The sequence below is a fragment of the Gordonia sp. CPCC 205515 genome, assembly GCF_048537925.1.
Taxonomy (GTDB): domain Bacteria; phylum Actinomycetota; class Actinomycetes; order Mycobacteriales; family Mycobacteriaceae; genus Gordonia.
In genome coordinates this window covers 1-57109 of record NZ_JBCLVJ010000011.1, presented here as the reverse complement: position 1 = coordinate 57109, position 57109 = coordinate 1, and the positions used below count along the sequence as shown (strand labels likewise).

Here is a 57109-nt window from a genome sequence, read left to right as displayed (position 1 = left end):
ATGCTCGACGACGCCGGCGACGTGATCCCCGGCGTGTACGCGCTGGGCTGGGCCAAGCGCGGTCCGAGTGGTGGCATCGGCACCAACAAGATCTGTGCCGAGGCGACCGTCGAGGACTTCATCGACGACGCGGCCCAGGGCCGGCTGGTGCGCACGACGCGCGAGGTCAAGGAGTTTCCGGCGCTGCTGCGTTCGCGGACGCGGCAGGTGATCGGCTACCGCGGGATGCGGGCGATCGATCGCGCCGAGCGTCGGCGCGGTTCCGAGCAGGGTCGGCCACGCGTCAAGTTCACCCGGGTACCGGACATGGTCGGGGCCGCCGGGTGGCGTAAGCGGTAGCTCCGACTGCTTTTCCCGGGTGCACTTCAACCGTTGCCGAGGCCGTGTTGCTCAGCGCACTCTCAGTCGGAGTGGATAAGACTGTACGCATGCGCATCCTTGTGGTCGACGACGATCGGGCGGTTCGCGAGTCCCTGCGTCGATCGTTGACCTTCAACGGCTACACCGTCGAAACCGCGGCGGATGGCCTCGAAGCCCTCGAGAAGATCGTCGCCGACCGTCCCGACCTCGCCATCCTCGACGTGATGATGCCGCGCCTCGACGGACTCGAGGTGTGCCGTCGGTTGCGGTCGGCCGGCGATGATCTGCCGATCCTCGTCCTCACTGCCCGAGACTCGGTGTCCGAGCGGGTTTCCGGCCTCGACGCCGGCGCCGACGACTACCTGCCCAAGCCGTTCGCGCTCGAAGAACTGTTGGCGCGACTGCGTGCCCTGCTGCGGCGGGCGACGCCCGAGGACGACGCCGACTCCGAGGCGCTGGAGTTCGGGGACCTCACGCTAGACCCGGTCACCCGGGACGTCGCGCGTGGCGACCGCGCGATCAGCCTGACCCGTACCGAGTTCGCGCTGCTGGAGATGCTGATGGCCAACCCGCGCCGGGTGCTCTCGCGCAGCCGCATCCTCGAGGAGGTGTGGGGATACGACTTCCCGACATCCGGGAACGCGCTGGAGGTCTACGTCGGGTATCTGCGTCGTAAGACCGAGGCCGACGGCGAACCGCGCGTCATCCACACCGTGCGCGGCGTCGGATACGTCCTGCGGGAGACCCCGCCGTAGTGGTGCACACCGACGGGACCGATCCGTTCGCGGCGCAACCCGCCGAACCGCGGCCCGCAGCGCCTCCGCCCGCGCGTGAATCGTGGGGTCGGGCGTTGCGACGCAAGCGCGACGAGATCAACGACATGCGTCCACCGATGCCGCTGACCCGGGCGGTGTCCCTCAAGACCCGCGTGACCATCCTGTCCGCGACGGTGGTGCTGGTGTCGGTGAGTCTGATGGCGGCGGCCGCCTACTTCGTGGTCTACCGGGCGATGTACAACGAGGTGGATTCGCAACTGGAGAGTCGCGCCGACGGCATGACCGCCCTGGCCAAAACGGGTCTGCTCAACGAACGACCCGAATCGCTGGTCACCGGAACGGTGTTCTCCACCAACATCTCTCTGGCCCTGGTGCACCCCGACGGCAGTACCTATCTGATCGGCTCGGTGCCCTTCGAGGACGTCGAACGACGAATTGCCCGGTCGGACAACCCAGCCGGTGGACAGAATCAGAGCCTGCGGACCGTCCACAATCAGCGCGTCCTCGCCCGCAAACTCGACGACGGCAACACACTTGTGTTGGCGCAGAGCCTGTTACACACCGACCGGGTGCTCAAGCGGTTGGCGTGGGTGCTGCTCGTCGTCGGCGGCGGGGGAGTGGCGCTGGCGGCGCTGGCCGGGACGACGGTCGCACGGGCCGGGTTGCGTCCCGTCGCGCGGTTGACCCGCGCAGCGGAAAGGGTCGCTCGGACACAAGATCTCACGCCGATCCCGGTCACCGGCAACGATGAGCTCGCCCGCCTGACGGAGAGCTTCAACACGATGCTGCAGGCCCTCGCCGAGTCCCGGGATCAGCAGGCGCGGTTGGTCGCCGACGCCGGTCACGAACTGCGGACGCCGCTGACCTCGCTGCGCACCAACCTCGAGCTGCTGATCGCGTCGAGTGCGCCCGGTGCGCCCGCGATGCCGGTGCAGGACATGGTGGAACTGCGGTCGGATGTGATGGCCCAGATCGAGGAGCTCTCCACCCTGGTGGGTGACCTGGTGGACCTGGCGCGCGAGGACGCACCCGAGGTCGTGCACGAGGAGGTCGACCTCGGTGATGTCGTCGCCGGCGCCCTCGAACGTGTCCGACGTCGTCGCAGCGACGTGGAGTTCCGGGTGGACCTCGTGCCGTGGTTCGTGTTCGGCGAGGACCACGGGCTCTCGCGGGCGGTGCTCAACCTGCTCGACAATGCCGCAAAATGGAGCCCGCGCGGCCGGCCGGTCGAGGTGACATTGCGGCAGGTGGACGCGACCACGGCCGAGCTGACCGTCGCCGATTCCGGCCCCGGCATCCCGGAGGAAGACCGTCAACTGGTGTTCGAACGGTTCTACCGGTCCACACAGTCGCGCTCGATGCCCGGTTCCGGGCTCGGCCTGGCGATCGTGCGGCAGGTGGTGACCCGTCACGGCGGCACGGTCGCGGCCGAGCAATCCCATCTGGGCGGTGCGCTGATCCGAATGACATTGCCCGGACGTCCGACGCCACAGGAACCATCGCCTCAGGTCGTTCGTCAATAGGGGGAACGGACTTCGCCTTCGGTGTTCGCGCCCCGTGGTCGATCCAATAGTGTGATGAGCGGGAAGCGACTGGGGCGCTCGCCCAGGTCGGGAGTTGGGGATGATCGCCCGAGTGGCGGTCGACGAGAGCGAGGACTGACGAGATGACGAGTGGCGGTTCGCAGGGCGGGCCGGGTCCCTACGGCCAGGACAACGGCTACGGCGAGACGGTCTACGGTGCGCCCGGATCGTCGTCGGACGCCGGTAACTACGGCTCACACGCGGCTCCCACCCAACAGTTCCCGGAGTCCTACGCCCCCGGCGCGCCGTCCAACCCGTATGCACCGCCGAGCGCGTACAGCGCGCCGGGTACCGGGCAGTTCGGGGCGGCCGGCCAGTACGGCCCCCAGCAGCCCTACGGAACGCCCCCGCCGACCTCGCCCGGCATGCCGGCCTTTGGTGGCGACCCGACACCCGGCCCGGCACCGAAACCGAAGCGATCCGGTGGCGCGAAGGCCGCACTGGCCGCGGGTGCCGCCGTGTTGGCGCTCGTCGCGGGCGGTATCGGTGGCGTGATCGGCGCCAACGTCGCCGACGACGGCTCCACCGCGCACAGCGGGCCGCTCGGCGGCGATCCGAACAGTGGATCGGGCGGCGAGGTCGAGGCGCCGGCCGGTTCGGTCCAGCAGGTCGCCGCGAACGTGCTCCCCTCGGTCGTGTCCATCGACGTGCGTTCGGGCAACGCCGAGGGCGAGGGTTCGGGTGTCATCCTGTCCGCCGACGGCGTCGTCATGACCAACAACCACGTGGTCTCGGCGGGTGGCAATCAGCCGGCCAGCGAGGTCGTGGTGAACTTCCACGACGGCACGCGTGCGCCGGCCAGGGTGCTCGGGGCCGACCCGATCTCGGATATCGCCGTCATCAAGGTCGACCGCTCCGACCTGAAGCCGATCACCGTCGGCACCTCCAACAACCTGGCCGTCGGCCAGGACGTCATCGCCATCGGCGCACCTCTGGGACTCGAGGGCACGGTGACCACGGGCATCATCAGCGCGCTCAACCGGCCGGTCTCGACCTCCAAGGAATCCGGTACCACCTCGGTGATCGACGCGATCCAGACCGACGCCGCCATCAACCCGGGTAACTCGGGCGGTGCGTTGGTCAATGCCAAGGGCGCGTTGATCGGCATCAACACCGCGATCGCGAGCCTCGGCGGGTCGAGCGAGTCACAGACCGGCAGCATCGGTCTGGGCTTCGCCATTCCCATCGATCAGGCGATCCGGGTGGCCAAGGAACTCCAGGAGACCGGTAAGGCCACCCAGGCCGGCCTCGGGGTGTCGGTCCGGCCCAACACCAGCACCGATCAGCCCGGCGCCTACATCTCCAGCGTCACCGCAGGCGGACCCGCGGACAAGGCAGGGATTCCCAAGGATGCGGTGATCACCAAGGTCGACGATCGCAACATCGCCAGCGGCGACGCGCTGGTCGCGGCGATCCGGTCACACGCTCCGGGGGACACGGTGAACATCACCTACGTCGCCAACGGACAGACCAAAACCGTCCCGGTCACGCTGGAGACCCTGCAGACCAACTGAGTACGCGCACCAACCCCCGACGGGGGACGACGAAAGGCTGACGAATGAACGACTCCGGCTCGACCGCCATCGATCCCGACGACGTGGTGGCCGCCGATGCGGCCGCCCGCGAGTTCGTTGCCCGCCATCGTGATGACGACGTCCGCGCCGTCGTCGGGGATCCCGAGATCGGGCGTGCGCTCGTCGTCGTCGTCGACGACCGGGCCGCACACGGCGAGGATCAGACCCTGCTGGGTCCATTGTTGGGTCCCCTGGTGGGCGAGTTGCTCGGCGAGGCCGGCTTCCACGTCGATGCCACGGTCACCGTCTCCGGTGACGAGGTGGAGATCCGCAACGCGCTGAACACCGCCGTCATCGGTGGTGTGGACCTCGTCGTGTCGGTGGGTGGCGTCGGTGTCGGCGCCCGCGATGTGACACCGGAGGCCACCGAACCGCTGCTGGATCGACGACTCCGCGGAATCGAGGAAGCCGTCCGCAGTTCCGGGTTGGCCGCCGGTGCCACCGACGGCGGACTGTCGCGGGGGCTTGCGGGTATATCCGGACAAACTCTGGTCGTCAATCTCGCCAACTCACGGGCCGCCGTCCGCGACGGGATGGCCACCGTTGCGCCGTTGGCCAAGCACGTCATCGAGGCGATCAGCGAATTCTGAGGCGCGGTCGCGCCTAGGTACGGACTCATGAACACCCAGCCGGAGGACGACCGGGAATCGTCGGTGACCAGCGACTCGGACGGGTCGCCGTCGTCGCGCGCCGATTGGCGACGCAAGCGGAAGATCGACGATGTCTTCGGCGACGACCTCCCTGAGCTGACTTCCGACGAGAGTGATGAAGGTCACAGCGGGCTGTCGCGAGGTTGGTACGAGTCGAACCGTCCGCCCCATTACGAGTGACGACGCTGTTCTGACATGCCCGAAGCAGCGCGTTTTCCTCCCGTTAACGTCGAAACTTCCACAGATTGTGAATTCCCGGTTTAGGATCCTGAGTGTCTGCTTACAGACACGGTTGATTCGACCTGTTGCTGACTGAGATATCGCTCAGATAACGTTCGGATCGACAACGACTGCGGTGCTCGACAGAGGACCGAGGAGGAGTCCTGCACTCCGCTTGACAACAGCAAACGGTGCGCAGGGGATGCGGGAGACAGACTTCCAGCTAGCCGAGGCCGACAGGGTTTCGGTTGCGGGGCGGGGGTCCGCAACCCAAGGGTCGACTCGTGAACACACGGTTGTGTCTTACGAGAGCAACAACCGAATCCTGTGAGAGGGAACGAATGAGCAAGTTCAGCAAGCGTGGGCAGCGCCGCATCGCCGGTGCCGCCGCCGTTGCCGCAGTTGCGGCCATTGGCCTGTCCAGCATGGGGGCGGGCGGCGCAGCTGCCGGTCCGCTGGCCAATGGCTACAAGGAATCCACCGGCCTTTCCGGTGAGAAGGTGCAGATCTGGCGCAAGGGCGAGGCCTCGCAGATCACCCAGACCGTGGCGAACAACCCGGCCAACCGTGCCGCTGCCTTCGGCGGTACCTACACCGCGAAGCTGAGCAAGGGTCTCAACGGAAACATCGCGCTCAAGTACATCATCGGCTGCCAGGTCGACATCACCGGCTTGACGCTCGGACTGAGCGGCAGCCTCAGCCTCTCGAGCCTCGGCGGTGGCGGGACGCTGACCCTGCCTCTGGCGCCCGGTCAGGTGAAGATCGTCGACGTGACCGACAAGGACATCAAGTCCGGCGGCTCCGCGAGCCTCCAGGTACAGACGAGTGTGTACACGCCGGGTTGCGCAGGTTACGCATCGGCTCGCTCGGCAGTCCTGGTGGTCGCCGGCAACGGATACAACACCGACGACGGCACGGTGAACGGGTCCGGGACCTACATGCAGTCGACGCTGTACGGCCAGCCGTTCAGCCTCGGATGACCAGCACACCCTGAGACTCTCCTGCTCACGAGCAGACTGACCTTTCCCGAAGGAAGAAAATGAAGAAGATCAACAAGCGGCTGGCCGCCACCGCGGGTGCCGCGGGTGCCGTCGTCATCGGACTGACCAGCCTGGGTGCCGGTGGCGCTGCGGCCGGTCCGATCCCCAGTAAGACACTCTCCAAGACGCTCATGGACGGCACCAAGGTCACCGTGACCTTGACCGGCATGAACGTCAACTACCAGCGCGCCGTCACCAACGTGCAGACCAGCCGTGAGGTATGGGGCTCGGCGAAGGTGGGCGTGAAGGTCGGCGGCAAGGCCGACGGCGGCACCATCAAGGTCGGCTACCAGGTCGGTTGCCAGGTGACGTTCACCGCCGGTGCCGGCAGCGGCGCCGGAGTCGAGGGTGCGCCGTCTGACAGCGGAGGCGTGTCGGTGACGCCGAGCGCCGACGCCAACGCCGGAGTAACTCTGGGACCCGGCCAAGTGCAGACAGTGTGGATCATTAACACCACCTCCGGTGACAGCACTGCGTACAAGAACTACAACGTGAATGACTACACCTTCAAGGGCAATTCCGGTGGCGTCGCCTTCTCACAGGAGAAGTTCGGTGTCGACGGCTGCGCCGGCTACGCACAGGGTCGCGTCATCGCCTCGGTCACGGTCAATACAGACTCGGTCAAGGGCGTCGTGGGCATCGCCAGCGCGCCGTTCAGCCTCGGCTGATCCGCTCGACCTCCACAACTGCATAAACCCGCTGGGGCGGGATCAGGCAACTCGTCTGATCCCGCCCCAGCGGCGTCTTGACGGACCGGCTCAGTACTGTCGGTGCGGGTGGGGAGTTCGCACCCGCCGAGAGGAGGACGTCCGTTGCCGATCAGAGAGCGACTCGACGCCGAGGTGGACGACGACTACGCCGACGACCCGGACGCGCACTACGACGACCAGCCGCGCAACCTCAACGTCCTGACCGCGATGCGCCGCTTCGCGCCCGTCATGCACGGGCAGCGGTGGAAACTCGCGGTGGCGGTGCTGCTGTTCTTCATCGAGGTCGGCATGAGCGTGGTCACCGTCATGGTGTTCGCCCACATCGTCGACGACGTGCTGGTCACCGGAGACCTGTCGGCGCTCTGGGTGCCGCTGGCCATCTGGGCTGCGGTGTCACTGGTCAGTGCGGCCGCCTCCTACAGCGGCAACCTGATGTCGGGGCTCGTCACCGAGCGGATCCTGCTGCGGCTGCGTGATCGCCTCTATGCGCACACCCAGCGCCTCGCACCCCACACCCGACGGCAGTTCGAGACCGGTGACCTCATCGCCCGGCACAGCGGCGACGTCGACGAGATCGAGCACCTCGTGTCGTCGGGCATCGTGCAGGGATCGATCGCGATCGGGTCCACCATCATCTACGCCGTCGCCGCCTTCGTCACCCGCTGGGACCTCGCGCTGCTGGCGTTCGTCCTGGCGCCGCTGCTGTGGCTGGTGTCCCGCTGGTTCGGCCGGGTGGTCAAGGACGCCGCACGGCGAGAGCGAAAAGCCAATGGCCGCATCAGCTCCCGTATCAACGAGGGCGTCACGCACGCCATCTCGATCCAGGCCGACAATCAGGGGGAGCGGGACCGCAGGCGGGTGCTGGCCGAGAGCCGCATCTGGCGTAACGCGCGGGTGTCCGAACTGAAGGCAAACGCGGCGTTCTCCGAGACGGTCACCATCGTCGAAATGCTGTGCATGATGGCCGTTCTCGCGGTCGGCGCCTGGCAGATCTCGCGCGGCAACGCCAGTATCGGGACGCTCATCGCGCTCACCGGCTACCTCGGTTACATGTACCCCAACATCCAGACGCTCGGCGGTCTGGTCGTGTCGGTGACCTCGGCAACCGCGAGTGCCGAACGCGTCGCCGAGGTTCTCGACGCACCCATCGCCATCACCGATCATGACGAACCCGAGACGCCCGAAGCGGTCGCGCTCGCGACCAGCGACGCCGACTCCGCCGAAGTGCATCCGAACGAGCGACTCGACGCCGCAGCGGTCGGACCCGTCGCGTCGTCGGTCGGCATCGAGATCGATCACCTCACCTTCGCCTATCCCGACTCGGATCGTCGGGTGCTCGACGAGGTGGATCTGTCCATCGCCCCAGGCGATTTCGTTGCGCTGCTGGGTGCGAGCGGCTCGGGCAAGAGCACGCTCATGTATCTGCTGCTGCGCTTCTACGATCCGGACAGCGGCTCGATCCGGCTGAATGGCACCGACATCCGCTCGATGAGCCTGCGACAACTGCGTGCGCATATGGCGGTGCTGCCGCAGCGGGTGGCGTTGTTCAACCTGTCCATCGCCGACAACATCCGCTACGGCCGGCCAGAGGCCTCTGACGACCAGGTGATGGCGGCTGCGGTGGCCGCGGATGCGGCAGGCTTCATCAATGAGTTGCCCGACGGATTCGACACCCAGTTGCGCGATGGCGGCAGCAACCTGTCCGGCGGGCAGCAACAGCGCATCGCGCTGGCGCGGGCGTTTCTGCGGGACACGCCGCTGTTGATCCTCGACGAACCGACCACCGGATTGGACGCGGGAACGACGCAGCGCGTGCTGGCGCCGATGGAGAGGCTCGCCCGGTCGCGCACCACGCTGCTGATCACGCACGACGACAAGGTCGCTGCGGTCGCCGACTACACGATCACCGCGCGGGACGGGAAGCTCATCCGCGCCTGACCAGGGCACCGGAATGCGAAAAGCCCTGCCGCATCGACGATGCGGCAGGGCTTTCGATCAGCTGTCAGCTGCCCCAGAAGAAGAACGGGGGCATCGGCCGGCGGCGCGGGCGACGCGGCGGCGGCGGCGGAACCGGGCGGCGCGGCGGGCCGTAGGGCGGGCGCCCCGGTCCGTGATCGGGTCCGCCGTGATGGCTAGGTCCATGAGGCATTGGATTCTCCCTCTGTTTCGGCTGTGATCGGGTACCGACGAAAGGGTCCCGACCTTGTACCGACATCCCCCCGGAGTGACGCCTGATGCGTCAGGGGCTGCCGTAATCAAAACGTAACAAGGGCTGACTGGTGGGTTCAACGTCGTACACGACGAATCCGGCGTGATTAATTGCACCTCGCAATTATGTAACGGGCAGTCGACCGCGATCGATGCGGCGGCGCTGCGCTCGGACCCGGGTTCGCCGAAACCAATGATCCCGCTGCCCAGAAGAGGACAACGGGATCATCGCATTCATCGCGCTCTCATCGCAATATATGCGAACTCTTAGCTGCTTCCGAAGAAGGGGAACGGGATCGGCCGCGGACGACGCGGGGGTTCGGGGCGCGGTTCCGGGCGCGGACGCCAGTTGCGCGGCCCGGGGCGCCGGCCTGGTTGTGGTCCGCCATGAGGTCCTGGATATGGCATGGTTACCTCCACTGTGAGTCACGTATGGATGTTTCCAGCCGGTGGAGCGTGACGATCTCCCCCTGCTGCAGAAGACAGTAGGAAGCCAACCTTGTGGATGACTGGCAAAGAACCTGTCAACTCGCTGGGAGTCCGAAAGCGCTGCGCAGTGTGGAAAGGTCGATGCCCACGTCCTGCTGGACGTGGGCATCGTGGATGGAAACCGTTGAGTGTCAGCGGGAGTGGCGTCCCGGACCGTCGGGATAGTCCCCCGGGTACCGCTGGGGCGGGAAATTGCCCGGCGGATAGGTGCCCGGCGGCGGGTAGTTACCGGGACCCGGCTGCGGCGTCGGGTACGGCGGGTTGGCCGACGGGGCTGATTGTGGCGGTGCCGACTGTGGCGGTGCGGACTGGGGCGGGGCGGACTGGGGCGGGCCCGACGGCTGTGGGGGAGCAGCCTGCGGCGGCGGTGTGGTCAGCCGCTGGGTCACGCCCGGATCGTTGCCGGCGCCGACCGGGACCGGGGTGCCGCCACTCGGTGGTCCGGCGGGGTCCTTGAGGTGCGGGGGCAGTTCCTTCTCAGCCTCTTCCTTCGCCCTCGACGACCCTTCGGGATCGAGCAGATCGCGGATCTCGGTGAGCAGCGAGATCTCGCTGACCTCGGCTTTCTTGCTGTAACCACCCAGTGCGGTCAACTTGTTGTACGGCACGATGATCAGGAAGTAGACGACCGCCGCGATGATCAGAAAGTTGATCACGGCTGCGAACAGGGCGCCGAAGTCCATGAAGGTCGCAGGATTGTCCGACACGATTCTGAACCCGAATCCGCAGGTTTGTACCGGCGCGGCAATGGTGGTGTCGGTGCCCGCAACCTCGGTGCCGCCACCGCAATCACCGTTCCCGGTGGGGATCGCCGCGAACAGCGGGGAGATGATGCTGGTGGTGAACGCCGTGACGATGGCGGTGAAGGCAGCACCGATGATGACCGCGGTGGCCAATTCGACGACGTTGCCCTTGAGTATGAACTCCTTGAATCCCTTGAGCACGGTGTGCGGTCCTCTCTATATGTCGGTTCCCGCTCTTGTTCAGGTATTCGATGCTTCTTGAGGATCGTAAACGACCATTGTCACGTTTCGCTTGATCCGCGCGAAACGAATTCAATGGAGAACGACGGCCAATGCGGTGTCGAGACCCGTCGCCGCGACCTTGTGCGCGGACTCTTCATCCATCGCGAGAAGGACAGGGCGCGCGTCGTTTCGGCCGGCGGTCAGGGAGCGTTGCTCCGCGCTCGTCACCCGGAGGGCGACCACAGCGTTGCGTGCGAGGACTGTCGAGTCGGCGTGCGGGGCGTCGTCGGAGGCGGCGATGACGTCGACCACGTCGCCCTCCTGCAGCAACGTCGCCACCGATTCGTCGGTCAGCCGCACCGGGACCAGTCGTGCGTCGTCGCGGCCGATGAGCGCGATCGGCAGGTGTGACGACAGGAGTCGGTTCTCGGTGAGAATCTCACCGGCGCCGACGCGACCCGCCGGGGTTCGTCCGACGGCGTCGGCGGTCAGTCGCAGCGCGCCCGCCGGAAGCACGCCGCCGGGGACCTCCCGCACCGCGAGATCTGTCGGTGCCAGGGTGTGGCCGGGCAGCAGATCATGCGCCGACACCACGACCGAACGCTCCTGCGCGCTGCGGTGTCCGGCGACGGTCACCGCGACCGCGGCGATGATCAGGAGCACCGACACGGTGCGCCGCACCAGTACCGACCGGGCCCACCCGGGGCGGAGCAGGTGGCGGACCCGATCGGTCACCCGGGGCGACAGACTGTCGCGAGACATCAACTGCATGAGCAGGACCGTAGTCGCGGTTCGACCTGCGGAGATGCCGCCGAAGACGATCTGTGGACAACTCCGGTCATCGGTTCGCGCTGTGGATGACGCGCGCCCCGCGCCCCGGATCAATTGGCGTCCGTCGGACAAGTCGGGGAGAATGAACACCCGGTGAGCCGGGAAGTCTGGTCGGCCCCGACCCTGTCCGGTCGGGAGAGGGTACGTGCATGCAGCGCTACCCGGCCGTCGACTACCAGGAGATCTGATGACCACACCGGTATCCCACCAACCATCCCCGCGTCAGCGATTCCGACGCTGGGTATCCCTCGATGTCACCAGCGGAGCGCTGCTGCTGATCGCCGCGATCGCCGCCGTCGTCTGGGCGAACTCGCCGTGGCGCGACGCCTACGACTCCCTGATCGCGTACGAGTTCGGTCCCGAGTCACTGCACCTACATCTGTCTGTCGCCGAATGGGCGGCCGACGGCTTGCTCGCCATCTTCTTCTTCATCGTCGGTGTCGAACTCAAGCAGGAGTTCGTCGCCGGGAGTCTGCACGACATCCGACTGGCCGGGGTCCCGATCGTCGCCGCGATCGGCGGCATGGTGGTGCCTGCGCTGTGTTATGTCGCCGTCGTCGCCGCGGGTGACCCGGAAGCGCTGCGCGGCTGGGCCATCCCCACCGCGACCGACATCGCGTTCGCCCTCGCGGTGCTGGCGATCTTCGGTCGCGGACTGCCGCTCGCCCTGCGCACCTTCCTCCTGACCCTCGCCGTCGTCGACGACCTGCTCGGCATCACCGTCATCGCGACCTTCTATACCGAGACCATCAACGTCGCGTTGCTGGTGGCGGCGCTGGTCGTGATCGCGGTGTTCGGGGTGCTCGTCCGGCGTCGGCGTCCGCGTCACCGATTCCTGATCCCCGTCGTGCTGCTCCCGCTGGCGGTCGTCGCCTGGGCGCTCATGCACGCCTCGGGCGTGCACGCCACCGTCGCAGGCGTGCTGCTCGGCTTCGCCGTGCCGGCCCTCGCGATGCACGGCGAAACCAGTTCCCGCACTCATCAATTCGAGGTCGCCATCCGACCGACGTCGTCGGCCGTCGCCCTGCCGATCTTCGCCTTCCTGTCCGCGGGGGTCACGGTGATCGGGGAGTCCGACATCCTGCAACCGGTGTCGATCGGCATCTTCCTCGGGCTGATCGTCGGCAAGATCGTGGGTGTGCTGGGGGCGACCGCCGTCATGGTCAGATTCACGCCGCTGCGGTTGCCCGATGCGATCGGGCTACGCGACCTGGTGCCGGTGGGCATGCTGACCGGCATCGGATTCACCGTCGCCCTGCTGATCGCCGAACTCTCCTTCGAACACGGATCGAGCAGCCACGACACGGCCGCCAAGGTCGCGATCCTCGTCGGCAGTGTGGTGGCCGCGTTGTCCGCGGGTGCGCTGCTGCGGTGGGATGCGCACAAGGCGCGCGAGGCCGATATGAACCGTGACGGCGTCCCCGATCGCGATATTGCGCTAATCGGCGACTGACCGGCGCGAATGCCGTTGCTTGGCACTCGGAATGTCGGAGTGCCAACTTCGGTTAGAATGACCAACGATCGACTACGTCTCGGAGGTTAGCGGTGCCCACTTACTCGTATGCGTGCACGGAGTGCGACAACAAGTTCGACATCGTCCAGTCCTTCTCTGACGATTCGCTCACCGAATGCCCGCAGTGCGCGGGCCGGTTGCGCAAGCTGTTCAACTCGGTCGGCATCGTCTTCAAGGGCAGCGGCTTCTACCGCACCGACTCCCGTTCCGGGTCGAGCTCGTCGGACAGCGCATCGACCAAGGACAGTTCCACCTCGTCGTCGGACAGCTCGTCGTCGAGCAGCAGTAGCTCGTCGGACTCCTCGTCGAGCTCGTCGACCAAGAGCGACAGCAAGCCCGCTCCGGCGGCTACCTCCGCCTGAGCATCAGGTCGGCTCAGCCCAGCTGCCGGAACCCGGCATCCGGGGTGAGCACCCATCCGACCCGCACATCGTGCGGATCGGCGGGTAACGCCGTCACGACCTCGTCGTCGTTCACCACCGCGACCAGTTCTGCGGACACACGCTGCAGGGTCCGGTCGTAGTAGCCGGCCCCGCGACCCAGCCGATTGCCCGTCTTGTCGACGGCGTAGGCGGGCACGAAGATCACCGACGCGGCCTCGACAGCATCGGCGCCAAGACGGTCCCCGATCGGTTCCAGCAAGCCGAAACGTGCGATGGCCAGCGAACTCGCGCCGTCGTAGCGCACCCAGTCAAGTGCCGCAGGCTCACCGTCGGGGACGACGGGGAGCAGCACCGTGACGCCACGGTCGAGGAGCGCGTCGAGCAGGGCTGCGGAGCCGGGCTCGGTGCGGATCGGCACGTAGGCCGCGACGGTCACGTCGTATTCGAGGCGGAACGGCGCGGAATAGATCCATTCGGCGAGGTTCGCCGCGATCTCCTCGCGCCGGAAGGGACTCAGCGATGCGCGTCGCTGTTCGAACTCGAGGCGTAGCTGCTGCTTCGTCGTCTCAGGCATTGCGGCCGCTCTCTGCGTTGACAGAAAAATGTGTTATCCGTCGCACCCGAAGAAATCCGACATCAACTCGGCAGACTCCCCGCAGGAATGGCCATTAGGGTGTCCTCATGACTTCCAGTGGCGTGAGCAAGCCTACCGACGTGTCAACCCAGAATGCGTCGTCGCCCAACACATCGTCGAGCACACCGCCCATTCCGCGGACCGCAGTGGTGCCGGCCGCCGGCCTCGGGACGCGGTTTCTGCCGGCGACGAAGACGGTCCCCAAGGAATTGCTGCCCGTTGTCGATACCCCGGGTATCGAACTCGTTGCCGAGGAGGCAAAGGCGGCCGGCGCCGAACGTCTCTTGATCGTCACCTCGCCCGGCAAGGACGGGGTGGTCGCGCACTTCGTCGAGGATCTCGTGCTGGAGAACACCCTGGCCAAGCGCGGCAAGGAGGCGATGCTCGCGAAGGTGCGCAAGGCGCCGTCGCTCCTCGAGGTCGCCTCGGTCGTGCAGGACAAGCCGCTCGGCCTCGGTCACGCCGTCGGCTGCGTGGAGAACTACCTCGACGCCGACGAGGACGCGATTGCCGTGCTGCTGCCCGACGACCTGGTCCTGCCCGGCGGTGTGCTCGAGGTGATGGCCCGCACCCGCGCGCGTCGTGGGGGTTCGGTGCTGTGCGCGATCGAGGTGCCCGGCGACCGGATCAGCGCCTACGGCGTGTTCGACGTCGAGGAACTCCCAGACGCCCACAACCCGAACGTGAAGCGGCTCAAGGGGATGGTCGAGAAGCCCGAGCCGAAGGATGCGCCGTCGAACCTGGCCGCGGCCGGCCGCTACATCCTGGACCGCAAGATCTTCGACGCGCTGCGTCGTATCACTCCGGGAGCCGGTGGCGAGTTGCAGCTGACCGACGCGATCGCGCTGCTGATCGAAGAGGGCGAACCGGTACACGTCGTCGTGCATCACGGCACGCGCCATGACCTGGGCAACCCCGGCGGCTACCTCAAGGCGGCCGTGGACTTCGCCCTCGACCGCGAAGACTACGGCCCGGACTTGCGGGAGTGGCTGGAGAAGCGACTCGCCGAGGGCTGAGCACCATCAAGGCCCGCGCGCCTGCCTCATCTGCGGTGGGCGGACCGCTAATCTCGTACCGAAGTGTGCCGGTAGACGAGATGGGCGAGGGGTGACATGCGTTCGGTCGAGGATCATCTGACGATCGTGACCGCCGCCGCGGTCGCGCCGCGTCCCGTGCGGGTCGCTATTTCCGAGGCGCAGGGTCTGATGTGCGCGGAAGAGGTCGTCACCGAACGACCGATGCCCGGCTTCGATCAGGCGGCGATCGACGGCTACGCCGTGCGGGCCGTCGACGTCGATCTCGCCGGCACCATCGCGCCCGAGGACATCGAGGAATTCGATTCGGGCGGAGCCGAACTCGTGGAGCTGGCGGCCAACGAGCCGATGATCGTGCAACTCCCGGTCGTCGGCACGGTACAGCCGGGGGAGCGCACACCCACTCGCCTGCAGCCGCGTCAGGCCGTGCGCGTGGAGACCGGTGCCCCGATGCCCACGCTGGCCGATGCAGTGGTCCCGTTGCGGTGGACCGACGGTGGCGAACAGCGGGTGAAGATCGGGCACGCCGTGGACAGCGGCGACTACGTGCGGCGCATCGGCGACGACGTGCAACCCGGCGACGTCGCCGTGCGTGCCGGGTCGATCATCGGCTCGGCCCAGGTCGGTCTGCTCGCCGCGGTCGGGCAGGCGCGGGTGATGGTGCATCCCCGGCCGCGACTCTCGGTCATCTCCGTCGGCAGCGAACTCGTCGACATCGACCGGTCGCCCGGACCCGGACAGATCTTCGACGTCAACAGCTACGCACTCGCGGCCGCGGCCCGCGACGCCGGCGCCGACGTCAACCGTGTCGGCATTGCCGAACGGGAGACCTCCCGCATGCGCGAAGTCGTTGAGGCGCAACTCATCCGGTCCGAGATCGTGGTGATCTGCGGGGCCGTGGGCGGGGCTGCGTCCCGAGCGGTCGCCGACGCGTTGAGTGATCTCGGCGAGTTGGAGATCGTGCGGGTGGCGATGCATCCGGGATCGGTGCAGGGCTTCGGGCGGCTCGGCCGGGACGAGGTCCCCACGTTCCTGCTGCCGTCCAACCCGGTCAGCGCGCTGGTCACCTTCGAGGTGATGGTGCGGCCGCTGATCCGCATCGCGCTCGGCAAACGTCAGCCGATGCGCCGGATCATCAAGGCACGCACCATCGGACCGATCGCCTCGGTGGCCGGTCGCAAGGGATTCCTGCGCGGCCAACTGATGCGTGATGAACGATCCGGCGAGTATTTGGTGCAGGTCATCGGCGCCTCGCCGACCGGCAGTTCCCACCTGCTCGCCGAGCTCGCCGAGGCGAACTGCCTGATCATCGTCGAGGCCGACGTCGAGGAACTCAAGACCGGTGACGAGGTCGAGGTCGCGTTCCTGGCGCAGCGCGGGTAACGGCGCGCGAATCATTGACCACGTCATAGAGTGTCAAGCGTGTTGAGGTGGTTGACGGGGACTCCGGCCAGTCCCGGATGGCCCGCGACGGTGGGTCCGTTGCGGACCCGGGCGGGTGCCGTCACCCTGCGGCCGGTGCGACTGCGAGACGCGAAGCCATGGAGCGAGTTGCGGATCCGCAACCAGAACTCGTTGCTGCCGTGGGAGCCGACCGGGGTCGGCAGCTGGTCCGAACGGCATCATCCGAGCGCATGGGCCCCACAGTTCTCGGTCCTGCGGTCGGAGGCGAAACGCGGTGCGGTGTTGCCGTTCGTCATCGAGGTCGACGGCGACTACGTCGGACAACTCACCGTGGGCAACATCCAGCGCGGCGCCGTGCGCACCGCGTGGATCGGATACTGGGTCGACGCGAATCGTTCAGGGCAGGGAATTGCCACCGCCGCAGCAGCATTGGGCGTCGACCACTGTTTCGGTCCGGTCGGCCTCCATCGGCTCGACGCGACAGTACAACCGTCCAACGGCGCGTCCCAGGCGGTGTTGGAGAAGATCGGGTTCCGCCGCGAAGGCCTCCTGCAGCGCTATATGGATGTCAACGCGAAGTGGCGTGATCACATCCTCTTCGCGCTGACCGCCGAAGAAGTCGTCGGCAGTGCCGCCGAGACACTCGTCCGGGCGGGACGCGCGTCCTTTCACTGACACCGGTCCGGCTGAGAGTCGACTGTGAATCGGCGTCAATGTGGTCGTTCCCCGGCGCGTCTGCGCAGGTTGGCACTCGCCCACCCCTAGATTGTGGGGTGGCGCCGTGTAACCAGAGTGAAAAGAGGGGAGAGTCGCAAATGCCGAACTCAGTTCTGTGGGTCTGCCTTGTGGCCGTATGGCTTTTCGTTCTGGTTCCGATGGTCCTCAAGGGTCGGCCCCAGATGCGCAAGACCACCGATGCGGTCAAGGCAACCCGCTTGCTGCATCGCGGCGGCACGCAGACCCGGACCGCACGCCGGCGCGCGTCGGGTGCCCACCCGCACGATCCGTCGTGGAAGTCCGAGCGCAGCAAGCGATCTACTCGCACTCGCACGGCGACCGCGGTTCTCGACGACGAAAAAGACACGACCGCACCAGATTCTGACGCCGACACCACCAAGGCGACCTCGAAGATGCGCCGCGCGACCGACGCCACAGTCGAGGCGCCGACCGTTGATGCCGACTCGCACACCGACGACAGTGTCGACGAAATCGATTCGGCAGACATCGAATCCGCCGACACCGACACCGACATCGACACCGATGAGGCCGCCGACGAGGACACGATCACCGTTGACGGCGAGTTCGTCGATCCGGAACCCGATGCGGAGTCTGACGACTCGGCCGATGTCGTCGACGCCGAGCTCGAGACCGAAGACGAGGCCGATGACGAGGCCGATCTCGACGAGGGCGACCTCGAGGACGAGGACGACGGTGAACTCGTCGATGAGGACGAGGAGTTCGAGGACGAGGACGAGTACGACGACGAGGTTGACGAGTACGAAGACAACCTCGAAGACGACCTCGAAGAAGACCTCGAAGAAGACCTCGAAGAAGACCTCGACGACGACTACGAGGACTTCGACGACGAGGACGAGGACGACTTCGAGGAAGAGCCCGCGGTAGCGCAGCACCGAGATGAGACCCCCGCCGCGCCCGCGCCGGCCGCTGCCGAGGAGCGCCCGGAGCCGCCACGCCGGCGTCGCACCGCCTATTCGCCCGACGCGAAGCGCGCGGAGATGAAGTACCGCGAACGGCAGCGGGTGCTGATCGGGTTGGTGGTCCTGGTGATTGCGGCCATCGCGTCCGGGATCTTCCTCGGCGCGACCGGCTGGATTCTCACCGCCGTGAGCGCGCTGATGCTGATCGGCTACCTCGCCTACCTACGCCGCGCCACCGCCACCGAGCAGCGCATTCGGGCCCAGCGCGCGGCCCGTGCCCGTCGCGCCCGTCACGACGAGGACGAGCGTCGCCGTCGGGCGGCCGCAGTGCCCGAGTTCGCCGCCGCGCCGCCGCCTCCGCGGTTGCGCCGTCCCGGTGGATCCACGGTCCTCGAGATCGACGACGAAGACCCGATCTTCGATCACCTGCCGCCGTACCAGCATCGTCGGATCGTGCGCGAAGACCAGCCGCACCGTCGTGCGGGCTGAGTGCGCGGCGGTTTGCGAAGTGCCCCACCCGGGCTGCTAGAGTTGCCTGCGGTTGATCAGTTGATGATCGCCCGGGGCTATGGCGCAGTTGGTAGCGCGACTCGTTCGCATCGAGTAGGTCGGGAGTTCGATTCTCCCTAGCTCCACACTTGAGACCCCTCTCAGCTGCGACGGAGCAGCGACGAGGGGTCTCGTCGTATATACGTCACCCGCCGCTGTAAGTGCCGTCCCTGCGCTCTTCCTCCACCAGTTCCTTCGTCCGCAGAAGCCGGAGCGATGTCACGAGCACCACTCCGCCGACGACGTTGAACAGCACCGCGTACCAGAACCACCGGAGCCAATCGACGTAGCTGACGTCAGCACCGGAGAACATGCCGCCGAAGATCAGCAGCGAGTCGAGAACCGAGTGGAACAGTTGCAGACCTGCGAGCAGAAACGCTGCACCGACGCACGCGATGATTCGTGCGACGGGCGAATCGGTGCCCTGCTGCATCCTGGTCAGCAGGGTCATCGTGCTCCCGCCGAGAATCGCCAGGCAGATGGATTGCAGACCGAGGGGGGCGTGGACAAAGTGCTCGGCCGATTCGGCCAATGTCGAGTTCCACTCGGGAAACGCACGAGTGATGATCCACATCATGACCGCGCCACCGACCAGATTGGCAGCGAGGGTGCCGATCCACAGTTTGGCCAGGTCACGAAGCCTGCCGTCGCGTGCCACGACCGCCGCGATCGGCATCAGGAAGTCTTCGGTGAACAACTCACTGTGTGCGAGGTAGATGGCGATGAGTCCGATGGAGAACGCCACGCCGGCGAGAAGGTGATTTCCCGTCTGGTGGAGCACGGCCAGCATCGCCATGATGCCAACCGACACCTCAATCCCGCCGAACAAGCCGGTGATGATCACGGCGCGTCCCGTGCGATGCAGGCGTTCGGCACCTTCGGTGACGACGGCCTCGAAGCTGCGTTCGAGTTCGTCTTCGACAGGTCCGTCGTTGGGGCCGATCCGCCGTCGCTGGGCGTCGTCACTCATCGTTGCCGGCAATTCCTCGCGGACGTCACAGGTCGATCGTAGAAGACGCCGAACCGACGGGTCGGAAGCGTGCGAAGGGCTACACACAACTGTTGACCGGTCCCGGCTGCTACCGGAAGATGTGACCACCTCGCCGCCCCACGGAACGCATGCGCAACGATAGGTGGGCGCATCGTCGAACGACAGGAGAATAGTCGGGTGAGTCAGACGCACGCCGGACACCCCGGTGACTCCACGGTTCCGGTGTTCTTCCTGTCCGACAGCACCGGAATCAGCGCCGAGACGATGGGCAACGCGCTGTTGCTGCAGTTCCCCGACCAACGGTTCGACCGGACGTTGATCCCGTTCATCACCACGGTCGAGGAGGCCCGCGAGGTGGTGCAGCGGCTCGATGCCGCCATGGATCGCGGCGTCACACCGCTGGCGTTCGCGACCGCGGTACTCGACGAGGTCCGGGCCGAGCTGCACAAGACTCGCGTCCCGCTGATCGACTTCTTCGACTCCCACATCGGTCAGATCGAAACCATCCTCGGCACCGCTGGGGCCCGGGCACCCGCGCGGCTGCACGGCGTCGGTGACGTCAAGCGCTACAACGCGCGGATGCAGGCCGTCGAGTACGCGATCGAGCACGACGACGGCCAGAGTGTCCGATCGCTGGACAAGGCCGACGCGATCCTGGTCGCACCGTCACGCTGCGGCAAGACCCCCACGACCATGTATCTGGCGCTGCAGCACGGACTGTTCGTCGCGAACTACCCACTCGTCGACGAAGATCTCGCGAGCGACGTATTGCCGCGCCCGATCCGGCATCTACGAGATCGCTGCTTCGGGATTCTGACCACTCCGGCCCGGCTCAGCGCGGTCCGGACCGAGCGTCGGCCGAACTCGACTTACGCGTCGTTGAAACAGTGCTCCTACGAACTGAAGCGCGCCGAGTCGCTGTACCGCGCCCACGACCTACCCATTATCGATTCGTCGGCGAAATCCGTCGAGGAGATGTCCACGCTGATCCTGCAGGTGCTCGCCCGCAGACCCATCGAAGGTGATTGAGGAGCCAGTTTCATGAACAGCAACGTCCGGTGGTTCGCCGACCTCGGCCTCGACGACATCGAGCAGGTGGGCGGCAAGAACGCGTCACTCGGCGAGATGGTGCGCAACCTGACCAATCTCGGGGTCCGGGTGCCCAACGGATTCGCCACGACCGCCGACGCCTACCGGCGGTTCCTGAGCACGCCCGACGGGTCCGGGTCCAGCCTGGCCGAGCGGATCAGCAAGCGTCTGGCCGACCTCGACATCGAGGACGTGCAGGCGCTGGCCGAAGCGGGTAAGGAGATCCGGACCGCGGTGCTCGAGCAGCGGTTCCCCGAAGATCTCGAGGCCGACATCCGGGCGGCGTACACCGAACTGTCCGGCGGCTCGGACGAGGCGTCGTTCGCGGTCCGGTCCAGTGCGACCGCCGAGGACCTGCCGGACGCGTCGTTCGCCGGGCAGCAGGAGACCTTCCTCAACGTGCGCGGCATCGACGCGATTCTGCAGGCGACCCACGAGGTGTTCGCGTCGCTCTACAACGACCGCGCCATCGCCTACCGGGTGCATCACAATTTCGACCACGATGCGGTGCTGCTGTCGGCCGGCGTGCAGCAGATGGTCCGCTCCGACATCGGCGCCTCGGGCGTCATGTTCACCATCGACACCGAATCGGGCTTCCCTGACGCGATCTTCGTGACGTCCTCCTACGGGCTGGGCGAAGCCGTCGTGCAGGGCGCGGTGAATCCCGACGAGTTCTACGTCTACAAGCCCGCGCTACGAGCCGGCCGTCCCGCGATCCTCAAGCGGGGGATCGGCTCCAAGGCGACCAAGATGGTCTACACCGACGACCGGTCGGTCGGTAAGACCATCGAGTTCGTCGACGTCGAGCCTGCCGATCGGCGACTGCTCAGCCTCACCGACGCGGAGGTCGAGTCGTTGGCCCGCCAGGCGCTGGTGATCGAGGAACACTACAAGCGGCCGATGGACATCGAGTGGGGCCGCGACGGCGTCGACGGTGAGCTCTACATCCTGCAGGCGCGTCCGGAGACCGTGCAGTCGCGTGCTGCGGTCACCGGTCAGCAGCGGTTCCGGCTCAACGAGACCGGCACCGTCCTGGCCGAGGGTCGGGCGATCGGCCACCGCATCGGCGCCGGCGCCGTACGCGTCCTCGAATCGGTGGAACAGATGCATGAGTTCCAGCCCGGTGAAGTGCTCGTCGCCGACATGACCGATCCCGACTGGGAACCGATCATGAAGCGCGCCAGCGCAATTGTCACCAACCGCGGCGGCCGTACCTGCCACGCCGCGATCATCGCCCGCGAACTCGGCATCCCCGCGGTGGTCGGCACCGGTGGCGCCACCCGCTCGCTGGACGCCGGCCGCGAGGTCACCGTCTCGTGTGCCGAGGGCGACGCCGGGTACGTCTACGACACCCTGCTCGACTTCGACGTCACCGAGTCCACGATCGAGGCGATGCCGGAGATCGGCACGAAGATCATGATGAACGTCGGCACCCCCGAGCAGGCGTTCGCGTTCTCCCGACTGCCCAACAGCGGCGTCGGTCTGGCGCGGCTGGAGTTCGTGATCAACCGCCAGATCGGGATTCACCCCAAGGCGCTGCTCGACTTCGACACCCTCGACGGCCCGCTCAAGGAGCAGATCGGTGAGGCGATCGCCGCCTACTCGAGCCCGCGGGAGTTCTTCGTCAAGCGGGTCGCCGAGGGAGTCGCGACGATCGGTGCCGCGTTCGCGCCCCATCCGGTGATCGTGCGGATGTCGGACTTCAAGTCCAACGAGTACGAGAAGCTGGTCGGCGGGAGTCTGTACGAGCCCGACGAGGAGAACCCGATGATCGGCTACCGCGGCGCGTCGCGGTACCTGTCGGAGGATTTCGCCGAGTGTTTCGCCATGGAGTGCGAGGCCCTGAAATACGTCCGCGACGAGATGGGTCTGACCAACGTCAAGATCATGATCCCGTTCGTCCGCACCGTCGCCGAGGCCGAAGGCGTCATCGCGTTGCTCGCCTCGCACGGGCTGACGCGCGGGGAGAACGGGCTCGAGGTGATCATGATGTGCGAGGTGCCGTCCAACGCCGTCATCGCCGACGCCTTCCTCGATCACTTCGACGGATTCTCCATCGGCTCCAACGACATGACGCAGCTGACACTCGGCCTCGATCGCGATTCCGCGCTCGTCGCAGCATCATTCGACGAGCGCGATCCCGCCGTCAAGTACATGCTCAGCGCGGCGATCGCCGCCTGCAAGGCGCGCGGCAAGTACGTGGGCATCTGCGGACAGGGTCCGAGTGACCATCCGGACCTGGCCGAATGGCTGATGGAGCAGGGGATCGAGTCGATGTCGCTGAACCCCGACACTGTCGTCGACACCTGGATGCAATTGGGCAAGCTCGGCTGACCCCCGTCGACCTTCGTGCGCCCGCGTTCCGCTGAACGCGGGCGCACGTCGTCAAGCTACCCCTGCAGGATTCGCCGGGCGAACCCCTGCGCGTGCAGGCGCAATGCGTCGATCCGTTGCTGCCGAATGGCTTCCGGGTCGTCACCGGCGAAGATCGCCGACGGCTTCACCCGCACATTGTGGGAGCATTCGAACTCGGCGCAGACCAGCGTGCCGACGGTGTCTCCCTTGCGTCCGGCCGCGCCGCCGAGTTTCGCGCTGTAGAACGCGACCTCGTTGGGCAGTTGCACGTCTTCGCAGAACGAGCACTGCGGCCGGGTCCGCGGCTGGCGCTCACCGCGGCGGAGCATGACGCCGACCAGCTTGTCGTCGACGGGTACGACCAGGTATCCGACGAGCGGGAGTTTGGGGTCGCGCCAGCCCAGGAAATCGACACGGTCCCAGTCGGTATCGGCGAAGTGTGTGGACAGGGTGATGGAATTGCGTTCGCGCAGAGTCGTATTCACGAATGACTTGCGGATCTGTGATTCGGTGAGGGCATGCATGAGTCAAGGTCCCTGAAGTGTGAGTGGTGAATGGAGTACGTTTCCACCGGCGCGGTCGCAACGATGCGATGCACGCGCCTGTGGGGCCGGGGAGTCAAGCGAGGCCGGCGGTCACGCCGACAACCTCCGCACACCCTGGGGCGATGAGACGAGATCCGAACACGTACCGCATCGTCGCGCATCTGCCGGGGTGCCGTCAATCCGGTTGTCGTCGCCGAATGCTGGTGCCCTCATGCCGACCAGGGCAGGCGGGGCAGGCGCAGGGGGATGTCCGGCAGCGGGCCGGGGAGGTCGATCGTGCCGTCGAGCAGGCCGCCGCCGACCGGTCCGATGACGGACCGCAGCAGGTCACCGGCAACGTGCAGTAGGGGATCGGTCGGCCGGTCCGGCGCGTGGTCGACGTAGCGGGTCGGCTCGTCCCCGGTGATCACCTTCACCATGTTCGTGAACGCCGTCGAGTCCGGGTCCCGCCAGTAATCGCTGTGTCCGGAGCCGCCTGCGACGAGGCGCCCATCGCCGTACTCCCCGGTGTCGAGCCGGATCACTCCTGGCGCGGTGTCCGGGTCGTGGCCGTGTGGATTGCCCGGCAGTGACTGCACGTACTGGATGGGATCGCCGGGTGCGGTGAGGGAATAACGTGCGACGTCGGGGTTCGGGTTGCGCCATGGGCCGTCGAACACCCCGGTGCCCGCCGACGACGCGTAGATCACGTTGTCGGCGCGCAGGCCGAGCTGTTCGGCCGAGCCGACGACCGATCCGCCGTAGGAGTGCCCGATCACGGTGGTCCGGACTCCCGTTGTGTGGGCGGCGAGTTCGGTGTCGAGTTCGCGGGCGAACGACACCAACCGCGGCGCCATTTCCCGGGCGAACCGCGGGTCGGCGGCGGAATCCCGCAGTGCCAGTGGTAGTCCGGCGGCGCCGACCAGCCCGAGGATGGCGGGCAGGCGTTCGTGGCCGAGTTGCTGCGGCAGGTCGCCGTCGAGGTAGACGAACACGGGACCGCCGGTGCGTCGCGCCAGTTCGGTTGCCGCAGCAGATTCGTCGGCGCTGGTGTTCATACCGGCGAAGGTGCCGGGGACGACGACGGTGGCGGTGCGGGTGTCGGCGCCGATCTCGCCGACCATCTCGATGAAGTGGCCGTTCGTCGAGTTGTCGAAGGCGAGGAATCGGCGGTGCCGCAGGAAGGCGCGCAACCGATCGGCGCGTGGTTGACCCGGTGCGCCGCGGCCGGCCTGCTGTTCGGCGATCAGCGCGGCGCGGATGTTGATCTCGTTCGCGGCGGCGCGGGTGGCGAAGTCGATGCCGTCGAGGTTGCCGATGATCTGCGGATTCGCTTGCGCCACATGCCGTCGGTCTGTCGGAGTGAGCAAGTTGACGTAGGCGCGGCGGGCGGCCGGCGTCAGGCCGACCAGGTGCGTCACCACCGCATCCGCGTCGGCGCGCCCACCGGCCGGGGTGATTACCTCGGGCTGGCCGTCCACCATCCCGGCCAGATCATCGCGCAACGCCTCCAGCCGGGCGCCGTAGTCGTCGTCGAGCGTCCCGGCCACCGCCAGACCACGCTGAATCGACGCGGTAAGCGATTGTGCGCGTTCCTGTTTCGACACGTCGCCGTGGTGGACGAGACCGCTGTCGGTGACCCTGAATCCGTCGGCGAGAGCGGCATCCACGGTGCGCAGCACCGCTTCTCGGGCATGGGTGAGGTCCACCCCGGCCTCCATCGCCTCATCGGCGATCTGCGCGAGAACGTTGCGGACCTCGTCGGCATGGTCGCGTTCCGACGCGAGTTTCGCGAGCACCGCGTCATGACAGGCGCCGCGCCACCGCGGGGCACGGTCGTCGGCCCGGACCGCCGCATCGAGCGCCCCGTCGAGCACGCCCGCCGCGGCCTGCGCCGTCTCCCCGGCGCTGCCGATCGGCCCGATCGGCAGCGCACGCAGATCCGAAATCGCCAGGTGCATCAGCGATCCGGGAGTTCGGCGAGCCGACGTGCCGCGGCGTGGTCCTCGGCGACCGACCGGGCAGAGAACACCGCCACCGCCGCCGCGATCGATGTCAGCCGGCCACCCACCGCAGCGGTGGCGGTGCGCGCGGGCGACGCGGTCGCCCGTAACGCCGCCACCACCCGACTCGCCGACACCGGCAGCGCTGCGAGGCCGGCGAAATCCAGACCATCGATCACTCGCGCCTGCTCCTGCCAGATCCGCACCAGCGCCGCCACCTCGTCCGGGCTGATCCCGAAGACGGTCGACGGCCGGGGAGTGCGGTGGGGAATCATGACAATAGGACGCGGCACACCCCGATCGGGTTCCGTCGCCGCTATGACCCGAGTCACCACGATTTGGCGGGTGGGCGGTGACCTACGTAGGCTGATCCACAGAGACGTGCCGCAAGGCGCCGTCCACGCGTCGTAGAACGCCTCATTCGACAGGCATCAGGCCTGCTCTTTGACTTTCATACGGCGAACGAACTCGCACATCTGCGTCTTCGCCACCCGACCACCGCGGTGCACCTGTGTGCCGCCGTGCGTCGCAAACAAGAAAGACTTATTCATGTCTGTGACCTTCGAGTCCCTCGGCGTGCCCGCCGCACTCGTCAAAGTGCTTGCCGCCGACGGCAAGACCGAACCCTTCCGGATCCAGGCGCAAACCCTGGCCGACACCCTGGCCGGCGACGATGTGATCGGCTCCGGCAAGACCGGTTCCGGTAAGACCCTCGCGTTCGCCATCCCGCTGGTCGCCGGTCTCGCCGAAATCGGCGTGACCCGCAAGCCGGGCGTGCCGACCGGGCTGATCCTCGCCCCGACCCGCGAGCTGGCCACCCAGATCGCCGCCGTCGTCACCCCGCTGGCCGGAGCAGTCGGCCTCACCGTCACCACGGTGTTCGGCGGTGTCAGCCAGCAGCGTCAGGAACAGGCGTTCCGTCGCGGCGTCGACATCGTCGTCGCCTGTCCCGGCCGTCTCGAGGACCTGATGCGCCAAGGCGTCGTCCGCCTCGACAACGTCGAGATCACCGTCCTCGACGAGGCCGATCACATGGCCGACCTCGGCTTCCTGCCCGGCGTGACCCGGATTCTGGCCGCCACCCCCGCCGATGGCCAGCGCATGCTGTTCACCGCCACCCTCGACAACGGGGTGGACAAGGTCGCCAAGCGGTTCCTGGATCGCCCGCACCTGCACAAGACCGAGGACACCGCACCGCCGGTGGAGATGACCCACCACGTGTTCGAGGTCGCGCCGTCGGACAAGAATGATCTCGTCCGCGAACTCGCCTCCGGTCAGGGACGACGAATCCTGTTCACCCGCACCAAGCACCAGGCCAAGAAGCTCGCACAGAAGCTCACCGAGGCCGGCATCCCGTCGGTCGACCTGCACGGCAATCTCAGCCAGGCGCAACGGGATCGGAACCTGAAGGCGTTCTCCGAGGACGTCCGCGTCCTGGTGGCGACCGACGTCGCGGCCCGCGGGGTGCACGTCGACGGCGTCGAACTCGTCGTCCACGTCGACCCGCCCGCCGAGCACAAGGCCTACCTGCACCGCTCGGGCCGCACCGCCCGCGCCGGAAGCGCCGGTGACGTCGTCACGGTGTGCCTGCCCGATCAGCGTCGCGACGTTGCCGGACTGCTGCGCAAGGCCGCCATCAAGGTCACTCCGGCTCGAGTGGATGCTCGGTCGACCCAGGTGGACGAATTGGTCGGGGACCGCGCCGCCTTCGTCGCACCTCAGCCCAAGGCCGCGCCGCGGCCGGCGACCCGGCAGAACGCGGGCTCGCGCTCGGGTGGCCGGTCCGGCGGTGGTCAGTCCGGACGTCGTCGTCCGGCTTCGTCCGGCGGTCGGGGCCGCTCCGGTGCCGGCCGTGGGCAGTCGTCGAGCCGTCGTCGCACCGGCGACGCCGCACGCTAGTCCACGCCTCGTCCTTTGGATCGGGCGGTCGGTGTCAGGCGACGCCGACCGCCCGCAATCCTGCGGCGACTCCCGCCGCGATGACCACCACGAGCACCAGCGGCGCCTTGCACAGCGCGGCGAGCACGCCGGCGGCGACGCCGGCCGGTCGCGCCCACCCGATCAGATCCGGACCGTCGAACAGGGCGCCGGTCAACGCCACTCCGACGAGCAGCACGATGGCTGCCCGGTCGAGCACCGCCGCGGTCCGCGGACTCACCTCGACGCGAGTCCGCAACATCGGTCCGGCCACCCGCAGCAGGTAGGTGCCGCCGGCCAGGACCGCGACACCGACCCATACGCCCCAGCCGGTCATCGCGCGGCCTCCACGAACTCTTCGGAGCCCATTGTGACTTCTGGTGCGGCCTGCGCACGTCGGCGCAGCACCACCTCGACAATGACCAGCCCGATCAGGCCCAGCAGGATCGGCAACCCCGCGGGCAGCACCGGCGACACGGCGACCGCGATCGCCCCGCCGAGCACTGCGGCCGCCAGCGTCGACCGCTGACGCAACGCCGGTAGCGCCAGCGCCGCCAACAGGGCGGGCAGAGCCGCATCGAGTCCCAGTGCGCTCGGATCGGGAACCAACCGCCCGATCACGACGCCGAGCTGCGACCCGAGCGGCCAGCTGATCAGCACGGCCGCCCCGGACAGGAAGAACGCTGCCCGCGCCCGACGCGGTTGGTGCTCGGCACCCGCGATGGCCGCGCTCTCGTCGTTGATCAGATGCGCACCGAGCACCATCGGCAGCCCGCGGCCGAGGTGCCGACCGACGGCGAGTCCGTAGCCGAAGTTCCGGGTATTGAGCAGCAGTCCGGCCAGCGCCGCGACGATCGGCAGGCCGCCGGCCACCAGAATCCCCACAAAGACGAACTCCGACGACCCGGCGAGCACCACAGTCGCGACCACCAGGATCTGCCACCAGGTGAAGCCCGCGGACTCCGCAGCGACCCCATACGACGCGCCGATGACCACAATCGATGCGGTCATGACAACGATGGTGCGTAACGTCGCACCGTCAAGTGTTCTCCACATCGAACGCATAGCCACTATGATGAACACTATGGATACTGTTCGTCAAGATGGACGATCGTCCGCTGCATCGAACGATGGCGACGCGGTGCGGCCGGCGACCAATCCCAAGGAGGTCGTCGCGGCGGCGCTGAAACGGGAGCGCACGCGCGCGGGGCTGTCCATCGGCGAGCTTGCACGACGTGCCGGAATCGGGAAATCGACTCTGTCCCAACTGGAATCGGGTGACGGAAACCCCAGCATCGAGACGCTGTGGGCGCTCTCGACGGCGCCCGGACCCCCGTCCGCGGCGTTCCCGGAGACCTCGACCCATCCGGTCGAGGTCGTCCGATTCGGTGAGGGCCCGGTGTTCTCGGCCGCGGCCGCCGACTACGTCGCGACGTTGCTCTCGACGGCGCGGCCCGGGTCGCGCAGCGACATCTACCTGATCCGTGCCGAACCCGGGAAACCGCGCGTATCGGCGCCGCACACGCGGGGCACGGTCGAACGGGTCATCATCACCGCCGGCCGCGCGCGGCTGGGACCGACCGAGGAGCCCGAAGAACTCGGGCCGGGGGACTTCATCTCCTATGCCGGCGACATCGAGCACGTCTTCGACGCCCTCGAACCCGGCACCGTGGCCGTGATGATCAGCGAGTCGAACTGAACCGGATCCGGACCGGGGGACTCAGGCGGGCAGGAATCGGTTCCCCAGTCCGGCGGCGAGCCACGGGTGGGCACCCCAGGCGACGGCCTTTCCGGTCAGGACCGCCCACGTGGGGGAGATGCGTCCGTACCCGGCGAGCAATGCGGTCACCGGGTCGATGCTGATGTGCACGTCCGGGTGCTGCGGTTCGGCGGGATCGACCTCGAGGTGCCCGTCGGTGAACTCGTAGACGAAGCGTTCCTCGGTGCCGCGTAGCCGGATGTCGTAGGTGGCGCAATGGTCGCGGCACGCCGTGTCGTCGACCCAACTCGGGAGCACGTGGTGCCGGCCCCGCGCGATCATGGGTGCCAGCGCCGGATCGATCGCCCACGTCCGGCCGACGGTGCGTGCCACGTCGTGGCCATGGACGACGAACTCGCCGATCAGGATGCCGAGCGCGGCGTCGGCGCGGATGCGGCGGTCACCGTCGAAGTTCATCGTCGGGACCTGCGCACCGAAGTGGCCGACGGTGTCGAGTAGTTGTTCGAGACTGTCGAGCAGTCGGTCGCCCAGCTCGCGGATGTCCCGGGTGGTCAGGTTGGCGATCTGCTTGGCGTTGAAGTCCGGCAGGTCGTCGGCGCGACACGACCACGCCCCGCCGCCGGTGGCGAGTTCGAGGTAGCGGGACGGGGTGGCGGCCACGTGCCCGAAGAGATCGGTGACCGTCCACGATGGTGTGCTCGTCAGCCGCAGGTCGGGATCGGTGACGCCGGCCACCAGCTCGACGAACTGCGCACCGGTCTCCCGGGCGGCATCGATGTAATCGAACCGCGAGTACGTCGTCCTCACCGCAACCGCTCCCGTCACCTGACTTAGTGGTGACTGAGGATAACCCCGGATACCGTGTCGGCGGCGAGCTTCGTAACCCAACTGTTTCCTACATTTCACAGTGAAACACGTTGGCAATCAGGAACTTTGCGTTAGTGACGGGAGCGGCCGAGTGGGACGAGCGACCCACGTCGACGATGCCGGTGCGCGGTGCGTTGACCCGCTTCCAGGTCCGCGAGCAACGACGCCACCGTCTCGGCAGAGTCGGTCTTGTTGGTGCCGATGAAGCCGGACGGCCCCCGCTTGATCCACCCGGTCACATACATCCCGGCCACCGGGGTGCCGTCGCGCAGTACCCGGCCCGCGTCGTGCGGGATCACCCCGCGTGCGGCGTCGTAGGGCAGTCCGTCGACGGCGAGTCCGCGATAACCGATCGAGGTGAGTACGAGTCCGGTGTCGATCGTCTCGGTCTCGTCGGTCGGCTCGATCGATCCGTCCGGACGCAGCCGGTTGCGGTCGAAGGTCACCGCGGCGGCGCGACCGGTGGCCTCGAGCACCACCGACCGCGGTGACCGGCCGAAGGCCAGTCGGATGCGCGGCCCGTCGTACGGGGTGCGGCTCGCGAGCTCGGCGAGCACATCGAGTTTGGCCGCCGTGGTGGGGTCCTCGGCATGAGCGCCCGCGAGATCGACGGGGTCCACGACGACGTTCGCGCCGCCGTCGACCAGGCCGATCAACTCGGGCAGGGTGAAGGCGGCCGCGGTGGGTCCACGCCGGCCGACGACCACCACCTCCCGGACCGCAGAGGTCCGCAGTGCTGTCAACGCGTGTCGCGAAATCGTGGTTGCGGCAAGCTTTTCCGGATCGGCGGTGAGAATGCGTGCGACGTCGAGCGCCACGTTGCCGTTGCCGACGATCACCGCGCGGGAGGTCGAGAGATCCACCGTCAGGTGGTCGTAGTCGGGGTGGTCGTTGTACCAGCCGACCAGTGACGTCGCGCTGAGCACGCCTGGTGCGCTGGCGTTGTCGATGTCAAGTCGGCGGTCCGACGCGGCGCCGCCCGCCCAGATCACCGCCCGATGCCGGGTGCGCAGGTCGTCGAGGGTGATGTCGCGGCCCACGGTGGTGCCGAGTCGGATATCGCAGCGGGAGTGCCGTGCGATGTCGTCGAACAGACGCATCACGGTGCGGGTGGCGGTGTGATCGGGGGCGACACCGTAGCGGGCGAGGCCGAACGGTCGCCGCAGCCGCTCGTAGATCGTGACCGAGATCTGCGGGTGCCGCAGCAATTCGTCGGCGGCGTACATCGCCGACGGCCCGGACCCGACGATGCCGATCGAGATCGGCTCGTCGACGTCGATCCCGCGTGGCTTGTCGATCGGCGCGAGCGGGAGGCGCCGCGCCGGGTCGACCGGAAAGCGTGCTGCCGCAGCCGAATCGGGAGTGAACTGCAGTGCGTTGACCTCGGCGAAGCGCTTCTGCTCGTCGGTGAGTCGGTGGCCGGGGACGATCGCACCGACGGGGCAGGCGCTGACGCAGGCACCGCAGTCGACGCAGGTCGCCGGGTCGATGTAGAGCATTTCCGAGGTGCCGAAATCGGGTTCCTCGGGAGTTGGGTGGATGCAATTGACGGGGCATGCATAGACGCACGAGGCGTCCCCGCAGCACGCCTGGGTGACGACGTGGGGCATGGCGGATCAGGCGGCGGTGTAGGTGGGCTCGCTGCGGTAGCGCGAGGGGCGACCACCGATGCCGAGCGCGCGCCACAGTAGACGCGACACCGGATTCATCAGGCCGCACTGTTCGCCGAGCATCCGCACATCACCGAAGACGTTGCGCAGGAAGCGCTTCGATTCCGGGGACCGCCAGAAGATGTCGCGCATGACGGCGTCCGGTACGTCGAATCGGTGGCGGAAGGTGCGCGGCGGCACCACGATCGCACCACACAGGATGCGCATGGTCAGCGGCAGCATCAGCGACAACAGGAAGCGCTGAATGCGGCCCTTCTGCGGAATCGTCTCGCGCAGCAGGTGATGCGCGAACGAGATGTGCCGGGCCTCCTCGGCGACGTGCAATTGCATCACTGCGGCCATCGTCGGGTGCAGCGTCGAACGGGTGCGCAGGAAGTCCTTCTGGATGTGATCGATCGGCTCCTCGCCACCGAGCACACCGAAGAAGAAGATCGTCGGGAACACCGTCGACACCAGCGGCACGAACGGCGAGATCAGGCGGTGACCGATCTTGGCGCCGGGTACGTCCATCCCGGTGCGGTTCACGAACTCCTGGAACATCAGGGTGTGATTGCACTCCTCCTTGGATTCGTGCGTGGTGTACCGGAACTCCTTGGCGCCGTTGGGCAGCTTGAAGCTGTACTGCATCAGCCCGCGGATGAGGATGGACTCGAACTGCAGTCCGACCTTGGCCACGTTGGCCTGGCGCCACATGCCGATCTCGATCTGCTTGCTCTGCGGCTGCGCCTGATACCAGGGGTGCCGGCCGACGGGATCGACCTCCTTGGACAGAATCCACCGCGGATCGTCGGGCACGATGGCCATCTCCGGCGCATCCCAGTCGATGTCGGTGTACGGGTCGAAGTTGCGGTGCACCGATGCGGCGGAGAGGTCGTCGAGGACCTGGGTGTAGTCGTCGGCGGCCCCGGGGTCGGTCTCGGGGACGTAGGTCTGGCCGATGGTCTGCATGGGACGAACCTAAAACGGCGGCCATAACTTGTCAACAGTCAATGTCACAATCGATGATGGCACTGCGTGCTGCGAACCGTTCGGGCCGGGTGCGACAGGATGGGTGCCATGTTCGAACTCCTGATGGTGATCCTCGCCGTCCTCGGGATCGCGGCCGCCAACGTCATCGGTCCACGAATACGAGTGGCCCCACCGTTGTTGCTGGTCATCGCCGGTGTGCTGATCGGGGTCCTGCCGATCGTGCCGTCCATCGAGATCGACCCGGAGTGGATCCTGGTCGGCGTGCTGCCGCCGCTGCTCTATTCGGCTGCGGTCTCGATGCCCACCATGGATTTCCGTCGGGATTTCACCGCGATCAGCGCGTCAGCGGTGCTGCTGGTCATCATCAGCACCGTCGCGATGGGGTTCTTCTTCGCCTGGGTGCTGCCCGACATCAGTCTCGCGACCGGCATCGCGCTCGGTGCGATCGTGTCCCCGACCGACGCGGTCGCGACCTCGATCGCCCGACGTGTGGGGGTTCCCGGGCGCCTGGTGGCGATGCTCGAGGGCGAGAGCATGCTCAACGACGCCACCGCACTGGTCCTGCTGCGGTCTGCGATCGCCGCGATCGGCGCCGGTTTCTCGTTCGGGCACGTCGCGCTCAACCTGGTCTGGGCGGTGGTCGCCGCGGTCGCCGTCGGCGCGGTGGTCGGCACGGTGAACCTCTGGGTGCGGGCGCGCGTGCCCGACGCCACGGTGAACACCGCGATCTCGTTCACCGTGCCCTACCTCGCATATCTGCCGGCCGAGGAACTCGGTGCATCCGGACTCGTCGCCGCCGTCACCGCCGGACTCATCACCGGCGCCGGCGCCGCCCGCTACCTGACCCCTGCGCACCGGATCTCCGACAGCCAGAACTGGCACACCGTCGAGCTGCTGGCCGAGGGCGGCATCTTCCTGCTCATGGGCCTCGAACTCTTCGGTCTGATCAGCGACGTGCACGAGGAGCACGGCGGGGTACCGACGGCGGTGTGGATCGGCGTCGTCGCCCTCGCGCTGACCGTGGTGGTGCGCGCGCTGTATGTCGCGCCGCTGGTCTGGTACCTGAACCGACGGGCGCGCCGTGGCACCGCCATGCGGCCCTACCTCGAGCACATGGACGCCCGGATCTCGGCGAAACAGCGCAAGATCGCCCGGGCGCCGCAGCGGCCCGACGCCGACGCACCGGATGGGGCTACGCCGCGTCGACTGCGCTTTCGTCTGCGGCTCGGGCGGCGTCGGCGCGCGCCCTCGGACCAGCTGTCGACGGCCGCCTTCGCCGCCAATCCCGAAGCGGTGCAGCACTATCGCAACCGCATCACCCGTGCGCTCGCCGACATCGACTATTACGCCGCCACTCCGATGGGCCCGAAAGAGGGAACGATCATCGTGTGGGCCGGCCTGCGCGGTGTGCTGACCCTGGCCGCCGCGCAGACCCTGCCCGCCGACACCCCGTCGCGGGCATTGCTGGTGCTGATCGCGTTCGTGGTCGCCGCCACGTCGCTGATGCTGCAGGGCGGCACGCTGAGCACGCTGATCCGGGCGCTGCGCCTCCCCGAGACCGCGGATCTGGTCACCGAGCAGAGTCACCTGCGTGCCGAACTGTCGCGCACCGCGCAGCAGGTGATGACCGACTCCGATCTCGCGGATCGGTATCCCTGGGTCAAGGCGCGACTCGAACGGCAGGAGCGCGACGATCAGTCCGACGACGACACGATGGATCGGAACCTGGCGTATCGCGCCGCCTACGAGAAGGTCCGTCGCGACGTCATCGACGCGCAGCGGGCCACACTGTTGGAGATGCGCTCCACCGGCACCTACAACTCGTCGCTGCTGACGCACGAACTGCGGCAACTCGACGCCGAGGAGATCAGTCTCGACCTCCGGAGTGAGAGTTGATGGACTCCGCCGCCGAGACGCCCGCCACACCCGGTCTCCCGAGTCCGCGGGTCACGCTGGTTCCCGGTGCCGGAATGGTGGTCCGCGCATCGGATTTCGTGTGCGTCGCGGCCGGCGATGCGCTCGATGCCACCGGTGACGTGCCGCGGGTGGTGGCCGAGAAGATCGCCACCGGCGACGGCTCGGTCGACATCGCCTTCGTGGCCGTCGACGCCACCGGACTCTCGGTTCATCTGCGCGGCGCGGTGTTCGCCGAGGTCGACGGGCGCCGCCTGGTCCCGCCGCGGGGACGGGCGATCGATCGCATGATCGGCTGGCCGATCGAAGGGCTCGGGCTCTACCTCGACGGGGTGGTGCCCGACGAGCCCGGTGAGGAGCGTTTCGATCTCATCGCGGGTGCGGTGCCGGCGGCCGGCGCGTTGCTGCACACCCCGGCGGGTATGGCCGGCACCGGCGCCTACGACGATCTCGAGCCTGCCCGGCCCGACGATTCGGAAGTGACGCTGGAGTTTCCGGCGCTCGATCCGGACGGTGCCGTCGACGACCCGGTGACGGCGCCGGAGGTCAACTCGCCCAACACTCTTCGTACCGAGGTGCTCGCGCAGGCGGTCGAGGTGTCGCAGTCGGTGGCATCGGCTGCGGCTACGAGCTCATTGGTCCGTGGAATACGTTGTGCGCGTGGTCATCTCAATGACCCACGGGCCTGGGCGTGCGCGGTGTGCGGGTTGCGGATGGACGAGGTCACGGCCCGCCTGGTCGTCGGCGAACGGCCTCCGCTGGGATGGCTGTTGCTGGACAACGGAACCACGGTCCTGCTCGACGAGGATCTGGTCATCGGCCGCGAACCCGAGTCCGGCGACGGTCGACGCCGCGGCGGACCCCGACCGATCAGCGTCGTCGACGAGACCGGTGAGATGTCGCGCCGGCATGTCGCGATCAAGCTGATCGAATGGTCGGTGCAGCTCATTGATCTCGGCTCGGCGAACGGCACTTTCGTGTCCGCGCCGCGCGCGGGCGGACGCGAGTTCCGGGTACCGGCTCATCGACCGCAACTCCTGCTGCCCGGCTCGCGGGTGCGGATCGGTGGTCGGCACTTTGTCTTCGAGTCTCCGCACGCGCGCGGCTGATCGGCCGTCACTCGGACGTGAGCAGCGCCGGAGCGCTGCCCATCAGGAAGAAGATGAACATGGCCAGCAGGAACCACGATGCACCCTGCCACACCTGCCATCGACCGCCGGACCGCCAGCTCGCATAGGTCCGCCACAGTGCGGCCAGCGCGCCGATCAGCACGATGACCGGTGACGCCACGATGAGCGCGGTGCGTAGTCCGTCGTTCGAGGCCCCGGCCACGAAGGCCGCTGCCAATGCGAAACCGATTGTGAGAGCACCGTGTACGACGGCGCGTCGCACCTCGTCACCCGTCGACGGGGACGCCCTGGAGCTGCTGTCATGTGCATGTTGTTCCATAGTCATTCACCTCACCTCCACGGTACCGACGATGGCCGGCCGGTGACGATCCGGTGGCCGCCAGGTGAATCAGGTGAGTGGCGAAAAAGACTGTGCGGGGGACTTTTTCCCCATTGCCGGGGCATGCTGCAACATGGACCATGGACAATGAGGGAGCAAGTGTGGAACGAGTGAGGAGAAGAGACCGGTCATGAGCGCGATTCTCGTCGGAGTGGATGGTTCGGATGCGTCGAATGCGGCTGTGCAGTGGGCTGCCAAGGCCGCCGCGGCAGAGCATGTCGACCTCAAGTTGGTCGGGGTCTACGACGTCAGCACGAGCAACTACGCTCCCGGATTGATCATCCCGCAGGATGTCGTCGACGCGATCAAGCAGGACGCGGCCGACGCGGCCCATGCGGCCGCGGCGCTGGCCAAGGACACCGCGCCGGACGTGACGGTGCAGACCGCCCTCGTCGAGGGCGACGCAGCGCGTGCGCTGCTCGAGCTCGGCAAGGACGCCGGCACCATCGTTCTCGGCACCCGCGGACTCGGCTCGATCAAGGGCCTGTTCCTCGGCTCGGTGAGCACCACCGTCGCCGCGCACTTCCACGGTCGGGTCGTCGTGGTGGCGGGGCCGGGCGGAGACGGGCCGGTCGTGGTCGGGATCGACGACTCGCCGGTCAGCGATGCCGCCGTCGCCGAGGCCTTCCGGCAGGCGTCCGTCCGCAACACGACGCTCCTCGCGGTCCACACCTGGACCCCGCTCGACGTCGACGCCCTGCACGGATACGGCATCGAACCCGCCGAGGTCGAGCGGATGTCGCAGGAGGCCGTCGAGGCGCTCGGCGAACGACTCGCCGGCTACTCGTCGGACTACCCCGACGTCACCGTCGAGCACAAGGTGATCCCGGAGGAGCCCGCCAAGGCGGTCCTCGACGCCGCCGACGACAGCGCGCAGCTGATCGTCGTCGGCAGCCGTGGACGTGGCGGATTCAAGGGCCTGATGCTCGGCTCGACCAGCCAGAAGATCCTGCATCAGGCGCAGTGCCCGGTAATGGTCGTGCGCGGCTGACCCCGCTCTCGACCCAGGTCGCCGGTTAGCCTGGAGGCGTGTCGGTCCGGAAGCTGGAACTATCGGTCGGCGAGCTGGCGGAGCGTGCCGGGATCGCGCCGTCGGCCGTCCGGTTCTATGAGGAACAGGGGCTGATCTTCAGCCGTCGCACCGCAGGCAACCAGCGGCGTTTCCATCGCGCGATGCTGCGTCGGGTGGCGTTCATCCGGGCGTCGCAGACCGCGGGCATCCCGCTGTCGGTGATCGCCGAGGTCCTCGCCGAACTCGGCGACCACGAATCCCCGTCGACCCAGATGTGGGAGGCCGCGTCGCGCCGATGGATCGACGACATCAACGAGCGGATCGCGCTCCTGGAGAACATGCGCGACATGATCGGCTCCTGCGTCGGCTGTGGCTGCCTGTCGCTGCGCGAGTGTCATCTGCTCAACCCGGGCGACGAGATGAACAAACTCGGACCGGGACCGCGCCGCCTGCTGCGGGATGGTTAGGCTCGATCAATGGCCAAATCCACCCGCGTCGCGCTCGCATTGGGCAGCGGTGGGGCCCGGGGCTACGCCCACATCGGGGTGATCACCGAACTCCAGTCGCGCGGATTCGACGTCGTGACCGTCGCGGGGTCGTCGATGGGCGCACTCGTCGGTGGCCTGCACTGCGCCGGAAAACTCGACGAGTACGTCGAGTGGATCACCGGCCTCACCCAGTTCGACGTGGTCCGGCTGGTGGACGTGTCACTGTCCAAGCCCGGCGTCATCGGCGCCGAACGCATTCTCACCCGGGTTCGGGAGATCCTCGGCGACACCGTCATCGAGGACCTGCCCGTACCGTTCACCGCCGTCGCGACCGACCTCAACGTCGGTCGTGCCGTCTGGTTTCAGCGAGGCAGCCTGGTCGACGCGATCCGCGCGTCCATCGCGATTCCGGGAGTCATCAGTCCCCACGAATACGGCGGCCGCCTGCTCGGCGACGGCGGCATCCTCGACCCGCTCCCGGTAGCGCCGACCTCGGCCGTGTCCAGCGATGTGACGATCGGTGTGGTGATCGGCTCCGACGGCGGACCCGAGGACGGTGCCACTCGCGAACCGAAGACCAAACGGCTGCTGCGCCGCAATGTCGCGCCGCTGCTCGACAGCGACTTCATGCGGTCGGTCCGCGACCGCTTCGGCATCGAGGACCCCGAGTTCCACGCGGCGGATGAGACGTCGGACACCCCGCAGCGCATGGGCCGGATCGAGGTCCTCAGCCGCTCGCTGGACATCATGCAGGAGGCGCTGACCCGCTACCAGGTGGCCGGCTATCCGCCCGACATCCTGATCCGGGTACCCCGGAAGTCCGTGCGCACCCTCGACTTTCACAAGGCGCCGGAGATGATTGCGCTCGGCCGGACGCTGACCGCGACGGCCCTGGATCAACTTCCCGAGCTCACGTGAAGCAGATACCCCGCGGGATCTGGGTGCTGCTGGCCGCCAACGTGGTCATCGCCCTGGGCTACGGACTCATCGCGCCGGCGTTGCCGTCCTTCGCGCGCAGCTTCAACGTCAGCTTCACCGCCGCATCGGCGGTGGTCTCCGCGTTCGCCGTGATGCGGCTGATCTTCGCGCCCACCGCAGGTAGGCTGATCACGGTCTTCGGCGAACGCCGCATCTATCTGATCGGACTGCTGATCGTCGCCGTCAGCACCTTCGCCACCGCCTTCGCCCAGGGCTACTGGCAACTGCTGCTGTTCCGCGGTGCGGGCGGCATCGGGTCGACGATGTTCACGGTGTCGGCGATGGCCCTGCTGATCCGGATGGCGCCGGGTGACATCCGTGGACGTGTCTCGGGGTACTTCTCCGCCGGATTCCTGATCGGCAACATCACCGGACCACTGATCGGCAGTGCGCTGATCGGGTTCGGCCTGCGGATGCCGTTCGTGGTCTACGCGATCGCCCTGCTGATCGCCGCCGCGGTCGTCGCCACCCAGTTGCGCGATCAGGGCGGGCGACCCGACCCCGCGGCGCCGGCCGCCGCCGGTGTCATCGCCTTCCGGACCGCGGTGCGCAACCGCACCTATCGCGCCATCCTCGCTTCCAACTTCACCCAGGGGTGGGCGTCGATGGGGGTGCGGGTCGCGGTGGTCCCATTGTTCATCACCGACGGACTGGGAGAGGGACCGGCGATGGCCGGCGTCGCCTTGGCGATGTTCGCGGTCGGCAACGTCATCGCGATCATCGTCGCCGGCCGCCTCTCCGACAGCGTCGGCCGGCGGCCCATCATGCTGCCCGGCCTGGCGATCACCGCGGCCGCCACCGCCGGACTCGGCTTCTCCCCGAACATCATTGTCGCGCTACTGCTGTCGATGGCGGCCGGTGTCGGCTCCGGACTGTTTGCCCCGACCCACCAGGCGGCGCTGGCCGATGTCCTCGGCAACCGTCAGCAAGGCGGGTCGGCGCTCGCGGCGTACGGCATGTCATCGGATCTCGGGGCGGTGTCCGGGCCGATCATCGTCGGGTTCGTCGCCGACCGCGCCGGGTTCACCCCCGCGTTCGTCCTGACCGGGGTGGTGGCCGCCCTCGCCTTCGTGATGTGGCTCTTCGCCGCCGAAACCGCGCCGGCCGTCGTCGGCGAAGGCCATCCGCACCTGACCGACCCCGACGCGACCGAACCGCCGCGGGCGTAGCGCGCGCCGCACGGTGCGATCGGCGCCCACCGATTACCGTGAATCCAATGAGCGCAGCTGCGGACTATGCCCTGGGTTCCACCTCGGAGGTGGGCCGATTGCGCGCCGTCATGCTGCACCGGCCCGGTGACGAACTGCGTCGCCTGACCCCGCGCAACAACGACCAACTGCTCTTCGACGGATTGCCCTGGGTGGCCCGCGCGCAAGAGGACCACGATGCCTTCGCCGACCTCCTGCGTTCGCGCGGCGTCGACGTCTACCTCCTCGGTGATCTGCTCACCGAGACCATCGGTCGCAGCGGCGCCGCCCGCATTCAGGGGATCGCCGCCGCGGTCAGTGCCCGACGGCTCGGCAATCACCTCGCCGAAGACCTCGCCGGGCATCTGCGGGCCCTGCCCGCCGCCGAGCTCGCCAACATCCTGATGGCCGGCCTCACCTTCGACGAACTCCCGGTGACCCCGTCGACCGAGTCCGCCTCCCTGGTGCGGCGGATGCACCACGGCCCCGAGTTCGCCATCGAGCCGCTGCCGAACCTGCTGTTCACCCGCGACAGTTCGTTCTGGATCGGCCCGCGCTTCGCCATCACCTCACTCGCCCTGCCGGCCCGCGCCCGCGAGACCTCGCTCACCGACCTCATCTACGCCCACCATCCCCGCTTCACCGGCGCACGACGCGCCTACGAGTCGCAGGTCGCGCCCGTCGAGGGCGGCGACGTGCTGCTGCTCGCGCCCGGCGTGGTGGCCGTCGGGGTGGGGGAGCGCACCACCCCGGCCGGCGCAGAAGCGTTGGCGCGCAGCCTCTTCGACGACGACCTCGCGCACACCGTGCTAGCCGTGCCGATCGAGCAGGCACGGGCGTTCATGCATCTCGACACCGTGTGCACCATGGTCGACGTCGACGCGGTGGTCATGTATCCCAACATCGCCGAACACATCACCGCGTTCACGCTGCGACGCGCCGCCGACGGCACGGTCACCGTCAGCGGTGCGCGCCCCTTCGTCGAGGCGGCCGCCGACGCGATGCAGATCGACAAGTTGCGGGTCATCGACACCGGACTCGACCCGGTGACGGCCGAACGCGAACAGTGGGACGACGGCAACAACACCCTCGCCATCGCGCCCGGCGTGGTCGTCTCCTACAACCGCAACGTCGAGACCAACCGGCGGTTGCGCGACTCCGGGATCGAGGTGCTCGAGATCGACGGCCGGGAACTCGGCTCCGGGCGGGGTGGCCCACGGTGCATGTCCTGTCCGCTGGCCCGCGACGAACTATGAGCGCCACGCCCGTCGACGTCGCGGCGATGCTGACCATCGACGACTCGACCGCACCCTATGAGCAGATCCGGGCCGGCGTCGTCGACCTCATCGCCCGCGGCGAACTGCTCGTCGGGCAGCGGATGCCGACCGTGCGTACCCTCGCCGCCGACCTCGACCTCGCACCCAACACAGTCGCCCGCAGCTACCGCGAACTCGAGGCGGCCGGCGTCATCGAGACCCGCGGCCGACACGGCTCCTTCATCAAGGCGGCGCAGCACACCGCTGTCGAACAAGCCCAGCAGGCAACCGTCGATCATGTGACGGCGCTGCGTGCGCTGGGTATCGACGACGTCACGATCGTGAAACTCGTGGAACAGGCCGTCGCTTTGGGTTGAAGTGGACGTCCCGACTTTGATTGGGTGATCTGATGACAACCGAACAACGATCCGACCGGCCTCCGGAGGAACTCTCCAGCGCCCGCAACCACCAACCCAGGCTCGACTCGTGGGTATTCGGGATCACGGCGGCCATCGTCATCGGGTTCGTGGTGTGGGGTCTGGCCGACAAGACCGGACTGAAGGACGTCGGCGACACGGCACTGGCCTGGATTGTCGACAACCTCGGGTGGCTGTTCATTCTGTCGGCCACGTTTTTCGTGGTGTTCGCGGTGTTCCTCGCGCTCAGCAAGTACGGACGCATCCCGCTCGGCCGCGACGGCGATGCGCCGGAGTACCGCACGATCAGCTGGATCGCGATGATGTTCAGCGCCGGCATGGGCATCGGCTTGATGTTCTTCGGCGCGTACGAGCCGCTGTATCACTTCGTCAACGCACCGCCGGAGCTGACCGAACACGACATCCGCGCAGCCATGGCCACCACCATGTTCCATTGGGGATTCGATCCCTGGGCGATGTATGCGGTGGTCGGTCTGGCGATCGCCTACAGCACCTACCGCTGCGGTCGTGGGCAGCTGATGAGTGCGGTGTTCTGGCCGCTGCTCAAGGAACGCTCGAACGGGCCGATCGGCAAGGTCATCGACATCCTCGCGATCTTCGCGACCCTATTCGGCACCGTCGCCTCGTTGGGACTCGGCGCACTGCAGATCGGTTCGGGGCTGGAGAAGGTCGGATGGGTCGACTCGCCGTCGACGATGCTGCTCGTGGTCATCATCGCCGTGCTGACCGCGGCGTTCGTGGCGTCGGCGGTATCCGGTGTGGCGCGCGGTATCCAGTGGCTGTCCAACATCAACATGGTGCTGGCGCTGATCCTGGCGGTCTTCGTGTTCGTCGTCGGGCCGACGGTGTTCATCCTCAACCTGCTGCCCACCACGCTCGGCGAATACCTCAAGGATCTGCCGTCGTACTCGGCACGGTCGGCGGCCACCGTCGACGACGACGGTCAGAGCTGGCTGGCGTCCTGGACCATCTTCTACTGGGCGTGGTGGGTCTCCTGGACCCCGTTCGTCGGACTGTTCCTCGCCAAGATCAGCAAGGGCCGCACCATCCGCGAGTTCGTGATCGGCGTGATGGTCGTGCCCACCACCGTGTCCCTGGTGTGGTTCTGCGTGTTCGGCGGCACCGCGATCCGGCAGGAGACCGATGGACTGAACCTGCCCATGGAATCCAGCGAGGACACCCTGTTCGACGTCTTGGCCAACCTGCCGTGGACGGGTATCGCGTCCGCACTGGTCATGGTGCTGGTGGCGATCTTCTTCGTCTCGGGCGCGGACGCCGCGTCGCTGGTGATGGGTTCGCTGTCGCAGCGCGGCACCCACGAACCGTCGCGGGCGGTGACGATCTTCTGGGGTTCGCTGACCGGTGCGGTCGCCGCACTGCTCCTGGCCATCAGCGGCGACGACGCACTGAGTGGGCTGCAACAGATGGCGATCATCGCCGCCCTGCCATTCGTCATCGTGATGCTCGCGATGTGCCTGTCGCTCTACCTCGACCTGCGTCGCGATCCGCTGATCGTGGCCCGTAACCACATCAGCGAACGGGTCGACGAACAGGTCCGGCAGACCGCGATCGACATCGAGAGCGGGTCCTTTCCGGCCATCGATCCCGACGCGGTCAATTCGGTGAGCGAGACGAATCCGGTCAGCCCCAACTCGGCAACCAGATCTGCTGATGCCACTGAGCCGGGGAGATCGGACTCCCGGTGAGGATCGGCCACAGCCAGACGAAGTTGGCGACCACCAGGCCGACGTAGATCGCCACCACGAGGACCGCGAGTGCATGCCGTTCCGGGCGTGCGCGCGCGGTCCGCGCGGCGGCGGCCAGCAGGTCTCCGCAGCACAGCGCCAGGCCCATCACCAGGAACGGCGCCAGCACCGTCGCGTAGAAGAAGTACATCTGTCGGTCGATGTCGGCGAACCACGGCAGGAATCCTGCACCGTAGGCGGTGAGTACCGCCGCGTACCGCCAGTCGCGGCGAATCACCCAGCGCCACAGTCCCCAGGCGAGCATCGGGACCGCCAGCCACCACATCGCCGGTGACCCGATGAGCATCTGCGCCCGCACGCACTGGCCCGCGCCGCACTGGTCGGGTCCATTCTCGATCGCGTAGAGCATCGGGCGCAGACTCATCGGCCACGTCCACGGCTTCGACTCCCACGGATGGTGGTTGCCGGCCGCGTTGGTCAGGCCCGCATGGAACTGCAGGATGCCGGCCTCGTAGTACCAGAGCGAGCGCCACGCACCGGGCACCCAGCCGAATGGCCCGCCCACCCCGATCTGATTGCCCACCTGATAGCGGTAGACGGCCGTCTCGCTGTTGAACCACGGGATGAACGTGGCGAGATAGATGACGATCGGCAGCACCGCCAGACTCAGCGCCGAGGGCACCAGGTCTCGACGCAGCACCCCCATCCAGGGGCGGGCCACGTGATAGGCCTTGCGGGCGGCCACGTCGAAGCCGAGTGCGAGTGCGGTGAAGAACAGCACGTAATAGATGCCCGACCACTTGGTGCCGCAGGTCAGGCCCAGCATCACCCCGGCGGTGAACCGATACCAGCGGAAACCCAGCCGCGGCCCGAAGTCGGAGTCGGGGATGCGGCCTTCGACGTAAACGCGATGCATCCGGGCCCGCACCTGATCCCGGTCGGCGATCAACGCGGCGAATGCGGCGACGACGAACACCGCCTGGAAGATGTCGAGCATCCCCATCCGTGACTGCACGAACAGCACGCCGTCGCAGATCGCGAACACCCCGGCGATCGCGCCGATCAGCGTCGATCGGGTCATCCGCCGGACCGCGCAGTAGACCATCACCACGATCGCGATACCGGCGATCGCCGACGAGATCCGCCAGCCCATCGGCCCGTAACCGAACACCGCCTCGCCCGCGGCGAGCAGCCATTTCCCGACCGGCGGATGCACCACCAGGCCGTAGGCCGGGTTGTCCTCGATCCAGTTGCCGCCGGTCAGGACCTGCCAGCCCTGCGGGACGTAGTGCTTCTCGTCGAACACGGGGGTGCCGTGATCGGTCGGCCGGGTCAGTCCCCACAGCCGGGTCGCGGTCGCCGCCAGGAAGATGATCACCCCGACGACCAGCCCGCGGCGCCGGTCGGGTGCCCCGAACAGCGGTGTCGGGATCTCCGGGCCGGGACGGGTGCCCAGATCTTCGGCGAAGCCCTGATCGTCGAGTCGATGATCGACGGCGGGGGCGGTGGTCACCCCGACGATGGTAGCCACTGCTCGTAAGCTGATCTGCGATGAACTCCCGTGAACCGGCCGGCCGACTGATCCTCGCCGCCACCCCGATGGGCCAGATCGACGACGCGTCCCCACGGCTGCGGGCCGCAATGTCCACCGCCGACATCGTCGCCGCCGAGGACACCCGCCGCGCCCGTACCCTGGCCGCCTCCCTGGATGTGACCATCGGCGGCTCGCTGGTCAGTTACTACGACCAGGTCGAGGCCGCGCGCACCCCGGGACTCGTGGACGCGATCGCGGGCGGGTCGACGGTCCTGCTGATCACCGACGCGGGCATGCCGTCGGTCAGCGACCCCGGGTTCAAGCTCGTCGCGGCGTGCGCCGAGGCCGGACTCCGGGTCACCTGCCTGCCCGGCCCGTCCGCGGTGACGACCGCGCTCGCCGTCTCGGCGCTGCCGTCGGAACGCTTCTGCTTCGACGGCTTCGCGCCCCGCAAGTCCGGCGCCCGCCGCGAGTGGCTGGCCACTCTCGTCGAACAACCGCGCACGACGGTGTTCTTCGACTCGCCGCACCGGCTCGCCGACACCCTCGCCGACGCCGTCGAAGTCCTCGGACCGCAGCGCCGCGCCGCGGTCTGCCGAGAGCTCACGAAGACCTACGAGGAGGTGCGTCGCGGCACGCTCGCCGAACTCGCGCAGTGGGCGGCCGACGGGGTGAAGGGGGAGATCACCGTCGTCGTCGAGGGCGGGACGCGACGCGTGCGCGACCTCGACGAACTCGTCGACGAGGCCGAGACACTCGTCGACGGGGGTATGCGGCTGAAGGACGCGTGCGCGGCGGTCACGCGAGACGGCGATGCCTCGCGTCGCCAGGTGTATGAGGCGGTGCTGGCGCGACGCCAAGAGCGTTGACGTCGGGTGCGGTGGTGACCGAGCCGGGCGCGATCTGCAACGTGACCCCGGGAGCGAGTCGGTAGGGGCGACTGGCCAGCAGCGCCCCGACCACGCGCCGCAGCCGCGACATCTCGGCGCGGACGGTGACGACATGCCCGGTGTCGCCGAAGATGAGCCGGCTCAGCCGCGCCGACGTCAGCCCCGACTCCTTGGCCTCGGCGAGCAGCAGCAGGATCTGTGCGTGTCGTCGGGTGAGGACGGTGCGCCATTCATCGCCGTCACCGGCCACCGTCAACGACGGTTCACCCCGCAAATCCAGTTCGGCCACAATCGGATTCGACGGCCCGACCCGGCGCAGCAGCCAGCCGCTGCCGACCGCGGTGGCCACACAGGTACCGATGCCGGGGACGAATTGATGTGCGCCGACATCGGGTGCGGCGACCGCATCCGGCGGGGTGCAGCCGCGGCTGTCGGCGATCCATCCGTCGCGGTCGACGAGTAGTGCGGGGCCACGGGTGGCGGCCAGCTGAGCGCCCGCCGACTTCCGGAGTTCGGCCAGCGACCGGTGATGCGCCGCGACGACCTCGTGTTCGGCGAGCGCCGCCATGGTGGTGGCCAGCGCGGTGGACGCCGGCTGCACATGGTCGGCCGGTCCGGCCAGCCCGACGACACCGAGCAGTACCCCCGTGCGCGGATCGTGGATGGGTGCGGCTGCGCAGTAGAGCCCGTGCAGCGCACTGTTGTAGTGGTCGGCGCCGACGACCCGGATGGGCCGACTGTCCGCGATGACCAGACTGATAGCGGTCGTGTTGACCGACGCCTCATCCCAGACCGCACCCTCCACGAGTTGCAGCTGATCGGCGACGGCCAGCCACCGGGCCTCGCCGGCCCGCCACAGCAGGACGCCGTCGGTATCGAAGACACCCATCGCCAGGTCGGTGTCGTCGTCGGCCTCGTTGAAGATCAGCGCGAGCCGGTCCATGCCGACCGAGAGCGGATTGATCTTCCGCCGTCGGGCGACCTCCTCGGGTGGGACGTGGCGCGGGGCGTGGGTGTCGGGATCGAGTCCGCGTCCCGCCACTCGCGCGTGGGACGCAGCGATTTGCCCGCGAGCGCCGACTGACGTTGCGTGATCGATCCCGGATTCCATCTTCTTCCCGACTCCCGACTTCCAGCCCCGCGTCAGCTCTCCGTACTGAGCAGTATGGGGGCGGCGTGGGGTTCATGCTACCGCAGAGATAGTTGCGGATCGCATCTGCTATCCACTGACGGGTGGCCCGAAATGCCCGATTATGCTGGACGCCTTGTCCAGGCACTCCTGCCATTCGCGCGCCGGATCCGAGTCGATCGTGATGCCGCCACCGACACCGAGAACTGCGGTGCCGTCGGGCGCCAGCGCCACCGTGCGGATCGCGACGTTCAGGTCGAGGCCGCGCTGCGGCCCGGCCATGCCGACCGCTCCGCAGTAGACGCCCCGCGGCTGGTCCTCCCACTCGGCGAGCAGTTCGGCGGCGCGGATCTTGGGGGTGCCGGTCACCGACGCCGGCGGAAAGGTCGCCCGCAACAACTCGTTGTTGCCCACCATCGGATCGAGAATCGCCTCCACCCGCGACACCAGGTGCCACACTCCCGGTGCCCGCACGACCGCCAGCAGTTCGGGCACCCGCACGGAGCCGGTGACCGCCACCCGGCCCAGGTCATTGCGGACCAGGTCGACGATCATCACGTTCTCCGCAACATCTTTGGCCGACGACGACAACTCGTCGGGGGCGACGTCGGCGGCCACGGTGCCCTTGATCGGCGACGACGACACGATGTTTCCGGTGCGGCGCAGGAACGTCTCCGGCGAGAAGCTCGCAACTGTGCCCCAATGACCTTGCAGGAAAGCAGCTTTCGCGGGCATCGTCGAGCCGGTCAGGGACGCGAAGAACTCCGCCGGGTCGCCGGTGACCCGGCCGGTGAACTGCGTGCACACGCACGCCTGATAGACCTCGCCCGCGCGGATGGCCGCGAGGCACTGCTCGATCGCCGCCAGGTGCGGATCTCGTTGCGGGGCAACCCACTCCGCACTCCACGTGCGTTCGGTCGGAGGTGGGGTGGGCTCGTCGAGCGCCTGCTGTATCCACGACGGGCACGGTGCGTCGTCGACGTTCTCATAGGACCACCGGCCGCCGCGCAGCACCAGGATGTCGCCGGTCAGGCCGCCAACCGCCGTCGGCAGCGGGGATTGCATGGCGCGCACCGGGAATCCAAGGTGACCGAACCAGAATCGGCTCGGGTCGTCGGGGGGTGCGAGGCCCGGCCGCAGGCTGATCGACGGTGCGATCACCGCGTCGGCGCCCCACCAGTCGCCGACGAGCGCGGCCGGCGGCGGAAGGCCTGCGGCACGGGTGGACGCGCGCAGCGTCCTCAGCACATCGAGCGCCGGCGCGGTCACCACGCTGCGATCACGCCTCGTAGCGGGGGAACACCGGTGACGGCTTGGGCAGCACGGTTCCCGGTGCGAGGCGGTCGGCGATGGCGGTGAAGTCGCGCCGCTCGGGATCCACCAGCAGCAGATCGAGCATCGTCTGAGTCGAGGTGGGCATGATCGGCTGCGCCAACAGGGCGACGACGCGCACCACCTCGGCGCACACGTAGAGCACGGTGCCGGTGCGGTCGAGGTCGGTTTTGGCCAGCTTCCACGGTTCCTGCGCCGAGATGTACCGGTTGGTGTCGGCGAGCACCGACCACATCGCCTCGATCCCGAGATGGATCGCCTGCACGTCGAAATGCTCACGCACCGTGGACAACAACGCGTCGGTCTTCTCGAGGAGTGCGGTGTCCTCGGCGGTGTGGTCGCCGGGTGCGGGTACCGTGCCGTCGAAGTACTTGGCGATCATCGACAGCGTCCGCTGGGCCAGATTGCCGAATTCGTTGGCGAGGTCGGCGTTGATCCGGGAGACGATGGCCTCCGTCGAGTACGAGCCGTCCTGGCCGTAGGAGACCTCGCGGAGGAAGAAGTAGCGCACCGGATCGAGGCCGTACTCGTCGATCAGGTTCTCCGGGTCGACGACGTTGCCGACCGACTTGCTCATCTTCTCGCCCTTGTTGAACAGGAAGCCGTGCGCGAACACCCGTTTGGGGAGTTCGATGCCGGCGCTGAGCAGGAAGGCCGGCCAGTACACGCAGTGGAACCGGATGATGTCCTTGCCGATGATGTGCAGATCGGCCGGCCAGTACCGCTCCAGCGTCGCGGGATCGTCAGGGAAGCCGACGCCCGTCAGGTAATTGGTGAGTGCGTCCACCCACACGTACATGACGTGATCCGGATGATCCGGCACCGGCACACCCCAGTCGAACGTGGTGCGCGAGATCGACAGATCGGTCAGACCGCCCTTGACGAAGCTGACCACCTCGTTGCGCCGCACGTCGGGTCCGATGAACTCCGGACGCGTCTCGTAGAGCTCGAGCAGCTTGTCCTGATAGGCCGAGAGCCGGAAGAAGTAGGTCTCCTCCTCGGTCCAGGTGAGGACATGGCCGTTCTCGGTGGCGACCCGCTGGCCGGCGTCGTCGACGGTGGTGTCGGCCTCCGCGAAGAACATCTCGTCGCGGACGTCATACCACCCCGAGTACTTGTCCAGATAGATGTCGCCGGCGTCGGACATCCGCTGCCAGATCGCCTCCGACGCCCGCTGGTGATCGGCGTCGGACGTGCGGATGAACCGGTCGTAGCTCGATCCGAGCCGGTCCTGCATCGCCTGGAACCGATCCGAGTTGCGGTTCGCCAATTCCGCCGTCGCGATCCCCTCGGCCTCCGCCGTCTGCTGCATCTTCTGGCCGTGCACATCGGTGCCGGTCAGGAAGCGCACATCGAACCCGTCGAGCCGCTTGAACCGGGCCAGCGCATCCGCCGAGATGTACTCGTACGCGTGCCCGATGTGCGGCGCGCCGTTCGGATAAGCGATCGCGGTCGTGAGGTAGTACGGCGAGCCGGTCATGTGCACTTACCTTAGTGACCCCTCTTGCAACGCTCACAATCGATCGCGAGATCACCACCCGACCCGATCCGAGACGCGTGCGTTGAGAGAACGTGACCCCGCTTAATCGAACCTTCTATACGGCTCGCACCCCGGCGGCGCCTTCGGCGGCTCCCGCCGCACCAGATCCGGGATGCCCTTGGACACCGGAGTGCTGGTGAGCAGGAACCTCTCCCCGTGATGCGCCAACTCGATCTCGGGGCCGGACAGCAGTCGGTAGGTCGCCTTCTCGGTGTCCACCGCAACCACGATCTTCGACTCGCGCACGACCATGCGGAACGACAGGTACGAGAGCCGGCCCGGTAGGCGTGGCGCGAAGGTGATCTTGCCGCCGAAGTCGCGCATCCCGCCGTAGCCGGCCACGCAGTCCGTCCACGCCCCGGCCAAGGCCGCGATGTGCAGGCCGCTCGACACGTTGTTGTGCAGGTCGTGCAGGTCGGTGAACACCGACTCGCACATGAGGTCGTAGGACAGGTCGAGGTAGCCGACCTCGGCCGCGACCACTGCCTCGCAACACGCCGACAGCGACGAGTCGCGCACCGTCAGCGGGTAGTAGTAGTCGAAGTTGCGCAACTTTTGTTCGGGGGTGAACGACGACCCGAAGCTGTACATCGCGAACACCAGGTCAGCCTGTTTGACCACCTGCTTGCGGTACAGGTCGTAGTACGGATAGTTCAGCAGCAGTGGGTATTTGCCCACCGAAGCCTCGAAATCCCAAGCGCCCAACAGGGTGAACGACTCACACTGCTGATGGACACCGAGATCTTCGTCGAAGGGGATCGTCATGTCGTCGGCACACGACTCCCAGTGTGCCGCCTCGGCGACCGTCACCCCGAGTTCCCGGGCCACGTCCGGACGACGGTGCACTGCCGCCACGGCGTCCCGAAGGTTTTGTTGCGCAGCAAGATTCGTGAACACATTGTTGTTGATGACGGCGGTGTACTCGTCGGGTCCGGTCACGCCGTCGATACGGAACTTGCCGTTCACGTCGTGGTGGCCGAGGCCGGCGAACAGACGCGCCGTCTCCACCAGGAGTTCGACGCCGCACTCGGTTTCGAACTGTTCGTCGTCGGTCGCGCGCAGGTAGCGGGCGGTGGCGTTGGCGATGTCGGCCGAGACGTGCACACCCGCGGTGCCCGCCGGCCAGTAACCCGAGCACTCGTCGCCGTTGATGGATCGCCACGGGAACATCGCCCCGCGTTGCCCGAGTTCGGCTGCCCGGGACTTGGCCTTGTCCATCGTCGCGTGCCGCCACCGCAGTTCTTCACCAGCCGCCGCGGGGACCGTGTAGGTCAGCATCGGCAGGATGAAACTCTCGGTGTCCCAGAAGGTGTGGCCGTCGTACCCGGGTCCGGTGAGTCCCTTGGCGGGAATCGCCCGCGACTGGCCGCGAGCACCCGCCTGCAGCACGTGGAACAGTGCGAAGCGCACCGCCTGCTGCAATTCGGGATCGCCGTCGAGTTCGACGTCGGCATCCCGCCAGAAGTCTTCCAGGTAATTGATCTGGTCGGCTTTCAAAGCGTCCCAACCGGTTTCCATCGCCATGGCCAGTGCGGCGTCGACCTGGGCGCGCAACGCCGGCACCGAGCGGCGCGCCGACCACCCGTAGCCGATGTACTTGGTCAGCGAGAGTTTCTTGCCGTGCGGCACATTCGCGGCGACGGTGAGGCGTGCGAGGTCGGGGTCGGCGCGGATGAATGCGTCGGCCCGGTCCGGGAAGTCGATCTCGTGGTCCATGCCGGCCGCGACATGCAGTCCCGACTTCTTGGTGTGATGGACCAGCATGCCCCAGTAATTCCGGCACGCGTGCAGATCCGACACCAGCGGAGCGTCCAGGGCGGCGGCCAGGCGTGGATCGTTGCCGGGGGCGGGCACCGGTTCGTTGGCCAGCAGATCCGACTGCAGCACCAGCTTCATGTCGTCGTCGACCGGTTCCACCTCATAGTGGATCGCGGCGATGGTGCGTTTGGTGAACGACACCAGCCGCTCCGACCGGATCCGGACGGTGCGGCCGGTGGGGGAGGTCCACAACGTGTTGCGACGCAGGGTGCCGGTGCGGAAATCGAGCACGCGCTCGTGTTCCTCGGTGCGGCCGTAACGCAGATCCATCGGTTCGTCCTCGACGAGGAGCCGGATGATCTTGCCGTCGGTGACGTTCACCACGGTCTGCCCGGATTCCGGGTAGCCGTAACCACTCTCCGCGTACGGCAGTCCCCGCTGCTCGTAGAAACCGCTCAAGTAGGTACCCGGATGGTCGACCGGCTCCCCCTCCTCGAACGTGCCGCGCAATCCGATGTGCCCGTTGGACAATGCGAACAGCGTCTCGGTCCGACCGAGGACGTCGGTGTTGAGGCCACGCCACCGCAGTTGCCATGGGTGGATGTCGAACCCTTTTTCCCAACCGCTCGCGGTCATGCGGGGAGCAATTCGTCGAGATCGGTCACGACCCGGCTGGCGCCGGCGGCGGCCATCGCCTCCGCCTGCCCGCCGCCGACCCGGTCGATGCCGACCACATAGCCGAACTTGCCGGCCGCCGCGGCTTCGATGCCGGAGATCGCGTCCTCGAATACCGCGGCCTGATCTGGGGTCACCCCCATCAGTTCCGCCCCCAACAGAAAGGAGTCGGGCGCGGGCTTACCGCGCAGACCCCGCTGTGCGACCTCGAGCCCGTCCACCCGCAGCTCCACGAATTCGGTCAGGCCCGCTGCATCCAGCACCGCTGCTCCATTCTTCGACGATGTGACAACGGCGATGCGCAATCCGGCATCCCGCGCGGCTTTCAGATAGCGCACCGAGCCAGGGTAGGGATCGACGCCGTCGGCCTCCAGGTTGGCGACGAACTTCTCGTTCTTCTCCCTGGCGATCTTCGCCATCTCCTCATCGGTGGCATCGTCGATGCCTCGCGAGTGCAAGAACCCGCGCACTCCGTCGTCGCGTGGCCGTCCGTCGACGTAGTCGAGGTAGTCCTTCTCGGTGAACTCGACGAATCCGTCCGGGTCGCGAGCCGACAAGAAATCGTCGAACGTCTGCTTCCAGGCGTGGCGATGTAAGACCGCGGTACTGGTCAGCACACCATCAAGGTCGAATAGGGCGACTGTCGTGACATCTGGCAATCCCAACACGTCACGAACGCTACCTGTCGCGGCGGTTGCTGGCGCGCTGAAATCGCATGCGGACGGTGTCGCAGATGAAAACCGTTTGGAGTTCCCCGATGCCGCCCGCGACGATGGACCGATGAACCGCAGATTCGCCCAAGTCGATGTGTTCTCTGTCGTCCCGGTCGCCGGCAATCCGGTGGCCGTCGTCATCGACGCCGACGGGATCGATGACGACGCGATGGCGGCCTTCGCGCGGTGGACAAATCTCTCCGAGACAACCTTTCTGCTGCCGCCGACCACCGAGGCCGCCGACTATCGACTCCGCATCTTCACTCCGGGCGGCGAGTTGCCGTTCGCCGGGCACCCGACCCTCGGCTCCGCTCATGCTTGGCTCGAGGCCGGCAATGAACCCAAGGGCGAGCGGATCGTCCAGGAGTGCGGGGTCGGGCTGGTGGAGGTGCGGCGTGACGGTGCCCGCCTGGCGTTCGCCGCCCCGCCGCTGACGCGGTCGGGTCCCGTCGACCGGGACACGGTGCGTGAGGTCGCTGCCGCGCTCGGCGTCGACATGTCGGAAGTGGTTGCCGCGCAATGGGTGGTCAATGGCCCCGAGTGGATGGCCCTGATGCTCGGCTCGGGCCGGCGGGTGCTCGAGGTGGAACCCGACATGGCCGCGCTCGGCACACACAACGTCGGACTCGTCGGACCCTACGACGGCGGACTGCCCGGGGAACCCGAGGTTCGCTACGAGGTGCGGGCGTTCGTGCCGGGAGTGGGCGTACCCGAGGATCCGGTCACCGGCAGCCTGAACGCCGGCATCGCAGTGTGGCTGCGCGGCGCCGGACTCGCTCCCGAGTCGTACGTCGCGGCGCAGGGAACCGCACTCGGCCGTTCCGGTCGCGTACACATCATCGACGACGGCACCGACATCTGGGTGGGCGGTGCGGCCGGCACGGTCATCGCTGGCACAGTGGTGCTGTGACAGATTCGGCCGAGACCGGAAGCAACAGCGAGACCGAGAGCAATAAGGCCGCCCGGAAGCGTCGTCGGCGGGAGCCACCGCCGGACCCGTCGCCGCTGCCCGGACTCGTCGACGCGCACACCCATCTCGCTGCGTGCGGCGGACGAGACCCCGAGAGTGTCCGCGCCATCCTCGATCACGCCGAACGTGTCGGCGTCGGGCAGGTCGTCACCGTGGCCGACGACATGGTCGACGCGCGCTGGGCGCTGGACGCCGCGCGCTGGGACGAGCGAGCCTTCGCCGCGGTCGCACTCCATCCAACCCATGCCGCCGAACTCGACGACGCGGCGAAGGCGGAACTCGAGACGATGGTCGCCGATCCCCGCGTCGTCGCGGTGGGGGAGACCGGCCTCGACTACTACTGGCCGGGGAAGTCGGAGACGTGCGCCGGCCCTGATGTCCAGGCCGAGGCATTCGCGTGGCACATCGATCTGGCCAAGCGGATCGGCAAGCCGTTGATGATCCACAACCGGGAAGCCGACCACGACCTGCTCGACATCCTGGCCGCCGAAGGTGCGCCGGGCACCGTGATCATGCACTGCTTCTCCGGTGACCAAAACGTTGCACGGGAATGCGTCGATCGCGGCTACCTCCTCAGCTTCGCGGGCACGGTGAGCTTCGCCAACGCCGGTGAATTGCGGGAAGCGGCGCGGCTCGTCCCTGACGAACAGCTCCTGGTGGAGACCGACGCGCCGTTCCTGACGCCACATCCTTATCGTGGCCAGCCAAATCAGTCGTATTGCCTGCCGTATACGGCTCGGGCACTCGCCCAGATCCGCGATACCGACGAAAGTGAGATGTCTCACATCCTGGGGCGTAACGCCAGGCGCGCCTACGCGATGCCTTTGCGATAACACCACCTTCTCGTTATCGTACTGTGATCCCGCTGCCCTGGGGGATGTGTTCTCGGGGTCTGCTGGATGCCCTTGTCCCCGAACAGGATGTTCATCTTGTCTGTTGTCGCACGCATCAACGAGTCCCAGTCCACGCGCGCTCGAGTCGCGGTCGGCGCCATGCTGACCACCCTCACCGCAGGCGGCGTGATGGGCGTGGCCATGCACAAGGACGTCAAGCTGGACGTCGACGGCCAGGTCCGTGAGGTCTCGACGATGGCGTTGTCGGTCGACTCGGTGCTGCGGTCGCAGGGACTGACGCCCGTCGACGGCGACCAGATCTCGGCCGCATTGGACTCCGGCGTCTCCGACGGCCAGACCATCACCGTCAACCGCGTGAAGACCGTGACCCTCGATGTGGACGGACTCCGCAAGAACGTCAAGACCACTGCGAACGAGGTGACCGATCTGCTCGATCACCACGGACTGCAGGGCAGCGTGGACGCCACCAATTTCGCGAGCGTCGACCCCATCCCCGTGTCCGGCGCCGTGGTCGACGTCGTCACCCCCAAGCGGGTCAAGCTGACCGACGGGGTTGTCACCTGGCGCCCGACCGTCGCGGCGAAGACCGTCGGCGATCTGCTGGCCGCCACCGGTAAGCCGCTGTCGGGCGAGGACAAGGTCGTTCCGGCCGCCAACACCCCGGTCACCGAGAACATGAAGATCGTGGTCACCCGCATCCGCACCGAGGAAGCCACGGTCAACGAGCGCATCGCGCCCCCGGAGATCACCAAGGAAGACCCGACCCTGGTCCGGGACCGTCGCGTCGTGCTGAACCCAGGCAAGCCCGGTCAGCAGGAGGTCAAGTACGAGCTGACCTGGGTCAACGGCAAGGTCGTCAAGCGCAGCAAGCTCGACGCGTCCGTCCTCGCCCCGCCGAAGCCCGCCACGGTCAAGATCGGCACCAAGGCGGGCGCGCCGTTCGTGGCCGCCGGCTCGGTGTGGGATTCCCTCGCCCAGTGCGAGTCCACCGGTAACTGGGCGATCAATACCGGTAACGGTTTCTACGGCGGCATCCAGTTCGACCAGAACACCTGGGACCGCTGGGGCGGCCAGGAGTTCGCCCCGCGCGCAGATCTCGCGACCCGCGAAGAGCAGATCGCCATCGCGAGCAAGACCCAGGCCGCTCAGGGCTGGGGCGCGTGGCCGTCCTGCTCATCGAGTCTGGGCCTGCGCTGAGCGACGAGCCGCGGCTCCTCGGCCCCGCCCAGATCCGGCAGCTTGCCGACGAACTGGGCGTTCGCCCCACCAAGACGCTCGGCCAGAACTTCGTCCATGACGCCAACACCGTGCGTCGGATCGTTGCCGAGTCCGGCGTCGGACCCGACGACACCGTCCTCGAGGTCGGTCCCGGCCTCGGTTCTCTGACTCTGGCACTCCTCGGAGTAGCCGGGCGGGTGATCGCCGTCGAGATCGATCCGGTGCTCGCCGGCCGACTGCCGACGACGATCACCGAGTTCGCGCCGAGCCGGGCCGACGCCTTCGACGTCATCACCGCCGACGCCATGAGTGTGTCCCGCGACGACCTGCCCGCTGCTCCGACCGCTCTCGTCGCCAATCTGCCATACAACGTCGCGGTCCCGGTGTTGCTTCATCTGCTCAGCGAATTGCCGAGCATCACAACGGCACTCGTGATGGTGCAGGCCGAGGTCGCCGACCGGCTCGCCGCCGGGCCGGGCAGTCGTACCTACGGGGTACCCAGCGTGAAGGCGCGCTACTTCGGCACCGTCAAGCGTGCCGGCGCGGTGGGGCGCAACGTGTTCTGGCCGGAACCCAAGGTCGAATCCGGTCTCGTCCGCGTCGACCGCACCGATACCCACTCCCGCGATCCGGAGATCCGCCGCCGGGTCTTCGCCGTCATCGACGCCGCATTTGCCCAGCGCCGCAAGACAATGCGGTCCGCGTTGGCCACGTGGGCGGGGGGAGCCCCCGAGGCGGAACGTCGACTCCGCGCCGCCGCCATCGATCCGAGTGTTCGCGGTGAACGGCTCGACGTCGACGATTTCGTGCGACTCGCGGCAGTCGACTGACCCCGAGGACCCCCTGCGGGAGTTCACTATTCGGTTCTCAAAGATCGTGCGCGGTCCCGATCGTCGTCGGGTGCGCGGGAAATGTGCTGAGCTCTTCGCTGGTTGAGCCGTCCCGAGGGTGTGCCCCCTACCGCTGGTTGAGCCGTCCCGAGCCGCCAGGCGAGGGGCGTGTCGAAACCCGCTGCTACGGTGGGCTTCTCGCTGCCGGGTGGCCCTTCGTGGCTCGGCTGGCGCCTCGCACCTCAGGGATCGATGGATCCCCGATGATCGATGACCCTCTTGCTCCCTGAGGAGCCGCGAGGGACCCGCGAGCGTCACGAAGGGGCCGGTGACCGTTGTTCACGCCGCGACCCGGTCGTCGAGGGTCATGGCGCGGCGGTTGTAGGCGGGGATGGGTTGTCGTCGTGGATCTCTCGAGGCGGGCGGGATGAGCCAGGGGTGCCCATCAGCACCCATGATGATGTCCCACCCGAGGTGGTGGACGTCGGCGTGAC

General features: G+C 67.6%; 53 protein-coding genes, 1 tRNA gene and 1 pseudogene (1 of these 55 cut by a window edge). 34 read left to right on the top strand and 21 right to left on the bottom strand.

From position 1 onward, the window contains the following. The 9 genes from AAFP30_RS17785 to AAFP30_RS17745 all read left to right on the top strand — a co-directional run. Nucleotides 1-339, top strand: partial view of an FAD-dependent oxidoreductase gene (locus AAFP30_RS17785; protein WP_419231309.1) — the final stretch only. Its footprint begins 1236 nt before the window's first position; 339 of the gene's 1575 nt are visible here — the last part of the coding sequence; the start codon falls outside the window, past its left edge; the stop codon is at nt 337-339. A gap of 89 nt (nt 340-428) precedes the next feature. Next, nucleotides 429-1115: a response regulator transcription factor gene (locus AAFP30_RS17780; protein ID WP_419231308.1), complete on the top strand. Its 687-nt coding sequence runs from the start codon at nt 429-431 to the stop codon at nt 1113-1115. A gap of 125 nt (nt 1116-1240) precedes the next feature. Further along, nucleotides 1241-2659, top strand: coding sequence for an ATP-binding protein (locus tag AAFP30_RS17775; RefSeq protein ID WP_419231613.1), 1419 nt, complete (start codon nt 1241-1243; stop codon nt 2657-2659). Between the two features lie 143 nt (nt 2660-2802). Beyond that, nucleotides 2803-4233 carry a trypsin-like peptidase domain-containing protein gene (locus tag AAFP30_RS17770; RefSeq protein ID WP_419231307.1) on the top strand — a complete coding sequence of 477 codons (1431 nt, stop codon included), beginning with the start codon at nt 2803-2805 and terminating at the stop codon, nt 4231-4233. Nucleotides 4234-4277: 44 nt separating this feature from the next. After that, nucleotides 4278-4883 carry a MogA/MoaB family molybdenum cofactor biosynthesis protein gene (locus AAFP30_RS17765; RefSeq protein ID WP_419231306.1) on the top strand — a complete coding sequence of 202 codons (606 nt, stop codon included), beginning with the start codon at nt 4278-4280 and terminating at the stop codon, nt 4881-4883. Nucleotides 4884-4910: 27 nt separating this feature from the next. Continuing rightward, nucleotides 4911-5123, top strand: a complete 213-nt coding sequence (locus AAFP30_RS17760; protein WP_419231305.1) for a hypothetical protein — start codon at nt 4911-4913, stop codon at nt 5121-5123. Between the two features lie 380 nt (nt 5124-5503). After that, nucleotides 5504-6142 (top strand): MspA family porin, encoded by a 639-nt coding sequence (locus AAFP30_RS17755; RefSeq protein WP_419231304.1) that lies wholly within the window; start codon nt 5504-5506, stop codon nt 6140-6142. 59 nt (nt 6143-6201) lie between these two features. Next, the gene (locus AAFP30_RS17750) at nt 6202-6870 is read left to right on the top strand and encodes an MspA family porin (RefSeq protein ID WP_419231303.1); all 669 of its coding nucleotides are present in this window, start codon (nt 6202-6204) and stop codon (nt 6868-6870) included. 144 nt (nt 6871-7014) lie between these two features. Continuing rightward, nucleotides 7015-8850 carry an ABC transporter ATP-binding protein gene (locus AAFP30_RS17745; RefSeq protein ID WP_419231302.1) on the top strand — a complete coding sequence of 612 codons (1836 nt, stop codon included), beginning with the start codon at nt 7015-7017 and terminating at the stop codon, nt 8848-8850. 64 nt (nt 8851-8914) lie between these two features. Here the strand turns inward: AAFP30_RS17745 and AAFP30_RS17740 are convergent, their stop codons facing one another. The 3 genes from AAFP30_RS17740 to AAFP30_RS17730 form a co-directional block, all read right to left on the bottom strand. Beyond that, nucleotides 8915-9061, bottom strand: a complete 147-nt coding sequence (locus AAFP30_RS17740) for a hypothetical protein (protein ID WP_419231301.1) — start codon at nt 9059-9061, stop codon at nt 8915-8917. Between the two features lie 679 nt (nt 9062-9740). Beyond that, nucleotides 9741-10553, bottom strand: a complete 813-nt coding sequence (locus AAFP30_RS17735) for an MscL family protein (RefSeq protein WP_419231300.1) — start codon at nt 10551-10553, stop codon at nt 9741-9743. Between the two features lie 111 nt (nt 10554-10664). Further along, entirely contained in the window at nt 10665-11345 is a 681-nt protein-coding gene (locus AAFP30_RS17730; RefSeq protein WP_419231299.1) for an SAF domain-containing protein, read from the bottom strand. 247 nt (nt 11346-11592) lie between these two features. Here AAFP30_RS17730 and nhaA point away from each other — a divergent pair, with 247 nt between their 5' ends. Together nhaA and AAFP30_RS17720 are read left to right on the top strand one after the other, a co-directional pair. Continuing rightward, nucleotides 11593-12858 (top strand): Na+/H+ antiporter NhaA, encoded by a 1266-nt coding sequence (gene nhaA, locus AAFP30_RS17725; protein ID WP_419231298.1) that lies wholly within the window; start codon nt 11593-11595, stop codon nt 12856-12858. A 92-nt stretch (nt 12859-12950) separates the two neighbouring features. Further along, nucleotides 12951-13280, top strand: coding sequence for an FmdB family zinc ribbon protein (locus tag AAFP30_RS17720; RefSeq protein ID WP_419231297.1), 330 nt, complete (start codon nt 12951-12953; stop codon nt 13278-13280). A gap of 13 nt (nt 13281-13293) precedes the next feature. Here AAFP30_RS17720 and AAFP30_RS17715 read toward each other — a convergent pair whose 3' ends face one another. Then, nucleotides 13294-13875: a 5-formyltetrahydrofolate cyclo-ligase gene (locus AAFP30_RS17715; RefSeq protein ID WP_419231296.1), complete on the bottom strand. Its 582-nt coding sequence runs from the start codon at nt 13873-13875 to the stop codon at nt 13294-13296. 107 nt (nt 13876-13982) lie between these two features. Between AAFP30_RS17715 and AAFP30_RS17710 the strand changes: the two genes are divergently transcribed. The 5 genes from AAFP30_RS17710 to AAFP30_RS17690 all read left to right on the top strand — a co-directional run bounded on the left by AAFP30_RS17710 (nt 13983) and on the right by AAFP30_RS17690 (nt 18666). Continuing rightward, entirely contained in the window at nt 13983-14951 is a 969-nt protein-coding gene (locus AAFP30_RS17710; RefSeq protein ID WP_419231295.1) for a UTP--glucose-1-phosphate uridylyltransferase, read from the top strand. Between the two features lie 96 nt (nt 14952-15047). Further along, entirely contained in the window at nt 15048-16352 is a 1305-nt protein-coding gene (gene glp / locus AAFP30_RS17705; RefSeq protein ID WP_419231294.1) for a gephyrin-like molybdotransferase Glp, read from the top strand. A gap of 39 nt (nt 16353-16391) precedes the next feature. After that, nucleotides 16392-17048: a GNAT family N-acetyltransferase gene (locus AAFP30_RS17700; protein WP_419231293.1), complete on the top strand. Its 657-nt coding sequence runs from the start codon at nt 16392-16394 to the stop codon at nt 17046-17048. 140 nt (nt 17049-17188) lie between these two features. Then, a complete protein-coding gene (gene glpR / locus AAFP30_RS17695; protein WP_419231292.1) occupies nt 17189-18520 on the top strand; it encodes a gephyrin-like molybdotransferase receptor GlpR in 1332 nt (443 codons plus the stop codon). 73 nt (nt 18521-18593) lie between these two features. Beyond that, nucleotides 18594-18666 (top strand) — tRNA-Ala (locus tag AAFP30_RS17690). Nucleotides 18667-18725: 59 nt separating this feature from the next. On the opposite strand, the gene AAFP30_RS17685 is transcribed toward AAFP30_RS17690, so the two are convergent. After that, nucleotides 18726-19550 (bottom strand): formate/nitrite transporter family protein, encoded by an 825-nt coding sequence (locus AAFP30_RS17685; RefSeq protein ID WP_419231291.1) that lies wholly within the window; start codon nt 19548-19550, stop codon nt 18726-18728. Between the two features lie 198 nt (nt 19551-19748). On the opposite strand from AAFP30_RS17685, the gene AAFP30_RS17680 reads away from it, so the two are divergent. Together AAFP30_RS17680 and ppsA are read left to right on the top strand one after the other, a co-directional pair. Next, entirely contained in the window at nt 19749-20600 is an 852-nt protein-coding gene (locus tag AAFP30_RS17680) for a pyruvate, water dikinase regulatory protein (protein ID WP_419231290.1), read from the top strand. A 12-nt stretch (nt 20601-20612) separates the two neighbouring features. Further along, on the top strand, nt 20613-22994 hold the full coding sequence (gene ppsA / locus AAFP30_RS17675; protein ID WP_419231289.1) for a phosphoenolpyruvate synthase: 2382 nt from the start codon (nt 20613-20615) through the stop codon (nt 22992-22994). Nucleotides 22995-23050: 56 nt separating this feature from the next. Here ppsA and AAFP30_RS17670 read toward each other — a convergent pair whose 3' ends face one another. The 3 genes from AAFP30_RS17670 to AAFP30_RS17660 all read right to left on the bottom strand — a co-directional run bounded on the left by AAFP30_RS17670 (nt 23051) and on the right by AAFP30_RS17660 (nt 25817). Further along, entirely contained in the window at nt 23051-23539 is a 489-nt protein-coding gene (locus tag AAFP30_RS17670) for an FBP domain-containing protein (RefSeq protein WP_419231288.1), read from the bottom strand. Between the two features lie 230 nt (nt 23540-23769). Beyond that, a complete protein-coding gene (locus tag AAFP30_RS17665; RefSeq protein ID WP_419231287.1) occupies nt 23770-25500 on the bottom strand; it encodes an alpha/beta hydrolase in 1731 nt (576 codons plus the stop codon). Next, the gene (locus AAFP30_RS17660) at nt 25500-25817 is read right to left on the bottom strand and encodes a hypothetical protein (RefSeq protein WP_419231286.1); all 318 of its coding nucleotides are present in this window, start codon (nt 25815-25817) and stop codon (nt 25500-25502) included. The genes AAFP30_RS17665 and AAFP30_RS17660 overlap by 1 nt, the downstream gene beginning before the upstream one ends. Before the next feature lie 274 nt (nt 25818-26091). Between AAFP30_RS17660 and AAFP30_RS17655 the strand changes: the two genes are divergently transcribed. After that, a complete protein-coding gene (locus AAFP30_RS17655) occupies nt 26092-27441 on the top strand; it encodes a DEAD/DEAH box helicase (protein WP_419231285.1) in 1350 nt (449 codons plus the stop codon). Nucleotides 27442-27475: 34 nt separating this feature from the next. On the opposite strand, the gene AAFP30_RS17650 is transcribed toward AAFP30_RS17655, so the two are convergent. Further along, a complete protein-coding gene (locus AAFP30_RS17650; RefSeq protein ID WP_419231284.1) occupies nt 27476-27796 on the bottom strand; it encodes an AzlD domain-containing protein in 321 nt (106 codons plus the stop codon). Continuing rightward, a complete protein-coding gene (locus tag AAFP30_RS17645; RefSeq protein WP_419231283.1) occupies nt 27793-28524 on the bottom strand; it encodes an AzlC family ABC transporter permease in 732 nt (243 codons plus the stop codon). The genes AAFP30_RS17650 and AAFP30_RS17645 overlap by 4 nt, the downstream gene beginning before the upstream one ends. A gap of 19 nt (nt 28525-28543) precedes the next feature. Between AAFP30_RS17645 and AAFP30_RS17640 the strand changes: the two genes are divergently transcribed. Next, complete coding sequence (locus AAFP30_RS17640; RefSeq protein WP_419231282.1) at nt 28544-29158, top strand: helix-turn-helix domain-containing protein; 615 nt, start codon at nt 28544-28546, stop codon at nt 29156-29158. Nucleotides 29159-29179: 21 nt separating this feature from the next. On the opposite strand, the gene AAFP30_RS17635 is transcribed toward AAFP30_RS17640, so the two are convergent. The 3 genes from AAFP30_RS17635 to AAFP30_RS17625 all read right to left on the bottom strand — a co-directional run bounded on the left by AAFP30_RS17635 (nt 29180) and on the right by AAFP30_RS17625 (nt 32664). Beyond that, entirely contained in the window at nt 29180-29986 is an 807-nt protein-coding gene (locus AAFP30_RS17635; RefSeq protein ID WP_419231281.1) for a maleylpyruvate isomerase family mycothiol-dependent enzyme, read from the bottom strand. Between the two features lie 131 nt (nt 29987-30117). Continuing rightward, nucleotides 30118-31656 carry a 4Fe-4S binding protein gene (locus tag AAFP30_RS17630; protein ID WP_419231280.1) on the bottom strand — a complete coding sequence of 513 codons (1539 nt, stop codon included), beginning with the start codon at nt 31654-31656 and terminating at the stop codon, nt 30118-30120. Nucleotides 31657-31662: 6 nt separating this feature from the next. Beyond that, nucleotides 31663-32664: an AurF N-oxygenase family protein gene (locus AAFP30_RS17625; protein WP_419231279.1), complete on the bottom strand. Its 1002-nt coding sequence runs from the start codon at nt 32662-32664 to the stop codon at nt 31663-31665. A gap of 108 nt (nt 32665-32772) precedes the next feature. Here AAFP30_RS17625 and AAFP30_RS17620 point away from each other — a divergent pair, with 108 nt between their 5' ends. Both AAFP30_RS17620 and AAFP30_RS17615 read left to right on the top strand, forming a co-directional pair. After that, nucleotides 32773-34581: a cation:proton antiporter gene (locus AAFP30_RS17620; protein WP_419231278.1), complete on the top strand. Its 1809-nt coding sequence runs from the start codon at nt 32773-32775 to the stop codon at nt 34579-34581. Beyond that, nucleotides 34581-35708, top strand: coding sequence for an FHA domain-containing protein (locus AAFP30_RS17615; protein ID WP_419231277.1), 1128 nt, complete (start codon nt 34581-34583; stop codon nt 35706-35708). The genes AAFP30_RS17620 and AAFP30_RS17615 overlap by 1 nt, the downstream gene beginning before the upstream one ends. A 7-nt stretch (nt 35709-35715) precedes the next feature. Here AAFP30_RS17615 and AAFP30_RS17610 read toward each other — a convergent pair whose 3' ends face one another. Then, complete coding sequence (locus AAFP30_RS17610) at nt 35716-35946, bottom strand: hypothetical protein (RefSeq protein WP_419231276.1); 231 nt, start codon at nt 35944-35946, stop codon at nt 35716-35718. Between the two features lie 292 nt (nt 35947-36238). Here AAFP30_RS17610 and AAFP30_RS17605 point away from each other — a divergent pair, with 292 nt between their 5' ends. Genes AAFP30_RS17605 through AAFP30_RS17575 form a run of 7 tightly spaced genes read left to right on the top strand, consistent with a single transcriptional unit; the run spans nt 36239 to nt 43172 of the window. Beyond that, nucleotides 36239-37099: a universal stress protein gene (locus AAFP30_RS17605; RefSeq protein ID WP_419231275.1), complete on the top strand. Its 861-nt coding sequence runs from the start codon at nt 36239-36241 to the stop codon at nt 37097-37099. 38 nt (nt 37100-37137) lie between these two features. Beyond that, entirely contained in the window at nt 37138-37587 is a 450-nt protein-coding gene (soxR, locus tag AAFP30_RS17600; protein ID WP_419231274.1) for a redox-sensitive transcriptional activator SoxR, read from the top strand. Between the two features lie 9 nt (nt 37588-37596). Further along, nucleotides 37597-38526 carry a patatin-like phospholipase family protein gene (locus tag AAFP30_RS17595; RefSeq protein WP_419231273.1) on the top strand — a complete coding sequence of 310 codons (930 nt, stop codon included), beginning with the start codon at nt 37597-37599 and terminating at the stop codon, nt 38524-38526. After that, nucleotides 38523-39755: an MFS transporter gene (locus AAFP30_RS17590; RefSeq protein WP_419231272.1), complete on the top strand. Its 1233-nt coding sequence runs from the start codon at nt 38523-38525 to the stop codon at nt 39753-39755. Before AAFP30_RS17595 ends, AAFP30_RS17590 begins: the two co-directional genes overlap by 4 nt. A 47-nt stretch (nt 39756-39802) precedes the next feature. Beyond that, nucleotides 39803-41029, top strand: coding sequence for an arginine deiminase (locus AAFP30_RS17585; RefSeq protein WP_419231271.1), 1227 nt, complete (start codon nt 39803-39805; stop codon nt 41027-41029). Beyond that, nucleotides 41026-41406 carry a GntR family transcriptional regulator gene (locus AAFP30_RS17580; RefSeq protein ID WP_419231270.1) on the top strand — a complete coding sequence of 127 codons (381 nt, stop codon included), beginning with the start codon at nt 41026-41028 and terminating at the stop codon, nt 41404-41406. The genes AAFP30_RS17585 and AAFP30_RS17580 overlap by 4 nt, the downstream gene beginning before the upstream one ends. A gap of 32 nt (nt 41407-41438) precedes the next feature. Beyond that, the gene (locus AAFP30_RS17575; RefSeq protein ID WP_419231269.1) at nt 41439-43172 is read left to right on the top strand and encodes a BCCT family transporter; all 1734 of its coding nucleotides are present in this window, start codon (nt 41439-41441) and stop codon (nt 43170-43172) included. On the opposite strand, the gene AAFP30_RS17570 is transcribed toward AAFP30_RS17575, so the two are convergent. Beyond that, nucleotides 43108-44628: a dolichyl-phosphate-mannose--protein mannosyltransferase gene (locus AAFP30_RS17570; protein ID WP_419231612.1), complete on the bottom strand. Its 1521-nt coding sequence runs from the start codon at nt 44626-44628 to the stop codon at nt 43108-43110. The genes AAFP30_RS17575 and AAFP30_RS17570 overlap by 65 nt on opposite strands. Nucleotides 44629-44723: 95 nt before the next feature. Between AAFP30_RS17570 and rsmI the strand changes: the two genes are divergently transcribed. Further along, nucleotides 44724-45575 carry a 16S rRNA (cytidine(1402)-2'-O)-methyltransferase gene (rsmI, locus tag AAFP30_RS17565; RefSeq protein WP_419231268.1) on the top strand — a complete coding sequence of 284 codons (852 nt, stop codon included), beginning with the start codon at nt 44724-44726 and terminating at the stop codon, nt 45573-45575. Here rsmI and AAFP30_RS17560 read toward each other — a convergent pair. From AAFP30_RS17560 to AAFP30_RS17540, 5 genes are all read right to left on the bottom strand, one after another. Next, on the bottom strand, nt 45505-46638 hold the full coding sequence (locus AAFP30_RS17560) for a GAF domain-containing protein (protein ID WP_419231267.1): 1134 nt from the start codon (nt 46636-46638) through the stop codon (nt 45505-45507). The two genes, rsmI and AAFP30_RS17560, sit on opposite strands and share 71 nt — an antisense overlap. 177 nt (nt 46639-46815) lie before the next feature. After that, nucleotides 46816-47994, bottom strand: coding sequence for an aminodeoxychorismate synthase component I (locus AAFP30_RS17555; protein WP_419231611.1), 1179 nt, complete (start codon nt 47992-47994; stop codon nt 46816-46818). A 10-nt stretch (nt 47995-48004) separates the two neighbouring features. Beyond that, nucleotides 48005-49537: a methionine--tRNA ligase gene (gene metG, locus AAFP30_RS17550; RefSeq protein WP_419231266.1), complete on the bottom strand. Its 1533-nt coding sequence runs from the start codon at nt 49535-49537 to the stop codon at nt 48005-48007. A 102-nt stretch (nt 49538-49639) separates the two neighbouring features. Then, the gene (locus tag AAFP30_RS17545; RefSeq protein ID WP_419231265.1) at nt 49640-51991 is read right to left on the bottom strand and encodes a glycoside hydrolase family 65 protein; all 2352 of its coding nucleotides are present in this window, start codon (nt 51989-51991) and stop codon (nt 49640-49642) included. Next, nucleotides 51988-52698: a beta-phosphoglucomutase family hydrolase gene (locus tag AAFP30_RS17540; protein WP_419231264.1), complete on the bottom strand. Its 711-nt coding sequence runs from the start codon at nt 52696-52698 to the stop codon at nt 51988-51990. Before AAFP30_RS17540 ends, AAFP30_RS17545 begins: the two co-directional genes overlap by 4 nt. 112 nt (nt 52699-52810) lie before the next feature. Between AAFP30_RS17540 and AAFP30_RS17535 the strand changes: the two genes are divergently transcribed. From AAFP30_RS17535 to rsmA, 4 genes are all read left to right on the top strand, one after another. After that, nucleotides 52811-53653: a PhzF family phenazine biosynthesis protein gene (locus AAFP30_RS17535; RefSeq protein ID WP_419231263.1), complete on the top strand. Its 843-nt coding sequence runs from the start codon at nt 52811-52813 to the stop codon at nt 53651-53653. Beyond that, the gene (locus tag AAFP30_RS17530; protein WP_419231262.1) at nt 53650-54546 is read left to right on the top strand and encodes a TatD family hydrolase; all 897 of its coding nucleotides are present in this window, start codon (nt 53650-53652) and stop codon (nt 54544-54546) included. The genes AAFP30_RS17535 and AAFP30_RS17530 overlap by 4 nt, the downstream gene beginning before the upstream one ends. Nucleotides 54547-54633: 87 nt before the next feature. Further along, nucleotides 54634-55764, top strand: coding sequence for a transglycosylase family protein (locus AAFP30_RS17525; protein WP_419231610.1), 1131 nt, complete (start codon nt 54634-54636; stop codon nt 55762-55764). Beyond that, entirely contained in the window at nt 55728-56615 is an 888-nt protein-coding gene (gene rsmA, locus AAFP30_RS17520; protein WP_419231261.1) for a 16S rRNA (adenine(1518)-N(6)/adenine(1519)-N(6))-dimethyltransferase RsmA, read from the top strand. The genes AAFP30_RS17525 and rsmA overlap by 37 nt, the downstream gene beginning before the upstream one ends. A gap of 339 nt (nt 56616-56954) precedes the next feature. Here rsmA and AAFP30_RS17515 read toward each other — a convergent pair. Next, nucleotides 56955-57109, bottom strand: a pseudogene (locus AAFP30_RS17515) (HNH endonuclease); the annotation flags it as partial.

Excerpts from the sequence above, each read along its gene's own strand:
- AAFP30_RS17765 (WP_419231306.1), top strand. The coding sequence starts at position 4,278 with ATGAACGACTCCGGCTCGACCGCCATCGATCCCGACGACGTGGTGGCC.
- AAFP30_RS17645 (WP_419231283.1), bottom strand. The coding sequence starts at position 28,524 with ATGCGTTCGATGTGGAGAACACTTGACGGTGCGACGTTACGCACCATC.
- AAFP30_RS17730 (WP_419231299.1), bottom strand. The coding sequence starts at position 11,345 with ATGCAGTTGATGTCTCGCGACAGTCTGTCGCCCCGGGTGACCGATCGG.
- AAFP30_RS17655 (WP_419231285.1), top strand. The coding sequence starts at position 26,092 with ATGTCTGTGACCTTCGAGTCCCTCGGCGTGCCCGCCGCACTCGTCAAA.
- AAFP30_RS17780 (WP_419231308.1), top strand. The coding sequence starts at position 429 with ATGCGCATCCTTGTGGTCGACGACGATCGGGCGGTTCGCGAGTCCCTG.
- glp (WP_419231294.1), top strand. The coding sequence starts at position 15,048 with ATGCGTTCGGTCGAGGATCATCTGACGATCGTGACCGCCGCCGCGGTC.
- AAFP30_RS17640 (WP_419231282.1), top strand. The coding sequence starts at position 28,544 with ATGGATACTGTTCGTCAAGATGGACGATCGTCCGCTGCATCGAACGAT.
- AAFP30_RS17545 (WP_419231265.1), bottom strand. The coding sequence starts at position 51,991 with ATGACCGCGAGCGGTTGGGAAAAAGGGTTCGACATCCACCCATGGCAA.
- AAFP30_RS17760 (WP_419231305.1), top strand. The coding sequence starts at position 4,911 with ATGAACACCCAGCCGGAGGACGACCGGGAATCGTCGGTGACCAGCGAC.
- AAFP30_RS17605 (WP_419231275.1), top strand. The coding sequence starts at position 36,239 with ATGAGCGCGATTCTCGTCGGAGTGGATGGTTCGGATGCGTCGAATGCG.
- AAFP30_RS17535 (WP_419231263.1), top strand. The coding sequence starts at position 52,811 with ATGAACCGCAGATTCGCCCAAGTCGATGTGTTCTCTGTCGTCCCGGTC.
- AAFP30_RS17755 (WP_419231304.1), top strand. The coding sequence starts at position 5,504 with ATGAGCAAGTTCAGCAAGCGTGGGCAGCGCCGCATCGCCGGTGCCGCC.
- AAFP30_RS17670 (WP_419231288.1), bottom strand. The coding sequence starts at position 23,539 with ATGCATGCCCTCACCGAATCACAGATCCGCAAGTCATTCGTGAATACG.
- AAFP30_RS17665 (WP_419231287.1), bottom strand. The coding sequence starts at position 25,500 with ATGCACCTGGCGATTTCGGATCTGCGTGCGCTGCCGATCGGGCCGATC.
- AAFP30_RS17685 (WP_419231291.1), bottom strand. The coding sequence starts at position 19,550 with ATGAGTGACGACGCCCAGCGACGGCGGATCGGCCCCAACGACGGACCT.
- AAFP30_RS17580 (WP_419231270.1), top strand. The coding sequence starts at position 41,026 with ATGAGCGCCACGCCCGTCGACGTCGCGGCGATGCTGACCATCGACGAC.
- AAFP30_RS17710 (WP_419231295.1), top strand. The coding sequence starts at position 13,983 with ATGACTTCCAGTGGCGTGAGCAAGCCTACCGACGTGTCAACCCAGAAT.
- AAFP30_RS17620 (WP_419231278.1), top strand. The coding sequence starts at position 32,773 with ATGTTCGAACTCCTGATGGTGATCCTCGCCGTCCTCGGGATCGCGGCC.
- AAFP30_RS17595 (WP_419231273.1), top strand. The coding sequence starts at position 37,597 with ATGGCCAAATCCACCCGCGTCGCGCTCGCATTGGGCAGCGGTGGGGCC.
- AAFP30_RS17775 (WP_419231613.1), top strand. The coding sequence starts at position 1,241 with ATGCGTCCACCGATGCCGCTGACCCGGGCGGTGTCCCTCAAGACCCGC.
- metG (WP_419231266.1), bottom strand. The coding sequence starts at position 49,537 with ATGACCGGCTCGCCGTACTACCTCACGACCGCGATCGCTTATCCGAAC.
- ppsA (WP_419231289.1), top strand. The coding sequence starts at position 20,613 with ATGAACAGCAACGTCCGGTGGTTCGCCGACCTCGGCCTCGACGACATC.
- AAFP30_RS17715 (WP_419231296.1), bottom strand. The coding sequence starts at position 13,875 with ATGCCTGAGACGACGAAGCAGCAGCTACGCCTCGAGTTCGAACAGCGA.
- AAFP30_RS17615 (WP_419231277.1), top strand. The coding sequence starts at position 34,581 with ATGGACTCCGCCGCCGAGACGCCCGCCACACCCGGTCTCCCGAGTCCG.
- glpR (WP_419231292.1), top strand. The coding sequence starts at position 17,189 with ATGCCGAACTCAGTTCTGTGGGTCTGCCTTGTGGCCGTATGGCTTTTC.
- AAFP30_RS17585 (WP_419231271.1), top strand. The coding sequence starts at position 39,803 with ATGAGCGCAGCTGCGGACTATGCCCTGGGTTCCACCTCGGAGGTGGGC.
- rsmI (WP_419231268.1), top strand. The coding sequence starts at position 44,724 with ATGAACTCCCGTGAACCGGCCGGCCGACTGATCCTCGCCGCCACCCCG.
- nhaA (WP_419231298.1), top strand. The coding sequence starts at position 11,593 with ATGACCACACCGGTATCCCACCAACCATCCCCGCGTCAGCGATTCCGA.
- AAFP30_RS17625 (WP_419231279.1), bottom strand. The coding sequence starts at position 32,664 with ATGCAGACCATCGGCCAGACCTACGTCCCCGAGACCGACCCCGGGGCC.
- AAFP30_RS17630 (WP_419231280.1), bottom strand. The coding sequence starts at position 31,656 with ATGCCCCACGTCGTCACCCAGGCGTGCTGCGGGGACGCCTCGTGCGTC.
- AAFP30_RS17650 (WP_419231284.1), bottom strand. The coding sequence starts at position 27,796 with ATGACCGGCTGGGGCGTATGGGTCGGTGTCGCGGTCCTGGCCGGCGGC.
- AAFP30_RS17660 (WP_419231286.1), bottom strand. The coding sequence starts at position 25,817 with ATGATTCCCCACCGCACTCCCCGGCCGTCGACCGTCTTCGGGATCAGC.
- AAFP30_RS17750 (WP_419231303.1), top strand. The coding sequence starts at position 6,202 with ATGAAGAAGATCAACAAGCGGCTGGCCGCCACCGCGGGTGCCGCGGGT.
- AAFP30_RS17740 (WP_419231301.1), bottom strand. The coding sequence starts at position 9,061 with ATGCCTCATGGACCTAGCCATCACGGCGGACCCGATCACGGACCGGGG.
- AAFP30_RS17575 (WP_419231269.1), top strand. The coding sequence starts at position 41,439 with ATGACAACCGAACAACGATCCGACCGGCCTCCGGAGGAACTCTCCAGC.
- AAFP30_RS17525 (WP_419231610.1), top strand. The coding sequence starts at position 54,634 with ATGTTCATCTTGTCTGTTGTCGCACGCATCAACGAGTCCCAGTCCACG.
- AAFP30_RS17770 (WP_419231307.1), top strand. The coding sequence starts at position 2,803 with ATGACGAGTGGCGGTTCGCAGGGCGGGCCGGGTCCCTACGGCCAGGAC.